The sequence below is a fragment of the Sphingomonas sp. IC-11 genome (assembly GCF_021043365.1).
Lineage (GTDB): Bacteria > Pseudomonadota > Alphaproteobacteria > Sphingomonadales > Sphingomonadaceae > Sphingomonas.
This window is the reverse complement of record NZ_JAJNDU010000003.1, coordinates 1-56,142: the sequence shown is the minus strand read 5'-3', so window position 1 is coordinate 56,142 and position 56,142 is coordinate 1. Positions and strand designations below refer to the sequence as shown.

Genomic DNA, 56,142 nt, shown 5'->3' with positions numbered 1-56,142 from the left:
TTGGACGCGATGATCTCGATCTTGCCGGGGCGTCCCTCGGAATGGAACAGCAGCGCCTCGCGCTCCGAGAACTGGATGGTGTTGCTGGTCTTGTCGGTCATTGCGCCCCCGGCCGAAGGTTTCGAGCCGAACCCTTAGGGCGAAGGCGGAAGGATGAAAACCGCAGGAATGGGATCAAAGCAGCGCGGCTTCCCCGCGTTCGAGCGCGAGCAGCAATTGTTTGTTCGGCAGCCCGCCGCCGAACCCGGTGAGCGTGCCGTTGCTGCCGATCACGCGGTGACACGGCGTGACGATGGGAATTGGGTTACGCCCGTTCGCCGCGCCGACCGCCCGAGTGGCGGTGGGGCGGCCGATCGCGCGAGCAATGTCGGCATAGCTGCGCGTCTCGCCATAAGGAATGGTGAGGAGCGCGCGCCACACGTCGCGCTGGAACTGCGTGCCGACCGGATCGAGCGGCAGATCGAAGGTGGTGCGCCTGCCCGCGAAATATTCGTCCAGCTGGCGAACGGTGGCGGCGATCACGGGGTGGCTCGGATCCGCGCGCCGCGGAGCATAGCGCGCCCGCATCGCCGCATCGTCATCCCACAGGATCGCGGCGAGACCGGTGTCGCTGGCGATCAGCGTCAGATCGCCGGTCGGCGAGGGGATGGTGGCGGTCGCAAAGGTCATGGCGCGGCTCCTTCGGCTTGCCCTTAATAGCGACCGGAGGATCGCGCGTCCCGATGCTTGCGGCCAAAGCGCCCCTCGTCAGCGGCGGCATGTCTGGCTAGACGGGGGTGATCGCCGGGCGGCGCTGCGTCCGCCCATCCGCATCCGCACCTCATCCGTTTCGACACCCGGAAACCATGGCCGAACCCACCGCTCCGACGCCGATGATGGCGCAATATCTGGCGCTGAAGGAAGAAGCGGGCGATTGCCTGCTGTTCTATCGCATGGGCGACTTCTTCGAATTGTTCTTCGAGGATGCGCGGATCGCGAGCGGGGTGCTTGATATCGCGCTGACGGCGCGCGGCGAACATGCGGGCGAGAAGATTCCAATGTGCGGCGTGCCGGTGCATGCGGCGACGGCGTATCTCCAGCGGCTGATCAAGGCCGGGCGCCGCGTGGCCATCGCGGAGCAGACAGAGAGTCCGGAAGAGGCGCGCAAGGCACGCGGATCGAAGGCGCTGGTGAACCGCGCGATCATCCGCTTCGTCACCGCGGGGACGTTGACCGAGGAAGCGCTGCTGGATGCGCGCGCCGCGAACTGGTGCGTCGCGGTGGGCGAGGCGGCGGGCGGCGTCGGGATCGCGGCGGCGGACGTATCGACCGGCCGGTTCGAGGTGATCGCCTGTTCGCCGCAGGCATTGGGCGCGGAGCTTGCGCGGCTGGCGGCGGCGGAAGTGGTGGCGGCCGAGGGGAGCGATGCGCCGGCGACGGTGTGGCGTCCGCGCGGCGAGTTCGACAGTGCGCGCGGCGAGGAGCGGCTGAAGCGCCTGCACGGCGTGGCGACACTCGACGGCTTCGGCCAGTTCGATCGCGCGATGCTCGCCGCGGCGGGCGGGCTGATCGCGTACCTCGACCATAATGGGAAGGGGACGCTGCCGTTCCTACGCGCGCCGGTGATCCGCCGCAGCGCCGAGACGATGGCGATCGATGCGGCGACGCGCGAGAGCCTGGAGCTGACCTGCACCGCCGGCGGCACGCGCAAGGGCAGTTTGCTCGATGCGGTGGACCGTACGGTAACGGGGGCGGGGGCGCGACTGCTGGCGGCGGATATCGGCGCGCCGTTGATGGACAGGACTGCGATCGAGGCGCGGCTGGCGCTGGTGACGCTGTTCCACGACGACGGCGACCTGCGCGCCCGGCTGCGCGAGCGGTTGCGCGCGCTGCCCGATATCGGCCGCGCGATCGGGCGGCTGGTGGCCGGGCGAGGCAGCCCGCGCGACCTAGGGCAGCTGCGCGATGGGCTCGACGGCGCATGGCTGCTGGCGGAGACGCTGCAGTCGATCGAGGCGCAACTGGTCGATGGCGCGGGCGGCGACCTGCTGGCGCAGCTGACACCGCGGTTGCGCGGGCATGGTGAGCTGATCGACCTCCTCAAGCGCGCGCTGGTGCCGATGCCGCCGATCGACGCGGCGAACGGCGGCTTCATCGCGGAGGGCTATGACGCCGCGCTCGACGATCTGCGCGATGCAGGATCAGGCGGGCGCAAGGCGATTGCGGCGCTGGAGGCGCGCTATCGCACCGAGACCGGGATCAACGGCCTGAAGATCCGGCACAACAACGTGCTTGGCTATCATGTCGAGGTGCCGGCGAAGAATGCCGAGGCGCTGATGAAGCCCGACAGCGGCTTCACGCATCGCCAGACGATGGCAGGCGCGGTGCGCTTCAACGCGCCCGAGCTGCACGAGGTGGCGAGCCGGGTGACGCAGGCGGGCGCGCATGCGGTGGCGGCGGAGGCGTCGCATCTCGAGGACCTGATCGCTGCGGCGCTCGCCCGCGCCGAGCCGATCGCGGCGACGGCGGATGCGCTGGCGCGGCTGGACGTCGCGGCCGGGCTGGCGGAGCGCGCCGCGGAGGGCGGCTGGGCGCGGCCGAGCCTTGTGGAGCATCCATGCTTCGAGATCATCGGCGGTCGGCATCCGGTGGTGGAGGCGGCGGTTGCCAAGGCGGGCGAGCGGTTCGTCGCCAATGATTGCACGCTGTCCGAAAGCTCGCGGCTGTGGCTCGTCACCGGCCCGAACATGGGCGGCAAGTCGACGTTCCTGCGGCAGAATGCGCTGATCGCGGTGCTGGCGCAGGCGGGAAGCTATGTGCCGGCCACCAGTGCGACGCTGGGGCTGGTCGACCGGCTGTTCAGCCGCGTCGGGGCGTCGGACAATCTGGCGCGCGGACGATCGACCTTCATGGTCGAGATGGTCGAGACCGCGGCGATCCTGGCGCAGGCGACGCCGCAGAGCTTCGTCATCCTCGACGAGGTGGGGCGCGGCACGTCGACCTATGACGGGCTCGCCATCGCCTGGGCGGTGGTGGAGGCGATTCACGAGGACAATCGCTGCCGCTGCCTGTTCGCAACGCACTATCACGAGCTGACGCGGCTGGCGGAGCGATGCGACGCGCTGTCGCTGCACCATGTGCGGGCGCGCGAGTGGAAGGGCGAACTGGTTCTGCTGCACGAACTGGCTGATGGGCCGGCGGATCGCAGCTATGGTCTTGCCGTCGCGCGGCTCGCCGGCATGCCGCCGGCAACGGTGGCGCGGGCGAAGGCGGTGCTGGCGAAGCTGGAGGCGGGGCGCGCCAAGACCGGCGGGCTGGCGGCGGGGCTGGACGACCTGCCGCTGTTCGCCGCGGCTGCGGCGGCCGTGCCGGAGGAGCGGGTCGACCCGTTGCGCGCGGCGGTGGAGGCGCTGGATGTCGATGCGCTGTCACCGCGCGAGGCGCTGGACCAGCTGTATCGCCTGAAAGGGATCGTGCGGGAGGGGTGAAGGCACGCGCCGCGCTTGATCCCCCGCCGATCGGCCCCGATATGCGGGCGCGATGAAGGACACACTTACCCCCAAGGCGATCGTCGCCGCCCTCGACGCACATATCATCGGACAGAAGGACGCGAAGCGTGCCGTGGCGGTGGCGCTGCGCAATCGCTGGCGACGGCAGAAGCTGGCGCCCGAGCTGCGCGACGAGGTGACGCCCAAGAACATCCTGATGATCGGCCCGACCGGCTGCGGCAAGACCGAGATCAGCCGCCGCCTGGCGAAGCTGGCCGACGCGCCGTTCGTGAAGGTGGAAGCGACCAAGTTCACCGAAGTCGGCTATGTCGGCCGCGACGTGGAGCAGATCGCGCGCGACCTGGTCGAGGAAGCGGTGCGGCTGGAAAAGGAACGGCGCCGCAACGCGGTGAAGGACAAGGCCGAGGAAGCGGCGATGGACCGGCTGCTCGATGCGCTGGTCGGCAAGGACTCAAGCCAGGCAACGCGCGAGAGCTTCCGCCAGCGCTTCCGCGACGGGCACCTCGACCAGACCGAGATCGAGCTTGAGCTTCAGGTCGCGCCGCAGATGCCGTTCGAAATGCCCGGTGGCGGCCAGATGGGCATGATCAACCTTGGCGAAATGTTCGGCAAGCTGGGCGGCGGGCAGACCAAGCGGCGCAAGCTGCTGGTGCCGGCGGCATGGGAAAAGCTGGTCGAGGAAGAGGCCGACAAGCGGCTCGACCAGGACGAGGTGAGCCGCGTCGCGCTGGCCGATGCGGAGGCGAACGGGATCGTCTTCCTCGACGAGATCGACAAGATCGCGGTGAGCGACGTGCGCGGCGGTTCGGTGAGCCGCGAAGGCGTGCAGCGTGACCTGCTGCCGCTGATCGAGGGCACGACCGTCTCGACGAAGTACGGCCCGATGAAGACGGACCATATCCTATTCATCGCGTCGGGCGCGTTTCATGTGGCGAAGCCGAGCGACCTGTTGCCTGAGCTTCAGGGGCGCCTGCCGATCCGCGTCGAGCTGAAGGGCCTGACCGAGGATGATTTCGTCGCCATCCTGTCCGACACGAAGGCGTCATTGCCGGCGCAGTACAAGGCGCTGATCGGTACCGAAGGCGTCACCGTCGACTTCACCGAGGACGGCATTCGCGCCGTCGCGCGGATCGCGGCCGAAGTGAATGGCGAGATCGAGAATATCGGCGCCCGCCGGCTGCAGACCGTGATGGAGAAGCTGCTTGAGGAAGTGAGCTTCGACGCCGAGGATCGCGCGGGCAGCTCGGTGACGGTGGATGCGGCTTATGTCGAGCAGCACCTCGCCGGCGTCGCGCGCAACACCGACCTCAGCCGCTTCGTGCTGTAACGCGAGAGGTCCCTTCCGCGCCGTGCGGAGGGGGCCTTCTCAGATCACCAGCTCGGCGCGCATCAGCGCGGCGTAGCGCTTCAGATGGTGGTCGGCGGCGCCGAACTGCTGCTCGATTGCCGTAGCGCGGCGGAAATAATGGCCGACGGCAAGCTCGTCGGTCATCCCCATGGCGCCGTGCAGCTGGACGGCATTCTGGCCGATGAAGCGGATCGCATCGGCGACGGTAGCCTTGGCAGCGGCGATCGCGCGGGCGCGCACATTAGCCGCCGCATCCACGTTCAGCGCGGCGAGATAGGCAGCCGAGGTCGCCTGTTCGGCAGCGATGAACATGTCGACCATGCGGTGCTGCAGCGCCTGGAAGCTGGCGAGCGGCTGGCCGAACTGCTTGCGCTCCTTGGTGTAGGCGACCGTGTCACCAAGCATCTTGCGGGCAAGGCCGGCTGCCTCGGCGCAGAGCGCGGCAATGCCGGCGTCCCGCGCGCGTTCCAGCAGCGGGAGGGCGGCGCCCTCCTCGCCCAGCAGCGCATCGGCCGGCAGCGACACGCCGGCGAGCGTGATGTCGGCCGCGGGAAGCCCGTCGATCAGGCGATAATCGTGGCGCGACACGCCGGCCGCATCCGCCGGCACGAGGAACAGTGACACGCCGCGCACGTCGCGCGGGGCGCCCGACGTGCGCGCGGTGACGAGCAGCCAGTCGGCATCCGGCGCGCCCGCGACGACGATCTTTTCGCCGGTCAGCACCCAGCCGTTGCCGCTCTTTTCCGCCTTCGTTGTCACGGCTTCGAGCGCCTGGCGGCTGTCGGCTTCCCCGGCGGCGAGCACGGCGCGCGTGCTGCCATCGGCGATCTGCGGCAGGAGGGCAGCGGCGCGCTCACCGCCCGCTGCCTGAAGCAGGCTGCCGGCAATCACCACGCCGTCGATATAGGGGATGGGAGCAAGCGCCTCGCCCAGCGCGTCGGCGACGACCATCGCTTCCACCGCCCCGCCGCCAAGGCCGCCGGCCTCCGCCGGGAGCGTCGCGCCGAGCACGCCGAGATCCTGGCCGAGCGCGCGCCATAGCGCCTTGCCGTCACGCGGGCGGTGCGGATCGAAGGCGAAATGCTGCGCCAGATAGCGCGTCAGCGTGTCGCGGAGCATCGCCTGCTCGTCGCTGAGCGAAAGATCCATGGCCCTCTCCCGTTTTTATTCTTGGAACGCGCTATGAATTGGTGCGGGGGAGGACGCAAGGCTCAGTCGGCGGCGACTGGTCCTGCGCCGTTGGCCGACGGGCGCCGGCAGAACCAGACGATGATCAGCAGGCCGGCACTGAGCCACGCGGAGAGGCGGAAGAGATCGGTGGAGGCAAGGAGGTACGCCTGGCCGACCATCTGCCGCGTGATCACAGCGGCCGCCTGCGTCGCGTTCATGCCGAGGTTCATCAGCCCCTCGCTCGCCATCTGATAGGGCACGCCATTGCCGATCGCTTCCGACAGGCGGCCCTGGTGCAGCGCCTCGCGCCGATCCCAAGCGGTGGTGATCATCGAGGCGGCGAAGGCGCCGGCAACGATGCGGGTGAAGTTGGAGAGCCCCGTCGCCGAGGGAATCCGTTCCGGCGGGATGCGATCGAGCGAGATGGTCAGCATCGCCAGGAAGAAGGTCGACATGGCAACACCCTGCACCAGCAGCGGCAGGACGAAATCCCAGAAGCCGGCATAGGTCGTATAGCCCGAGCGCATCCAATAGCTGATCGCAAAGGCGACAAAGGCGATGCTGGCGAGGATCCGCGCGTCGATCTTGCCTGACAGGCGGGCGCTAAGCGGCGTGAGCAGCACCGCGACGATGCCGCTGGGCGCGGCGACCAGTCCGGCCCAGGTGGCGGTATAACCAAGCTGGGTCTGCAGCCAGAGCGGCAGCAGCAGGATGTTGGCGAAGAACACCGCATAGCCAAGGCAGAAGGCAAGATTGCCGATCGCGAAATTGCGGTTGGTGAACAGTGACAGGTCGACGATCGGGTTCGCGTCGGTCAGCTCCCAGATCAGCCACGCGACGAAGCCGACGCCGGCGACCACCGTCAGCACAACGATCATCGGATCGTTGAACCAGTCGGCGTTCTTGCCGAGATCAAGCATCACCTGAAGGCAGCCGACCCACAACACCAGAAGCACCAGGCCGATCGTGTCGATCGGTACCTTGGCGGTCGGCGTCTCGCGGTTCTTCAGGTTCGACCAGCAGATCGCGATGGTGAAGATGCCGAAGGGCACGTTGATCAGGAAGATCCAGCTCCAATGGTAATTATCGGAGATGTAGCCGCCCAGGATCGGCCCCATGATCGGCGCGACCAGCGTGGTCATCGACCAGATGCCGAGCGCGGTGGCGCGCTTTTCCGGCGGGAAGACCGAGATCAGCAGCGCCTGGCTGCCCGGCATCATCGGGCCCGAAACGGCACCCTGCAGCACGCGGAAGATGATGAGCGACGGCAGGCTCCACGCGATGCCGCACAGGAAGGAGGCTACCGTGAACAGCGCGAGCGAGGTGCAGAAGGTGCGCACCACGCCGAAGCGGCGCATCAGCCAGCCGGTCAACGGCACGGAAATGCCGTTGGCGACCGCGAACGCCGTGACGATCCAGGTCGAATTGTCGGCACTGACGCCGAGGTTGCCGGCGATGGTGGGCAGGGAGACGTTGGCGATGGTGGTATCGAGCACCATCATGAACGTGCCGAGCGCCAGCGCAAAGGCGACGAGCCCGAGCCGCGCACCGGAGAGCGGCACCGGCTGCGCAGGCGGGCTGCCCGGGCGGGTGCCGGCGGGCGCGGCCGCGCTAGCCATGCACGCGCGCCGTCACCGGGGCGGCGATCAGTGAAGGGGCGGCAGGGTGCGCGCGCGCCATCGGATCAGCGGTTCGCCGCGATGATCTGGGCGATCTTTGCCTCGACGGCGGGATCGGCCTCGGCGACATTGCCCCGATAGGGCTGGGCGGCGGGCGCGGCGAGGCGCGGGCCGCTGGTGTTCGCGGTGTCCACCGTGGCGAATACCGACAGGCCGACGCGCAGCGGGTTCGCCTTCAGATCCTTGGGATCCAGCATGATCCGCACCGGCACGCGCTGCACGATCTTGATCCAGTTGCCGCTGGCGTTCTGCGGCGGAAGAAGCGCAAAGGCATTGCCGCTGCCCGCCGCCAGACCGACGACGCGGCCGTGATAGACCACATCGTCACCATAAGCGTCCGCCACCACCGTTGCAGGCTGGCCGATGCGAATGTCCTTCAGCTGCGTTTCACGGAAGTTCGCATCCACCCACAGACGCTGCAGCGGGACGACCGCCATCAGCGGCGTGCCGGCGGCGATCTGCTGGCCGACCTGCGCATTGCGCTGCGCCACGACGCCGTCGATCGGCGCGACGATGTGCATGTGGCTGCGCACGATGGCAGCGCGGCGATAATTGGCGATGGCGGAAAGGACGGCGGGGTTGGTGCCGACCGCCGTGCCGGCGACGGTGCTCTGCGCCTGGGTGCGGCGGCTGCGCGCTAGGTTCAGCGCGGCGCGCGCGACCTTCACCTGATCGGCCGCGTGGCTCAGTTCCTCGCCTGAGACCGCGCCTTCGTCGGCGGCGCCGCGGCGGCGGGCGTAATCGCCCTGCGCGGCGGCGAGCTGCGCCTCGGCCTGGACGACGGCGGCGTTCGCTTCGCTGACGCGGGAGAAATCGGCGCGGGTGCCGCGCACCGCGCGGGCAAGCTCGGCCTCCGCGGCAGCGAGGTTCACGTCGGCGGTCAGCGGATCGAGATCGATCAGCGGCTGGCCGGCCTTCACCGCCTGCGTGTTGTCGGCATGGATGGCGATGATCGTGCCCGGATCACGGGCGGTGATCGCCACCACGTCGCCGGCGACATAGGCGTCATCGGTTTCCTCCGCCGGCGGGGCGAGCAGGAAGTGGAACACCGCCCAGATGGCGAGCGCCGCGATGACGACGATCGCCAGCCCCAGCAGCAGCCGGCGGCGAAGCGCCGGGCGGCCGGCGGGCGGGGGGGCAGGAACGGCGGTATCGCTCATGATGCAGGGTTCCGGGAGGGATCGAAGCCGCCGCCCAACGCCTGCGCAAGCCGGGCACGGGCGGCGAGCGCGTCGACGGCGAGGGTGGCGGAGGCAAGCTGCGCGTCGAGAAGGCGAATGTCGGTGTCGATGCCGGTCAGGCGCGATTCGAGCCCGGCGTTGATCCGCACGGCGTTCAGCCGGTTGGTCTCGGTGAAGCCGCGGACGACTTCGGCCTGGGCGTTCGCCTCGGCGGCGTTGGCGCGGATCGCGGCGAGCGCGTCGGCGGCCTCGCGCACGGCGCCAACCACGGTGCGGTTGTAATCGGCGATGGCGAGATCGACCTGCGCGGTGGCGCCGGCGAGATCCGCCTTCAGCCGGCCGGAATCGAAGATCGGAAGATGGAAGGCGCCGCCGGCACCCGCCGTTCCCGCATCGGCATTGAAGAGGTTGCCGATGCCGACCGCCTGGAGCCCGGCGAGCGCAATGAGGTTCACGTTCGGGTAAAAAGCGCGGCGCGCCACCTGGCGGCCAGCGGCGGCAGCATCGACCCGCGCAGCGGCGGCGGCGATGTCCGCGCGGCGGGCAAGGAGATCCGCCGGGATGCTGGTGGGGAGGGCAAGGCTGGTCGGCGGGGCCAGCCGCGTCACGCCGATGCCCGCGGCATAATCCGATCCGCGGCCGACGAGCGCGGCAAGCGCGTCGACCGCGATGACGCGCGCGGCTTCCGCCCGGGTCAGCGCGACGCGGGCCTGGGCGAGCAGGGTGGTCGCCGCCTGCACGTCGAGCTCGCTGGCGAGGCGGTTCTGCACGCGCGTGTTGACGAGGCGCACGGCGCGCTCGCGCGTCGCGATGGTCTGGCGGGCGATGCCGGCGACGCGCTCGGCGCGGGCGACCTCGGCATAGGTGGAGACGATCGAGCCGGCGAGCATCAGCCGCGCGGCGTCGACATCGTAGCTGGCGGCGGCGAGCGAGGCACGGGCGCCTTCGATCGCGGCGCGCTGGCGGCCGAACAGGTCGAGGTTCCACGACAGGTTCGCCTGCGCGGTGCCGAGGAAGCGCACGCTGCCGCCAAAGGGCGGGGGAATGGTGTAGCGGCCGGAGAGACGCGCGGCCTGTGCATTGGCGTCTGCGGAGATATCCGGCCCGGTTTCGGCCTCGCGGCGACCAAGCACGGCCTGTGCCTGGCGGACGCGGGCGAGCGCGGCGTCGAGATCGGGGCTGCCGGCCAGCGCGTCGGCCACGATGCGATCGAGTTGCGGATCACCGAACGCCGTCCACCAGCTAGGATCGATCGACGGCATCGGCGCGCCGGTGAGGCCAAGGTCGGCCGGCGCGCGCTGGCTCAACTGCGGCGCGGTGTCCGGCGGGGTGCAGGCGGCGAGCAGCGCGACGAGCGCGGTGGTGCCGACGCCGCGTGCCAGGAAATGACGAGGCATCAGCTCTATGCAGCGCACGGGTCGCTCTCCTCCGCCATCTTTTCCTCCATCGTGCGGCGCAGCCGTTGCAGGGTGGCGATCAGGTCGGCGACCTCGGCATCGCTCCAGCCCGCGAGCATGCCGTTCCAGCAGGCGATCACCTTGCGCTTCGCGGCGACCGCCTTTTGCGTGCCGGCTTCCGTCAGCGTGAGGCGGATCACGCGGCGATCCTCGTCATCGCGCTGTCGCGAGAGCCAGCCCTTGGCCTCCATCTGGTCAATCAGCCGGGTCATCGCGCCCTTGTCGTGGCCGAGCTTGCGGGCGAGGCCGATGCACGTGTCGGCATGGCCGAAATGCAGCGACACCAGGGTGGTCCATTGCGTGGCAGTCAGGTCATCATCCGCAAGGGTGCGATCAATCGCTGCGACGTTCATCTGGTGGATCAGCCGAACAAGATAGCCGGGTGACGTATCCGGATAGAAGGTCGAGTCGGTGAACGTCATATCGTTGCTTAGGCAATGGTTGCCGAGGCAGTCAATGCATTGTGACGAAATGTTGCCGGCTTCCCAGCGCTGCGACCGGCGACTAGGCTGCCATGTCCTTGAGGAGTCCCCGATTTGCGTCTGTCGATCTCACTGGCTGCAAGCGTCGCGGCCGTTGCTCTTGTCCCGTCCGCCCTGGCCCAATCTGCCCCCTCCGCATCCACTGCCGCTCCCGTTGCCAAGCCTGCGCCGGTTTCCGACCTGGTCAAGGCGATCGACATTCCTTTCGAGCAGTTCACGCTGAAGAACGGCCTGCGTGTCGTCGTCCACACGGATCGCAAGGCGCCGGTGGTGGCAGTGTCCGTCTGGTATGACGTCGGCTCCAAGCATGAACCGGAGGGCAAAACCGGCTTCGCTCATCTGTTCGAGCATCTGATGTTCAACGGCAGCGAGAATGCGCCGGGCGACTTTTTCGAACCGCTGAAACAGGTGGGCGCCACGGACCTGAACGGCACCACCTATTTCGACCGCACCAATTACTTCGAAACCGTGCCCACCGCGGCGCTGGAACAGGCGCTGTATCTCGAAAGCGACCGCATGGGCTGGCTCACCGGCGCCATTTCCCAGGCGGTGCTGGATGAACAGCGCGGCGTGGTTCAGAACGAGAAGCGGGAAGGCGACAACCAACCGTACGGGCTGGTCAGCTACAAGCTGATCGAGGGGGTGTTCCCCGATGGCCACCCTTATGGGCACAGCACGATCGGCTCGATGGCGGACCTCGATCGCGCCAGCCTTCAGGACGTGAAGGAATGGTTCCGCGACCATTACGGGCCGAACAACGCCGTGCTGGTGCTGGCCGGTGACATTGACGTGCCCACGGCGCGGCGGCTGACCGAGAAGTATTTCGGCGCGATCAAGCCGGGCCCGAAGAGCGTTGCGCCGCAGGCGACAGTGCCGGTGCTGGCACAAGCGCGAAGCGAGGTGATGAAGGACCGGGTGGCCGCTCCGCTGGTGGTGAAGAGCTGGCCGGTCCCGGGCCTCAATGATCCCGTCGCGCCGGCGCTGGAGGTGGCGGCATCCGTCTTAGGTGGGCTCGCCAGTTCGCGCTTCGACAATGCGCTTGTGAAGGGTGACAAGACCGCCGTTCAGGTGAGCGCGAGCTATTCGGACTTCGCGCAGGTCGGCACCTTCACCATTCAGGCCCTGGTGCGCCCGGACGTGGACCCTGCCATCGTTTCGCGCCGCCTGGATGAATTAGTTGCCGAGTTCATCCGCAACGGGCCCACAGCGGACGAAGTACAGCGGACGCTGACCACCACCATTTCGCGTCGAATCGGCGGTCTGGAGGCCGTCGGCGGCTTCGGCGGCAAGGCGGTCGCGCTGGCCGAAGGCGCGCTTTATTCGAACGATCCCGGCTTCTACAAAAAGCAGCTTGCCGGGCTCGCGGCGCAAACGCCGGCAAGCGTGAAGGCGGCCGCGCAGCAATGGCTGTCGCGCCCGAACTACAGCCTGACGGTCGTGCCGGGTGAGCGCGACGCGTACGAGGAAGCGAAGGTGCCGCCGCCGGCCGAGCAGACCAAGGCGCCCGAGACGCCGGCCAAAGGCACGCGCGAGCCGATGCCGGCCGTCGGCGAGGTTGGGGCGCTCGCCTTTCCGAAGGTGGAGCGCGCACGGCTCACGAATGGCGTCGAGCTTGTCTATGCACAGCGCGCCACGGTGCCGATCACACAGATGGTGGCCAGTTTTGATGCCGGTGCGGCAGCCGACGTAGCCGACAAGCTCGGCACGCAGAGCATGACTCTCGCCATGATCGATGAGGGCACGGCGCGGCTTAACTCGATCCAGCTCGCCGAAGCGAAGGAGCGGCTTGGCCTCGACATCTTCACTGGCTCGTCTGCTGATCGCACGACCGTCAGCTTCCGCGCACCCAGCGCTAATCTCGGCCCTGCGCTGGACATCTGGGTCGATCTGCTGCGCGCGCCTTCCTTCCCGGAGGGCGAGTTGCCGCGGGTGCGCGCGCAGATGCTGACCCAGATCGCGCAGGAGCAGACCGATCCCGAGGGGATCGAGCAGCGGATCGTGCCGCCGATCCTTTATGGCCCGGCGCACCCTTATGCGAAGAACCAGGGCAGCGGGGATGCTAAGGCGGTCGCGGCGTTGACGCGTGCGGATCTCGTTGCCTTTCATCGCGCATGGCTGCGACCGGAGAAGGCGAAGGTGTTCGTGGTTTCCGATCGTCCGCTGGCCGAAGTGAAGGCGGGGCTGGACCAGGCCCTCGCCGGATGGAAGGGATCGGGGGCGCCGGGCACCAAGGTGTTCCGCGAAGACCGGAGCATGCCGGTGCCGCGGATCGTGCTCGTGGATCGCCCGAACTCGCCGCAGTCCCGCATTTCCGGTGTGCTTCGCACCGGTCTGCGTGGCACGGACGATCTGCTGCCGGTGATCACCGCAAATGACGCGCTGGGCGGTGACTTCCTAGGCCGCATCAACATGGACCTGCGCGAAACCAAGCACTGGTCCTATGGGGCTTATGGCGGGTTCGCCCGCCATGCGGAGGCGGCCCCCTATCAGCTTCGCGCGCCTGTTCAGGCCGACAAGACGGGTGCTTCCATCGCCGCCATGAAGACGGAGATCGGCGCATTCGTGAGCAGCCGCCCGATGACCGATACGGAATTCCAGCGCACGATCACTGGCGCGACTCGTTCGCTGGCCGGTGACTTTGAGACGTCGGGCGCTGTGCTTGGCGCCATGCAGGCCAACGACCTCTACCGCCGGCCGGATGATTATTACGCCACCATCACCCAGCGCTATCGCGCGATGACGAAGGACCAACTGAATGGCGCTATCCGTAGCGTCATCGATCCGAACCGCTTCATCTGGGTGGTGATCGGCGACGCCAAGGCGGTCCGGCCTCAGCTTGACACGCTGGGACTGCCGGTTGAGGTGATGCCTGCCGCGTCCGTGACGGGCGCACCCGAGGAGAGCGAATGATGGCTGGAGTTGACGGTACCTACGACGTCACGGTTAAGTCCCCGCTGGGCGACCAGAAGTCGACGCTGACCGTAAAGAGCGACGGCAATAGCTTCACCGGCACCAATTCGGGCGCCATGGGATCGGCGGACGTGTCGGGCGAAGTAAACGGCAACACGCTGACCTGGAAGCAGCAGATGACCGTGCCGATGCCAATGACGCTGGACATGAACGTCACCATCGATGGCGACACCGTGACGGGCACCGTCGGCGCCGGCGCGTTTGGCAGCTTCCCGCTGACCGGCACACGCACCGCCTGATATTGCGTGCGCCTCGCCCCGGCGGGCTGCCGGGGCGAGGCCTCAAACCGCGTGCCGTTGCCGTGATGAGCGGCCCGCGCCGGATCACCTGATCCGGGCAACCACCTCTTCCAATTGATCGGTGGCTGCGTTCCACCCGGCTTCGAAGCCCATTGCTGCGTGCTGATCGCGCGCCTCTTGCGTCCAGTGACGCGCAATGGCGGTGTAGCGCGTCTTGCCATCCGCGTCAGCGAACTCGTCAATACGGATCATGAACGGTCCCGACGGTACCCAGCCCGGCAGAAAGGCGTCAGTGCTGACGATCAGTCGCTCGGGCACGACTTCCAGATACACGCCCTCGGAGGGCTGCTCCTCGCCATCGGGTCCGCGCATGATCATGGCGCTGCGGCCGCCGGGGCGCAGATCCTGTTCGATCACCTCAACGGCCCAGGGGCGCGGCACGAACCAGGTGCCGTAATGCTCGGTCCACGCCTTCCACACGGTGGCGACCGGAGCGTCGATCAGCCGTTCTATCTTCAGTTCGTGCATTGCAGTGCCTTCATGTCGTGAAGTCGCCAGTGCGTACCGGCCCATCGCGCTCATAGACGCTCATCACCACGCCGGTTTCGCTGACCCGGTGATCAACCAATCGCATGCCAGTCGCAGCCGCGGCATCGCCGGTCAGCACGCGTTTGCCCGCGCCAAGGATGACGGGCATGACCGTCAGGAAAATGCGGTCGACAAGCCCTGCGCTGAACAGTGGCGGGTAAAGCTGGCTACTTCCCTGGATCAGCAGGTCCGGGCCATCGCCGCTGCGCAAAGCTGCGACCGTTTCGGCGGGGTTGCCGACCAGCGGCTGCGATCCGCGCCAGCCCAATGTGTCGGGATCGGAGGTGACGACATATTTGGTGATGCGGTCGAACCGCTCGCCGATGGGACTTGCGAGGTGGCGAGGCCAGTAATCGGCGAAAATGTCGTATGTGCGGCGGCCGAGCAGCAGATCATATTCTGCGCCCTGGATTTGCTCGGCAATGAAGACACCGGTCTGCTCGTCCGAATAACCCGCAGCCCATCCCCCGTAAGCGAAGCCGCCGCTGCGGTCCTCGTCGGGCGCGCCTGGTGCCTGCATCACGCCGTCGACGGTCATGAACAGACCGCCAATGATCCTACGCATCGGCCCTCTCCCCGGCACGGGCGCGTTCGATGGTGGCGATGTCGATTTTCTGCATGGTCATCATCGCTTCCATTGCGCGCTTGGCGGCCGCCCGGTCCGGATCGGCCATTGCCTCCATCAGCGCGCGCGGCGTGATTTGCCAGGAGAAGCCCCAGCGATCCTTGCACCAGCCACACGCGCTTTCCGCGCCGCCGTTTGCGACGATCGCGTTCCAGTAGCGATCGGTTTCCTCCTGATTATCAGTCAGCACGATGAAGCTGACCGCTTCGTTAGGGGTGAAGTTCGGGCCGCCGTTGAGGCCAAGGAAGGGGCGGCCGAGCACGGTGAACTCAACCATCAACTCGCCGCCAGCGGCCATTGACGGATTGTCGGCGGGGGATTGCTGCACGGTGCCGACGTGGCTGTCGGGGAACAAGCCGGCGTAAAAGGTGGCGGCCTCGCGTGCCTGTTCTCGATCGAACCAGACGCAGGTGACGAGCTTGTCATCGGTCATCATGTCTCTCCCACACGTTGGTATCAGGCGGGCGCTCCCGGCGCGGCGACGCCGAAGGCTGCTCCGTGTGGATCACGGGCGACGAGCACCCGGTCGCCGCCGGGCACGTCCATCGGTCCGGCGAGGACCGTGCCACCGCCAGCTTTCACCCGGGCTGCGGCCGCGTCGATATCCGGTGCGCGGAAGTAGAACAGCCAGCCAGGCGGTTGCCCGTGCAGCCGTGCCGTTGCGCCCATGACCTCCCCATTTACGGCGACAAAGACGTAGTCGCCCATATCGCCGGGCATCGTCATCCTGTCCGGGTAGGTCCAGCCGAACACGGCGGCATAGAAAGCATTGCCGGCCGCTTGATCGGTGGTCGAAAGCTCGTGCCAGTTGCATTTGCCCATGCCGGTCCGCTCCCACGAATGGCTTGGCTGATCACTGGCGCCGCGCATCACGTAGAAGGGATTGCCCTGGGGATCGGCCACCATCGCCATGCGCCCGACGCCCGGCATGTCGACGGCGGGGAGGTGGACGCTGCCACCCTCCGAGGTGATGTTGGCGACGGTGGCGTCGACATCGTCCACGCCGATATAGAACAGCCACGCAGGCTTGGCGCCGCCCTCCACCATGTCGGGCGAAAGGCGCATCAGCCCGCCAACATTGTCGCCGGACGCGGTTTCGATCATCCGATAATCCATGCCGCTGTGCGGCGCGGGCGCGACTGTCCAGCCGATCACGGCATCGTAAAACGCCTTGGAGGCATCGGGATCGGTAGACAGCAACTCGTACCAGATCGGCGTACCGTGCGTGTTGCGCATCGTCGCTCTCCCGTGTTCAACGATCGACCACCGGCACGAAGGCGCCGAACATCATGCGTTTGCCGTCGAACGGGCGGTCGCCGCTGCCCGATAGCCGCTCGTCGCTCATCAGCTTTTCCCAGGCGGCGTCGCGGACCTGTTTCGAGGGCCATTCGATCCAGCCGAAGGCAACTGTCTCGCCATCCTGCACCTTTGCGGCGCGACGGAAATCCGTGATCTTTCCGTCCGGAACCTCATCACCAAATGTGTCGACGACCCGGGTTGCGCCGTGGTCGAGGAAGGCGGTCGCGGACGTTTGCGCGAAGGCGCGGTAGGCTTCCTTTTGATCCTGCGGGACCGGCAGCACTACACCGTCGATATAGCCGCAATCCCCGCCAGTGCCCGCCTCGTGTAGCAGATCGAACCCGCCGTAGATCATGCGCTTTCCATCGAACGGCATCTCGCCCATCGCCGCCACGCGCGGATCGCTCATCATCCGCTCGCCCACTGCATCGCGGGTGGGCTTGTCCGGATATTCCACCCAGCTGAACAGGACGGTTTCGTCATCCTTCGCCTGCACCGCGCCGTACAGGTCGTTCACCTCGCCGCGGGGCACATCATCACCCCAGCCTTCGACCATGCGAGACGCGCCGAACTCCTTGAACAGATCAAGCCCGACTTCGGCATGATCGATATACCGCTGCCGATTGGCGGTCGGCACCGCCACCACGAAGCCATCGACATAGGTCATGCCGCTTCCCCCAATTTCTCCAGCCATGCGCGCAGCTCTGCTGGTGGCTCACCAGTGAAGCCGGCGAGTTGATCGGCAAGCGCGCGTTGAAAGGCCGGGCGGGCGGTACCCCGCGCGATATAATCGGTAAGGTTCGAATAAGCATCGAGGCAGCCGTCGCCGGCGATGATCCGCAGCACCGACACCATCAGCAGATCCCCAGCGGTGAAGCTTTCCCCATCAAGCCAGGTGCCGCTGCCCAGCCGCTGCGACAGTTCGCGGAGGCGCTCGTCAATCCGCGCATTCACCGCCGGGAGCCGCGGCTTGGACCAGGGCTCGCCGGCCTCGAACAAGGTGGCAATGGCATGGTCCATGATCGGCGGCTCGACGGTGTTAAGTGCCGCAAACATCCATTCAATTGCGCGAGAGCGGTCCGCCGGTTCGGCGGGCAACAATTTGCCGTGCCTCTCCGCGATGTGCAGCACGATCGCGCCCGATTCGAACAGGATCAGATCGCCGTCCTGATAGGTCGGTACCTGACCAAACGGCTGGCGTTGGCGATGCGGCGGATGCTTCTGACTGCCCTGGCTCAGATAGAGCACATCATAAGGCTGGCCGACTTCCTCCAACGCCCAGCGCACGCGCAGGTCCCGGACCTGTCCGCGCGCAAACGGCGGCACCCAGTCAAAGGCAGTGATGATCGGTTTGCTCATCCTATCCTCCTCTTCATTTTAGGCGAACGGCCAGGCGCCGCGCGCTGCAGCGTTCAGCAGGATCGCCATTGATGTGACGGAAAAGGCCCCCAGGCCGGCGAATGTGGCACGATGGCGCTGGAGCATGATCGTCTCCGTTGCGGCTGCGCTTGTGCGCAGCAGGGATTGTCAGGCGTCGCCTTCCTTTTTCTGGCCTTTGAGCAGGGCCACCACCGCCATGGCGTGACCGTGCCCCAGTCCGAGCTCCGCCTTCAGCGCCTCGACGATGGCTATGGGACGGACACCGGGAGCCAGGGCTGCGCCCTGCGTCCAGCCATTCTTCACAGCCATTGCGCGTAGGTCAGCCGGGCTCTTGCCGGTCTTCTTTTCGATCGTATCGAGATAGGCCTGGAAGGACATTGTCCTGCCTTTCTTTAGGCGCCCGTCGTTTCGGGCTGGCTCATCGCCTGCTCGGCCGCGACCATGTCCATGAACATGGGCTCCCAAGTGTGGCCGTCGAGATCCTCGAACGCGCGGCTGTACATGAAGCCCATGTCCTGGCGCTCGCGCGTCTCGCGGCCCCCACTTGCAATCGCCTCCTCAGTGATCGAGTCCACTGCGGCCCTGCTGTCCAAAGACAAGGCGAGCAGGACACCGCTGGTGAGCTTGGCGTCGATCAGTTGCTTGTCAGTGAAGGTCGCGTAAAAAGCTCGATCGAGAAGCATCACCTGGATCGCCTCCGACCAGACCATCGCGGATGCCTGTTCGTTCGAGAACAAGTCGTTCCTGGTAAAGCCCAGCGCTTCGTAGAATGCGGTTGCGCGTGCCACGTCAACCACTGGCAGGTTCACGAAAATCATGCGGCTCATGAAACGGGCTCCTCTCCGACTCGTTACTTGAGTTTTGTGCCTTCACCAGTTAGAAAAGACAACCATGAAGTTAGAAAAAGTGACAGAAGGAGCGTTAGGCGCAACAAGACGGTGGTACGATGATGCTTGCGGAACCGCGCTTGCGATGGAGCTGGTGGGAGAGCGCTGGTCGTTACTCATCGTGCGCGAGTTGATGTTCGGTCCGCGCCGCTTTGGCGAATTGAAGGCATCATTGGGCGGGATCAGTGCCAATGTGCTGACGCAGCGCCTCGAAGGGCTGGAGCGCGCCCATATCGTGAAGCGCGAGAAGTTGCCTCCGCCGGCCAATGTGCAGGTCTATGGGCTTACCCCTTGGGGATATGAGGCGGAGGAGCCGATCAAGGCACTGGGCGCTTGGGCGGCTCGCTCTCCCGATCACAATCCTATGCTGCCGCTGTCGGCAGCATCGATGATGCTGTCTCTGCGCACCATGATCGATGTGGCTGCGGCGCGGAATATGCCCGCCATGGCGGTGGGCTTTGGCTTCGGACCCGAATCCTTTGTCGCCCGGCTTGCGAACGGCGACTTGCCGATCACTCGCGGGATCGCCGCCGTTGACGTGCATTTCGCCACCACGCCGCGGATCATGGCGAACATAACCTATGGCAAGTGGCCGATCGCGGAGGCCGAAGCTGCGGGCCAATTGGTGTTCACCGGCGACCGAGATCTGGCGGCGCGCTTCATCGATCTGTTCAGGCTGCCGGCGAAAGCAGAGGTTGAATAACCCGCAAAACAGGGCCTAAGGCAGTCGTGTTACTTTCGAGGCGCGCATGACCGACATTCCGAATACGCTTCCCGACAGCCGCGAAACCACGATCCTCGACGCGCCCGACAAAATGGTGAGCGTGCGCGAGATGTTCGGCATCGACAGCGACATGCAATGTCCTGCCTTCAGCGAGGCGGACGAGCGCGTCCCTGATCTCGACCCCGCCTATGTATTCGATCCGGATACGACCATGGCGGTGCTGGCTGGCTTCGCCCACAATCGCCGCGTGATGGTGCAGGGCTATCACGGCACCGGCAAGTCGACCCATATCGAACAAGTGGCGGCGCGCCTGAAATGGCCGTGCATCCGCATCAATCTCGACGCGCATATCAGCCGTATCGACCTGATCGGCCGTGATGCCATCGTCCTGAAGGACGGGCAGCAGGTGACCGAGTTCCGGGAGGGCCTGCTCCCATGGGCGCTGCAGACGCCGACCGCGCTCGTCTTCGACGAATATGACGCTGGGCGCCCGGACGTGATGTTCGTCATTCAGCGCGTGCTGGAAACCGAGGGCAAGCTGACCCTGCTCGACCAGAACCGCGTGATCCGGCCGAACCCCTATTTCCGACTATTCGCCACCGCGAACACGGTGGGTCTCGGCGACACCAGCGGGCTTTATCATGGCACGCAGCAGATCAACCAAGGCCAGATGGACCGCTGGAACATCGTGGTCACGCTGAACTACCTGCCGGCAGCGACGGAGGCGAACATCGTGCTCGCCAAGTCGGGCGAATATGACAAGCCCGAAGGCAAGAAGCAGGTGGAGAACATGATCCGGGTGGCGGATCTGACCCGCAAGGGCTTCATCAACGGCGACATTTCCACTGTGATGAGCCCGCGCACCGTGATTACCTGGGCGCAGAACACGCTGATCTTCAAGGACGTCGGCTTCGCCTTCCGCCTGTCGTTCCTCAACAAGTGCGACGAGGCAGAACGGCCGCTGGTGGCGGAATATTACCAGCGTGTGTTCGGGAAGGACCTGCCGGAAAGCGTCGTCGGGAAAGGCTGATCACGACGGTGTTGCGCGCTATGCGGGGCGACTGGGCCTGTGGGGCTGCTGAGTGAGCGTTCGCGCTAGCGGTGGCCCGCCGACCCGGTGATATTACGTGCATGCGGCTTGTTTAGCGCGTGCGGCCGAATGGCTAAAGATCGGGACACTCATCAAGGCAGGGCAGCGGCAGACCGCCGCATCGTCGTTCCACTTTCGCTCGCCCGGACGGACATTCAGGAGTAGCATCGCCCGATGGCCACCGAAACGCCTCTCGACCGGTTCAAGAACGTTCTGGGGGGCGCGTCGCGTGCGCTGTCCGAGGAGCAGGAACTCGAGCTCGCCTTCACCGCAGATGCGCCGACCCAGTCCGGCAAGCATCTCAAGGTGCCGATGCCGGCGCGCAGCCTGCCCGCCGAGCAGGTGGCGGAGGCGCGGGGCTTCGCCGATGGTTTCGCGCTTCGGCTGAAGCACCATGACACCGCGCTTCACCAGCGTGGCGCGCCGCAAGAGGCACTGGCCCGAGCCGTTTTTGACGCGGTTGAGGGCGCCCGGGTGGAGGCGCTCGGCAGCCGTGGCTATCAAGGCATCACCGACAATTTGGCGCATGCGCTGGATGTGCGGTTGCGTGCCGATCCGATCACGCGCGCCCGCACGCGAGACGAGGTTCCGCTGTCGACCGCATTGGGACTGCTGGTGCGTGAAGCGCTGACCGGTGAGCAATCGCCCGCCGCTGCCGCCGCTGGCTTGGCCTTGGTGCGCGACTGGATCGCCGAGCGCGCGGATCTGTCGAACCTTGCCCTGGCGCTGGATGACCAGCGCGCCTTTCAATCGCTGGCGATGAAGCTTCTGGAGGATCTTGAGCTGATCGAAGGTGATCAGGCGCCGGAAGAAACCGACGAGGGCGGCAGCGAGGACGAAGGCACCGACAGCGAGCAGCAGGACGAAGGCGAAGAGGGCGAGAACCAGGACGGCGAGGGCCAAGCCGAATCTGAGCAGAGGGGCGAGCAGCGCGAGTCCGACGACAGCGAAGGCGAAAGCCAGGAGCAGGGCGAAGAGAGCTACGACGATCTTGATGGCGAGCCCGGCGACGATGGCGAGGAAGGCATGCAGCCGGTGCGGCCGAACCGTCCGCCTGCCGATTGGTCGCCGCAGTTCGAGTACAAGGCCTGGACTAACCAGTTCGACGAAGTGATCGCAGCCACAGAATTGTGCGACAGCGACGAGCTGGCACGGCTGCGCGGTTATCTGGACCAACAGCTCGTACCGCTGCAGGCGGTGGTCTCCCGGCTTGCCAACCGGCTTCAGCGTCGGCTGATGGCGCAGCAGAACCGCTCTTGGGACTTCGACCAGGAGGAAGGGCTGCTTGATGCGGCGCGTTTGGCGCGCGTCGTCATCAATCCGATGCAGTCGCTTTCGTACAAGATGGAGAAGGACACCGAGTTCAAGGACACGGTGGTTACGCTGCTCATCGACAATTCCGGGTCGATGAGGGGACGCCCGATCTCCATCGCCGCAATCAGCGCCGATATCCTCGCACGGACGCTGGAGCGTTGCGGGGTGAAAACGGAGATCCTGGGCTTCACCACCCGCGCATGGAAGGGCGGGCAAAGCCGCGAGACCTGGCTGGCCGCAGGGCGTCCGCCGCAGCCGGGCCGCCTGAACGACATTCGACACATCGTTTACAAGATGGCCGACGAGCCGTGGCGGCGGGCGCGCAACTCGCTTGGCCTGATGATGCGCGAAGGCTTGCTGAAAGAGAACATCGACGGCGAGGCGCTACTTTGGGCGCATGCTCGCCTGATCGCGCGTCCTGAAGAACGCCGGATCCTGATGGTGATCTCCGATGGCGCACCAGTGGATGATTCAACACTGTCCGTGAACAGCGGCTCCTATCTGGAGCGCCATCTGCGGCAGGTGATCGAGTGGATCGAGCGCAAATCACCCGTGGAGCTGATCGCGATCGGCATCGGGCACGACGTGACGCGCTACTACAGCCGCGCGGTGACGATCATGGATGCGGAACAGCTGGGCGGAACGATCATCGAGCAGCTCGCGTCGTTGTTCGACGCGGAATAGCCAGCCTCGGTGTGTGGACGTTCGCGGACACGACCTCGACCGCTTCCGCAGAATCTGCGCGGCTCTAGCCCAGCGTTCGCGTTGTAACTCGCCAAAATGGTGAAGACACCGTCGGTTGATGAAATCCGGTGCACTACGTAGAGCATGACCGGGCAGCGTCGGACGCGTTGTCGAGAAGGGGCACCAGCACATGCGCATTACGATGATCGGTTCGGGGTACGTCGGGCTTGTTTCGGGGGCGTGCTTTGCTGATTTCGGGCATGCGGTGTGCTGCGTCGACAAGGATGCCAGCAAGATCGAGGCCCTGCATCAGGGACGCATGCCGATCTACGAGCCGGGGCTGGACCAGCTGGTTGCCACCAATGTGGCTGCCGGGCGGCTGACCTTCACCACGGATCTTGCAGCTGGGGTTGCGGGCGCCGACGCAGTGTTCATTGCGGTCGGCACACCTTCGCGGCGGGGTGATGGCCACGCCGACCTGTCGTATGTCTATGCCGCGACGGAGGAGATCGCGCGTGCCGCAACCGGCCCGCTCGTTGTCGTCACCAAGTCGACGGTTCCGGTGGGAACGGGTGACCGGGTGGAGCAGATCCTGCGCGAGACCCGGCCGGACATCGAGTTTGCCGTCGTGTCCAACCCCGAGTTCCTGCGCGAAGGAGCGGCGATCGGAGACTTCAAACGGCCTGACCGCATCGTCATCGGCACGGATGATGAGCGCGCGCGCGAGGTGATGCGGGAGATTTATCGTCCGCTGTACCTGGGCGAAAGCCCGATCCTGTTCACCGGCCGGCGCACATCCGAACTCACCAAATATGCCGCCAATGCATTCCTGGCGACCAAGATCACGTTCATCAACGAAATGGCGAACCTGTGCGAGGCGGTTGGCGCCGACGTGAAGGATGTCGCGCGCGGCATCGGCCTCGATAACCGGATCGGGCGCAAGTTCCTCCACGCCGGTCCTGGCTATGGCGGCTCCTGCTTCCCGAAGGATACGCTGGCTCTCCTGAAGACCGCAGAGGATTTCGACACGCCGGTGCACGTCGTCGAAGCGGTGGTAAAGGTGAACGACGCGCGCAAGCGCGCAATGGGACGGAAAGTCCTTGCCGCCCTGGGTGATGATCCGCGCGGCAAGACGGTCGCCATACTTGGTCTCACTTTCAAGCCGAACACCGACGACATGCGCGACGCGCCCTCCATCGCGATCGTGCAGAGCCTGATGGACGCAGGCGTTACCGTCAAAGCCTATGACCCTGAGGGCGCCCACGCTGCCAAGGCCGTTATGCCAGCCGCCCTCACCTATTGCGGCGACCCCTATGAAGCGGCCGAGGGTGCCGATGCGGTGGCGATCGTGACCGAATGGGATGCGTTCCGCGCACTGGACCTCGCCCGCCTTAAGAAGATCATGAAGGCGCCCGTTCTGGTCGACTTGCGCAATATCTACGAACGGCAGGACGCGGAACGGGCCGGTTTCGCCTACACGGCAGTCGGTCGGTGACCCGGCCGCGCATCGCGGGAGTGCTCGAAACCGCGCTGTATGTCGAAGACATGGCGCGGTCGGTAGCGTTCTTCCGCGATGTGCTCGGGCTCTCCGCGATGCTGGAGGGCGAACGGCTCACCGCCTTTGACGCAGGGCATGGCGCAGTGTTGCTCATATTTGCACGCGGCCAATCGATCGCGGATGTCGTGACGCCCCGCGGAACGATTCCCGGCCATGACGGACACGGGCCGCTGCACATGGCGCTCGCGATTTCCGCTGGCGATTACGAACCCTGGCGCGCGCGGCTGACGGCGCACGGCGTGACGATCACGCAGGAAGTCACATGGCCGGCGGGCGGCCGAAGCCTCTATTTCAACGATCCAGACGGTCACGTGCTGGAACTCGCGACGCCCGGCCTCTGGAAGAATGATGCGGATCGCCCCTCCAGCGGGTGATATCCCTTGCCGTTCACGAAAACAGGAAGGCCGAACTGCTGCGTGACGTGATAGTCTACGACGCCGTGACCAAAGGAGTGAACGTGATCTCACGAAGCCTGTTCGTTGCCAGCCTGCTGGCCGCCACCGCCTGTTCCGCGGACCCTCAGTCGGCAACGGGACAACCCGGCACGGGGGGCACCACGGCGACGACCGCGGCGACGCCGTTCACGCAAACGGTCATCGCAGATTTCGAAAACCCATGGGCGATGACGTTCCTACCTGATGGGCGGATGCTTGTGACGGAGAAGCACGGGCAGCTCCTTCTGGTGGCCGCGAACGGAGCAAGCCGCACCGAAATTGCCAAGCTGCCGGTAGACTTCGAGGGTCAGGGCGGCCTGATGGATGTGGTGTTGGCGCCCGACTTCGCGCAGTCGAAACGGGTGTACTTGAGCTGGTCTGCCGCAGAAGCGGACGGCAAAGGCGTGGTGCTGGCGCGGGGTGTCCTGAACGATGCCGAGGCCGGGGCCGAAACATTGGACGGCATCGAGGTGCTGTTCCGTGCCACGCCTTTTGTGTCCGGCTCGGGCCATTATTCCGGACGTATTGCGTTTTCGCCCGACCAACGCTTCATTTTCTTCACCAATGGCGAGCGGCAGAAATTCGATCCGGCGCAAGATCCGAAAGCAACCCTTGGCAAGGTGCTACGGCTAACCTTGGACGGCAAGCCGGCCCCTGGTAACCCGCTGAGCAAGAAGGGCTTCCATCCCGCCGTCTGGAGCTACGGCCACCGGAACCTTCTGGGCATCGCGTTCGATTCGGCTGGCAATCTCTGGGAGCAGGAGATGGGCCCTAAGGGCGGGGACGAATTGAACCTGGTACTTCCGGGCCGCAACTACGGCTATCCCAAGGTGTCGAACGGCGACCATTATGACGGCCGGCCGATCCCGGACCATAGCCAGGGTGACGGTTTCGAGGCGCCAAAGGTCTGGTGGACGCCCGTGATCTCCCCTGGCGGCTTGATGATCTACTCCGGCAACATGTTCCCGCAGTGGAAGGGCGACGCCTTCATTGGCGGGCTTTCATCGAAGTCGCTTGTGCGGGTCGATCTGGACGGCACCAGCGCACGCAAGGGTGACCAGTGGGACATGGGCGCCCGCATCCGCGAAGTGGAGCAGGCGCCGGACGGCTCTATCTATGTGCTGGAGGACGGAGGCCAGGGGTCACAGGGCAGGATGATCCGCCTCACGCCCTCGAAATAAGATAATTCATCCGTGCCGAGGCGATCGGCTTGTCCCGGCTTTCCTGCCAGGCGATCGCCTCGACATTGGCAATACGAGTGCCGAGCCGAGTGACGGTGCCGGCGGCATAGGTGACACGCTGGCGGCCCCCACGCATGAAATCGATCGTCACATTGATCGGCTTCACTCGCCCGCCGCCTTCCCCGGCAAGCTGGTGGCGAAGTGCGGCGAGTGCGGCGACCTCGATCAGGCCAGTGATGGCGCCGCCTTGTACAAAGCCCGGCCGGCCCAGCACATCATGGCTGAATGGCATAGCCAGGACGGGAAGCCCTGCTTCCCATTGCAGTGTGGCGCCGAGAAGATCGGCGTAGGGCGGCAGCTTCATGCGCCTTCTCCCAGGAACATGAACGTCCCGGAGACATGAGCAACCGGATCATTGGGGTCTCCATCATGCGCCTGACCCCTGACGAAGCTGATCGATCGCTTGATCGCATAGCATTCCCCATGGCCGATCACCGTGCTGCCAGGCTTGGCCGGCCGCAGATAATCGACCCGCAGGTCAAGCGTTGCATGAGGAACGAAGCGGCCCAGCTTGCGCATCGTTGCCAGGCTGGTCGCGATGTCCATCAAGGCGAATATCGGACCCGAGGCAATCACCCCCGACTCCTCGTCTCCGATCATATCCTCCTGATAGGGCAGCGTCAGTTCGCACCAGTTGTCGCCATGTGCGTGATAAGCGATGCCAAGCCGCCCGCCGTGCCCACCAAAGCGCACATCCTCCATGCCGGGGATATCGCTCAAAGCCTCGTCAATCTGCATTCGCGCGGTGTTACACCTGCCGGGGTGACGTGCAATATTCGCGGCATTGATGCACATCGCGTGCTCATCTAAGTCGATCGTATCAATTTGCGGGAGAGTGACATGGAAGAGCGCGTAAAAATCACGGTAGAGGGCGGCATCGCCGATGTCCGGCTGAATCGTCCGGACAAGATGAATGCGCTTGATCCCGCGATGTTTGCTGGGCTGAACGCAGCCATCGAAAAGCTCTCCGCCATGAAGGACGTCCGGGTCGCTGTTCTGTCGGGTGAAGGCCGTGCGTTCTGTGCCGGGCTGGACATGGGCTCAATGGCGGGGGGCGGCTCCGGCAATGATCTGGGCGCGCGCAGCCATGGGGTGGCGAATACCGCACAGAACGTGGCGTGGGGCTGGCGTGCGTTGCCGATGCCGGTCATCGCCGCGGTTCATGGCGTGGCGCTCGGCGGTGGGTTCCAGATCATGTCTGGTGCTTGCGTGCGTATTGCGCGGCCGGACGTCCGCCTGTCCATTCGCGAAACCTATTGGGGACTGGTGCCCGATATGGCCGGGCTCGCCTTGTGGCGCACTCTGGCCCGCGATGATGTGTTGCGTGACCTGACCTACAGCGCCCGCGAGTTCACCGGCGAACAGGGCGAGGGCTATGGCTTCATTACCAAGCTCGCGGACGACCCACGGGCAGCTGCGTTTGAGCTGGCGCGCGAGATCGCCGGTCGCAATCCGGAGGCGGTGAAGGCGTCGAAGCGCCTCATCAACCTGATGGCGGATGGCGATACGGCGACCATGCTCCAGGCCGAGAGCGACGAGCAGATCAAGCTCATGCGTTCGCCCAACCAGGTGGAGGCCGTCCGCGCAAACATGGAAAAGCGCGCACCGGTTTTCGTGGACTGAGGTCGTTCGGCAGCAGCCCTTGCTGAAGCCTGGCGCCTTGATCGGTGAGATGCGCTCATGGTGTCTCCATGGGCGCATTTCGCCGTGCGCGGCACAAAAGCGCTCGTGGTCGGTTGAGTCACCCAAGCCATCAATGACGGGAGACTAACCATGGCAGACGCACTGACGGGCACTGCGAACAGTGTCACGGGCAAGGTCAAGGAAACCGCAGGAGCGGCGACCGGGGATCGGTCGATGCAGGCAGGCGGCATGTTCGATCAACTGAAGGGCGCGGTTCAGAAGGCCATGGCGCCCGGAGCGGATGGACAGCCGCAGGCGATGGGCCAGGCGAAGGCCTTCGCCAAGGAGCGTCCATGGGCAACCGCAGCGCTAGTCGGCGTGCTCGGACTTGCCACGCTTGGAACGCTCCGCGGCAAGTAAGGCGTTCGGGACACTGACGGTGCGTGCTAGCTCGCAGGGCGGGTTAGCACGCACCGTCGAGGTATTTTGCGCCACTGCGGCGCGACTGACGCGGTGGCATTGCCATGCGCTATCTCGGTTTTGACGGCTGGTTCGGCCAACGCCTTCGAGAGCCTTGCTGTGGCTCAGCCCTGAAGATCGCCCTTTACCCGCATCCCTTCAAGCCGGGTAACAAACTCCGCAGGCAAGCTTTCTCCCTTCGGGTCGGTCATCACGATCGTCGTGTCGCAGGTTGCGATGCACTTGCCTGACTGGAACATGGCGGCGAGCATTTCGAAGCTCCGGTTGCCGATCCGACCGATGCCCAGTGCGATCTCCACGTCTTCGGGGAAGCTGCCCTCCGCCAGATAGTTGATCACGTTCTGCGCCACGACCGCGCGGAAGGTACCTTCTGCCATCTTGCCACGGTTTACCCGGCCAAGCTGCTGGTTCATCCGCACTCGCGCGTCTTCGAACAATGCCGCATAAGCGACATTGTTGAGATGCCCCATGGTGTCGAGATCCTGGAAGCGGGTCTGCTTCACTTCGAGCTTAGGGTAGGAATCGGGCGAAAGGCGCCAAGGGGCGGGGCGGGACATGAGGGGCTCCGGAGCTGAATAGAGAAACCCCGCTGGCGAAAGGTCTGGCAGCGATCGTGTCGCACGCAGACCTGATCGCCACCGGGGTTTCGGTCAGATGATATCGTCGGACCGCAGCCCGGGAGGGAGTTCAGTTCGCCAGAGGCGGCGCCGGGAACGTTCCCGTCCGGGCCTGCCGAGGCCGTATGCGCGCGGCATGCGGCCTCGCAGTGCTATCAGCGGGGTGCCATGCGGATGGCGCCGTCGAGGCGGACGTCCTCGCCGTTGAAATAGCCGTTCTCGATCATCAGGGTAGCGAGCGCGGCATATTCCTCCGGGTTGCCGAGGCGCTTCGGGAACGGCACGGAGGCGGAGAGCGCGTCCTTCACGTTCTGCGGCGCACCCTGCAGCAGCGGGGTGTTGAAGATGCCCGGAAGGATCGTGTTGACGCGAATGCCTTCGTTCATGAGGTCGCGTGCGATCGGCAGGGTCATGCCGACCACGCCGCCCTTCGATGCGGAGTAAGCGGCCTGACCGATCTGGCCGTCCTCAGCCGCGACCGACGCGGTGTTGACGATTGCGCCGCGATCGCCATCCGGCAGCGGATCGAGCGTCATCATGCCCGCGGCCGACTTGGCGATGCAACGGAAGGTGCCGACGAGATTGATCTGGATGATCCAGTTGAACGCATCGAGCGGGAAGTGCTTGATCGAGCCGTCTTCCTTGCTGCGGCTAGCCGTCTTGATCGCGTTGCCGGTGCCGGCGCAGTTGACCAGGATACGCTCCTGACCGATGGCTTCGCGCGCCTTCGCGAAACCGGCGTCGACCGAAGCTTCGTCCGTCACGTTAACCTTGCAGAACACGCCGCCGAGTTCCTGCGCGAGCGCTTCACCCTTTTCTTCCTGCAGATCGAAGATGGCGATCTTGACGCCTTTGGAGGCGAGCAGGCGAGCCGTCGCGGCTCCGAGACCCGAGGCGCCGCCGGTGATGACGGCCGAAATGGTATTGTCGAGCTTCATTGGTGGTTCCCCTCCCAAAGATGTGCCCCCGCGTGAACGGAGGCACAGTCCGGTCCCCGCAGGTGCAGGGACACATTGTTCAGCTGGTTACGCTAGGTTCAGGCCGCGGCCTTCGCCTCGCCCTGATAGTCGCAGTTCTCGATGATCGTGACGTTGGCGACACCGCCGCCTTCGCACATCGTCTGCAAGCCATAGCGGCCGCCGCGGCGGCGCAGCTCGTGCACCAGCGTCGCCATCAGCTTGGTGCCCGAAGCGCCCAGCGGGTGGCCGAGCGAGATCGCGCCGCCATTGACGTTGAGCTTGTTGGGATCGGCCTTGGTGTGCTCCAGCCAGGCGACCGGCACCGAGGCGAACGCTTCGTTCACTTCATAAAGATCGATGTCGTCGATCGAGAGACCCGCCTTCTTCAGCGCCTTGTCGGTCGCAAACAGCGGCTCTTCCAGCATCACGACCGGGTCGCCCGCCGTGACAGTGAGGTTGACGATCTTCGCCAGCGGCTTGAGGTTGTACTTCTTCAGCGCTTCCTCGCTGACGATCAGCACCGCGCTCGCGCCGTCGCAGATCTGGCTCGACGACGCGGCGGTGAGGACGCCGTCTTCCGACAGCTTCTTCACGCCGGCCATGCCCTCGGCCGAGGCGTCGTAGCGGATGCCCTCATCGGAAGTGTGTACTTCCTTGCCCTCGGGGGTCTCGATCTCAACCGGGACGATCTCGTCCTTGAACTTGCCGCCCTGCGTGGCGGCGACCGCCTTGCGATGCGAGTTGAGCGAATAATCGTCGAGCTGTTCGCGGGTGTAGCCGTACTTCTTGGCAATCATCTCCGCACCAGCGAACTGGTTGAAGTTGATGCCCGGGAACTTTTCCTCAAGGCCCGGCGACTTGTTCTTGCCGAGACCGGCATCGTAAAACAGCTTGTAGGTCGAACCCATCGGCACGCGCGTCATGCTCTCGACGCCAGCCGCGATCACCACGTCCTGCGTGCCCGACATCACTGCCTGCGCCGCAAACTGGATCGCCTGCTGCGACGAGCCGCACTGGCGATCGATCGTGACCGCCGGGGTTGACTGAGCCAGCTTCTTCGAGGCGAGCACGGCGTTTCGGCCAACCTGGCCTGCCTGCTCACCACCCTGGCTGACGCAGCCCATCACCACGTCGTCCACAGCATCACCGGGAATCCCGCTACGCTCGACAATTGCATCCAGAACCTGCGCTGCCAGATCAACTGGATGGACCCCCGCGAGCTTGCCCCCGCGCCGACCACCAGCCGTCCGAACTGCGTCGACGATATACGCCTCAGCCATCTTCCGACTCTCCATAACAGATGTTATCCCGGTCGCCCATGTGGCGCGATTTCACGCGCACGGCAAGAGGTGGAGAGGCGAATGAACGTATCCGAGGCTGTGAAAGAGCGGCGCTCCGTCCGCGGTTTCCTCGACAAGGAGGTGCCGATGGACGTGCTGAAAGAGCTGGCGTTGCAGTCTGCAAGGGCGGCGACCGGCGGTAACATCCAGCCTTGGCATATCGATATCGTTGCCGGCGCGAAAATGGATGACCTGAAGGCGATCATGCGCGGCAAGCTGGAGCGCCGGGAGACCGAAAAGCCTGGTTATGACATCTATCCGCGCGAAATGACCGAGGCGACGAAGAAGCGCACCTTCCAGATCGGCGAGATCATGTACGGCCATCTCGGGATCCCACGCGAAGACAAGGCCGCGCGTGCCCAGTGGTTCGCGCGTAACTTCCAGTTCTTCGGCGCGCCGGCTGCCTTCTTCGTAACCGTCGACCGGCGCATGGGACCTCCGCAATGGGCGGATCTCGGCATGTACCTGCAGAATCTGATGCTGCTTGCTGTGGAGAAAGGCCTCGCAACCTGCCCCCAGGAATGCTGGGCCGTGTATCCGAATACGGTTGAAGGATTTCTCGGCACACCCCCCGAGCGCATGCTCTTCTGCGGCGTAGCGATCGGGTATGAGGATCCCGAGGAACCTGCCAACCGCACCCGCGCACCGCGTGCACCCGAGGAAGAGTGGCTAACCGTGCTCGCCTGAGCGTACGGCTGTACACAATCAGTTTTGGACGTGTCGCAAATCACGGGCCGGGCACGAAAAATGTCCGGCTGGCGGGTTGTGTGATGCGGTTCGGCCAAATCAGGTCGGGTCGCGCCTCCCGCCACGACAGGCGCGTCGTTCAGGCTCCGGCGGGTTTGGCTTCGTCCAAAGCGGCGAGCACCATGCGTTCCCAGACGGCGGGATCGCCCACGTTCGCCATCGCGGCGCTGGGTGCCCGCAACGTGTGGAGAACCGCAACCGCAGCGTCACGGTAATCAGGCCAGGCTGCGTCAACGGCGCCGCTGGCGGATTCCTGATCACCATGGCCGTTCGCGCTTAGCCGCTCGCCGGCGAGCACGCGGGCGATGCGCTCTACCAACGGGCCGGTCGCAATATCCATGGTCGCTTCTCCTTTGTCTGGGAAAGCAACCGATCACGCGGCGTCCGGTTGCAGGACGCCGCGTGGATTGTGCCTCAGACCTGTGCGGTCGCGCGCGGTCCGCCGCGCCCACGACCACCACGACCGCGACCGCCGCCGCCACTCCCGCCGGCACCGGGACGACCGCCGCGCCGGCTGGCGTTCGCATAATCGCGCGTCGCGGTCGGGGCATGGGTGGCCTTCGGCCGTGCCGGGGGGCGGGGACCGCGCGGACGATCTTCCCGCGGTGCCGGATCTGCGCCGATGGATTTCACGCGAGCCGCCTTCAGCGCATCGGCGCGCTTCAGGAAGTCCGCGGGCAGTGCCCGCTGCGGCACCTTTTGACGCGTCAGCTTCTCGATGTCCTTCAAGTACGGCCGCTCGTCATCGGCGCAGAAGGAGATGGCAATGCCGCTCGCGCCAGCACGCGCTGTGCGGCCGATGCGGTGGACGTACTGCTCAGGCACGTTCGGCAGCTCGAAGTTAAAGACGTGGCTCACGCCAGAAATGTCGATCCCGCGCGCGGCGATGTCGGTTGCGACCAGGATCGGCACCTCGCCGCTCTTGAACGCCGCGAGTGCGCGCTCCCGCTGCGGCTGGCTCTTGTTGCCATGGATCGCATTGGCAGCAATGCCGTTGCCCGCGAGCAGCTTCACGACACGATCGGCGCCGTGCTTGGTGCGCGTAAATACCAGGGCACGATCGATGCCTTCTTCCTGGATCAGGATGGTCAGCAGTGCCTGCTTCTCTGCCTGGTTGACGAGCACGACCTGCTGTTCAACCCGTTCCGCCGTCGTGGAGGCGGGCACGACAGACACGGTCTGAGGGTCGTGCAGGAACTTGTCGGCAAGCTCCCGAATGGAAGTGGGCATGGTGGCCGAGAAGAACAGCGTCTGACGGCGGCGGGGGACCATCTTCACGATCTTCTTAAGCGCGTGGATGAAGCCCAGATCGAGCATCTGGTCTGCCTCGTCGAGAACCAGGATCTCCAGCATCGTGAGATTGCAGAAGCCCTGTTCCACCAGATCGAGCAAGCGGCCCGGCGTGGCGACAAGGATGTCGACGCCGCGCGACAAATCCTGCCGGTTCTTGTTGATGCTGGTGCCGCCGAAAACGGTGGCGACCGTCAGCCGCGAATTCCGTGCGTATAGCTTCGCGTTGTCAGCAATCTGGCTCGCCAGTTCCCGCGTAGGCGCCAGCACAAGCATCCGCACGTGCGTGGGAAGGACGCGCTTTTCGCTGCTCAGGAGCCGTTGGATGGACGGAAGAACAAAGGCCGCAGTCTTGCCAGTGCCGGTTTGCGCAATCCCGAGCAGGTCGCGGCCAGTGAGCACGATGGGGATTGCATCCCGTTGAATCGGAGTAGGGGTCTCATAGCCCTTCGTTTCGAGCGCACGGACGAGCGGCTCGGCGAGACCAAGATCTGAAAACGACATTATATACCTATGGTAGCGGCTCGTGCGCCGAACCGGCGCACGAGAAGCGGGGAAATTGACACCCCGCGTGATCTGGGAAGCCGGTTCAATCGACCGAGACGGAGCCGGGGCCAGGGGCCCGATCACGCTGCCGACGTCTCGATGCAGCATTATTTGCGATCGATCAGGGCGCAAGTCAAGATTTGCCGCGCCGACAAGACTAGGGAACCGGCCAGATACACCTTTACCAGGCTTCAACAGTTCTGCTGCATTTGGCCGATGATGCCCCGCAATACCGTTCTTGCTACCCTGCTGATCGTCGTTCAGATCGGCGCGGGTATGGCCAGCCTTGCGCTGCTCGCCTTTGCGCCCCCGGCGCGTGGCGAAATGTTGTTGGTGCCGATGACGGATGACCTTCCCGTCGCGCGGCTCGCCCGCAACGCAGATGCGGCGTTGGTGGATCGGGGACCGGGCGCAGGGCTCATCGTCCGGGGTGATCGCGAGGCCCTGTTCTGGCCATTGCTGCGAGCCGGCGTACTGACGATGGCAGCACCCGCCGGCGGATGCGGAGGCGATCGATGATGTCGTCGCTTGATTCGCTGCGGATCCGCGCGGTTCGTCTCCTGGCAGTAGTCAGCTGGCTCTGCGTGCCGGCCCTGTTCGCCTGGGGGCAGGCGCTGGATCTGCCCAACACCGGGTTCGCGGTTGCTGCTGCAGTCCTCGTCAATGTGACACCGCTAATCCTCACGGTGCGCGCGCCGCATGCTCTGGCCACCCGGTTGAGCTTTGCAGTGCTCGCGGCGCTGCTGCCGGCGGTCTACGTCTTTCTTCTGACGGGCAACCCCTGGCAGATGGACGCGCACATGTACTTCTTTGTCGCGCTTTCTGCGCTGGCGCTGATGTGTGACTGGCGGCCGCTCGCTCTAGCGTCGGTGCTGATCATCCTGCACCATCTGCTGCTATCCTATGCGATGCCATTGTGGGTGTTCCAGGATGGCGGCGCGATATCGCGAATCCTGATTCACGGACTTGCCGTTGCGGCACAATGCGCGGCGCTGATCTACCTTGTACGCCGGCTGCAGGCGATGATCCTGGCTCAGGACGCAGCACGGGTCGAAAGCGAGCAACTCGCGCATATCGCGGAGGTCGAGCGGGAAAAGGCCGTCGACTCCCTTGCGGCCATGAAGCTGGCGGAGGAGCAGTCCGCATTGGAGCGTGAGCGGCGCATGTGGGCAGAAGCGCGACTTGCTGACGAGCGCCGCAGCGCGCTGATGGCGCTGGCGGACGATTTCGAGCAGTCCGTTTCCAGTGTCGCCATCGCCATCGAAGGTGCCGCGGCGGCGCTGGAGGGCTCCGCGGCGACCCTGACGCGGATTGCCGCTGACACGGGGCGGCAGGCCAGCGAGGTGGCGGCTGGTGCTGCCCAAGCTGCCGGCGCGACCCAGGATGTGGCAACCGCCGTTCGCCGGCTGACCGACTCAATCGGCGACATTGCGGAAAGCGCTAACGCTCAGGCGGAACTCACTAGCGCGGTGCGCAGCAACGCGGATGCCGGCAAGGGAGCCGTTCTCGACCTTGCGGAACGTGCCGGCGATATCGGTGGGCTCGTCAACGAAATTCACGAGATTGCGACTCGTACCAACCTGCTCGCCCTGAACGCCACCATTGAGGCGGCTCGTGCCGGGGAAGCAGGGCGCGGGTTTGCGGTGGTTGCCGGGGAAGTAAAACAGCTCGCCGGCGGCACTGCGCGGGCGAGTGGCAAGATTGTTGCCCTGATCGAAGGCGTTCGGGACGGTGTACGTGCGACAGAGGCGAACATTGTCGGTGCGGCTGATGCCGTATCGCGGGTCGCCACCACCGCAGGCGATATCAAAGGCGCTGTAGCGGACCAGCGCGAGGTCGCGTCAGACATCGAGCGGACCGCGCATGAGGCAGCGCGCGGCGTGGACATGATCGAACAGCGAATCGCTCGCGTCGCGACTGTGGCGAATGAGACCAACACCTTGGCGTGCCAGGTGCGAGAGGCAGCGGGCGCCTTGTCTGATCACGCCCGTTGTCTCCGGCGCAGCACCGACGGTTTTGTCGACCACCTCCGCGGCGGGAGCCGCGCGGCGGCGTGATCGCGTAGACTCCGGCGCGGCCGATTTCTGGGGCAGCGGCGATCACCATCGGGGAGCAAAGAAAAGGGACGGATGGGATGCCATCCGCCCCTTAGTTTTGTTGAAACGGCGTAAGCCCCGTCGCCGTTCAGAGCTTGCGACCGATCACTTCCTTCATGATCTCGTTCGTGCCGCCGTAGATCCGGCTGACCCGCGCGCCACGCCACATGCGGGCGATCGGATATTCGTTCATGTAGCCGGCGCCACCGTGCAGCTGGAGGCACTTGTCCATGACTTCCCACTGGAGGTCGGTGTGCCACAGCTTGGCCGCGGCGCCTTCCTCGTTGGTCAGTTCACCCTTGAGATGACGCGCGATCGCCCAGTCGAGGTGTGCCCAGCCGACCTGTAGCTTCGCCTTGAGGTCAGCGAGGACGAACTTGGTGTTCTGGAAGTCGAACACGGTGCCCTTGAACGCCTTGCGCTCTTTCACGAAAGCAACCGTGTCGTCGAACGCCTTCTGCGACGAGGCCATGGTGCTCACCGCGATCGACAGGCGCTCCTGGGGTAGCTGGCTCATCAGGTAGATGAAGCCCATGCCCTCCTCGCCCAGGCAGTTGGTGATCGGCACGCGCACGTCCTCGAAGAACAGCTCCGAGGTGTCGGCGGCGTCCTGACCGATCTTGTCGAGCTTGCGGCCCTTGCTGAAGCCTTCACGGTCGCTCTCGACCAGGATGATCGACATACCCTTATAGGCGGGCTGGGCATCGGGATCAGTCTTTGCCACCACGAGCGTCAGATCGGTGTTCTGGCCGTTGGTGATGTACGTCTTCGAGCCGTTGATGACGTAGTGATTGCCGTCCTTGCGCGCAGTGGTGCGGATCGACTGAAGATCGCTGCCGGTGCCAGGTTCGGTCATCGCGATCGCGGTGATCACGTCGCCCGATACCATCTTGGGCAGCCATTCCTTCTTCTGCTCTTCCGACCCGTAGGTCTCCATGTAACCAGCGACGATGTCCGACTGGAGCGAGAAGCCGGCGGGGACGCCCGAATAGGCCATTTCCTCGTCGACGATCGCGTTATAGCCGAAGTCGAGGCCGAGGCCGCCATATGCCTCCGGCACGGTTGGGCAAAGCATCCCGACCTCGCCGGCCTTCTGCCAGAAAGCCTTGGGAACAAGGCGATCCTTTTCCCACTGGTCCGCGTTCGGAACGCCTTCCTTGGCCAGGAAGCTGCGCACGGTCTGGCGGAACGCCTCGTGATCCTCGTTGTAAGCGAACCGGCCCGCGATCTGGTCGAGCGACATTGAAGAAACCCCTCCGAAAACTGATTGCTTCTTCTCGCGACGCGGCCGCAGAGGGTCAAGTAACTTTTGTTATGGTGGAGTGCGGATGCGGTGCGGGCCTCGACTTCCGCTGCGGCGCAGGCCTATGCCAGTAGCGAAAGAGAGGTAACGGATGAAACTTGCGAGCCTGAAACATGGTCGTGACGGCAAGCTCGTCGTGGTATCGACCGATCTCGCGTGGTGTGCCGATGCGACGCATATCGCGCCCACCCTGCAAGCGGCGCTTGACGATTGGGATCGGCTGCTGCCGGACCTTCAGAATCTTTCCACCGATCTCGATCATGAGGTGATCCCGCGGGAGCGTTTTCATGAGCGCGATGCAGCGTCACCCTTGCCGCGTGCCTATCAATGGGCAGATGGCTCAGCCTATGTGAATCATGTCGCGCTGGTCCGGCAGGCGCGGGGGGCGGAAATGCCTGAGACCTTCTGGCACGATCCGCTGATGTACCAGGGCGGCTCCGATGGCTTCCTGGGCCCACGCGAAGCGATCCCGCTGGGCGACGAAAGCTGGGGCTGCGATCTGGAAGCTGAGGTCGTGGTGGTGACGGGCGACGTGCCGATGGGGGCCAGCCGCGAGGAAGCGCTGGCGGCGGTCCGGCTGGTCGGCCTGACCAACGACGTGTCGTTGCGCAACCTCATTCCGGGTGAGCTGGCCAAGGGCTTTGGCTTCTTCCAGTCCAAGCCGGCGTCCGCCTTCTCGCCGGTGTTCGTGACGCCGGACGCGCTGGGTGACTGGTGGCAGGATGGCAAGCTGCACCGCAAGCTGATGGTCGACCTGAATGGCCAGCCGTTCGGCCGTGCCGAGGCGGGCGAGGACATGACATTCGATTTCGGCACGCTGATCGCGCATGCGGCGAAGACTCGCGCGCTTGGCGCGGGGACGATCGTCGGGTCAGGCACCGTATCGAACCGCGATGCCGATGGCGGGCCGGGCAAGCCGATTGCGCAGGGCGGCGTAGGCTATTCCTGCATCGCCGAGGTGCGCACGATCGAGACAATCGCGGGTGGCAAGCCGATGACGCCGTTCCTGAAGAAGGGCGACACCGTCCGCATCTGGGCGGAGGATGACCGGCATCATCCGATCTTCGGCGTGATCGAACAGACGGTCGGCTGACGTAACAGGTATGGGGCGGGTATACCCCTCCCATGCAGTTCGCGTTGCGTCAGCCGCGCGGCAGATCGTGCCGGACGGGATCGCCGGCCGGATCGGTGATCGCCAGCATCCGGGCGATCGCGACGGGGCGGTTGGGATCGCCCTGATGCGCCTCTAGGTCGAGCGTGACCGCACGGCGGCCGATGCGGCGGGGCACGACGCGCGCGACTAGCGGCAGCGTGGCGAGCGCGGGCGCGAGGAAGCGGATCTCGATATCGAGCGGGCGGAACGCCGCGTCGATCGAGGACACGCCGGCATGTTCGAGCAGGCCGGCGATGACGCCGCCATGATAGGCCGGCAGCGGGGCGCCGACATGTTCGACCCGCGGCTGCATGACCAGCCCCTCCGGCGTGGCTTCAGCAGCGAGATAGTCAGCGAAAGAGGCCGCGGGCGATGGCGGCAGCACGTCGTGCCGTTCATCCATCCGGCCCGGCACGCCGCCCGGCATCGAGCCGATCAGATAGCGCGCGACGGCGGCGCCGACCGGCTGGCCTTCGGCGACCAATCGGCCCCGCGACAAGGCGAGATCGCCCTCGCGTGTAACCTCGTCGATGATGCAGCTGATGGGAGCGGCGGGGAGCGGGCCAAACCAGTCGACGCGAAGGTCCAGCGTCATCATCGGGGTGGGGCGTGACAGCGTGGTGAACACACCGCCGGCGGTCGCCTGGTCGGCCAGCACCAGTGCGGCGCCTCGCGAGACCCGCCCTTCGGCATCACAGGTGGCCGGCAACGCAGCATCGAGCGATGTCGATACCGGCTCACCAATAGTGGCGCGCTGCCACATTCCGAGTGCCGCGCAGGCCGGAATGGTGCGCAGATGCTGGTTCGGTTCGCTGCCCGGAAAGCCGGGGTAGAGTTTCTCGGGGTCGTGTCGGCTCACTTGGCGCGATACCGTATGGGAAGGTGTTTCATGCCGCTGACGAAGCTGGCGCGGGTCCAGGAGGGGTCGCCGGCAAGCTCAAAGTCGTCGAAGCGGGCGAGGAGTTCTTCAAACAGGATACGCATCTCCAGCTTGGCGAGGTGCTGGCCCAGGCACAGGTGCGGGCCATAGCCGAACGCGAGGTGCTGCCGTACGTTCGCGCGGTCAACCCGGAAGGCGAACGGCTCGTCGAAGACGGCGGTGTCGCGGTTGGCCGACGGATAGGCCATGACGAGGCCGTCGCCGGCCTTGATCGGCATGCCGCCAACCTCCGCATCCTTGGCCGCGGTACGGAAGAAATGCTTCACCGGGCTGGCCCAGCGGATCATCTCCTCCACCGCATTGGGCAGCAGCGAGGGATCGTCGCGCAGCTTCTGCATTTCGGCCGGGTTACGGATCAGTTCCAGGAGGCCGGCCGATGATGACGAGCTGGTCGTGTCGTGCCCCGCGGCAGCGATGATGAGGTAATAGCTCATCGCCTCCATGTTCCCCATCGGCGAGCCATCAGTGAGAGTCGCATTGGCGATGATGGTGGAGACGTCCTCGCGCGGATTGGCCTTGCGATCGGCAGTGATGCGATCGCACCAGGCGTTGAATTCGGCGATGGTGGCGAACAGACCGCCCATTTCCTCTGGCCGCATGTGATCGAAATCCTGCGCGCCGAACACTTCCTGCGTGATCTTCATCAGGAATTGCTCATCCTCCCGCGGCACGCCGAGCGTCAGCATGATGACGCGCAGCGGGAACCAGATCGCGACCTCGCTGGCGAAATCGCATTGGGTGCCGAGCGCGGCCATATGCTCCACGCTTTCGCGGGCGAGCGCGCGGATGTCCTCTTCCAGCTGCTTCATATGCTTGGGCGAGAAATAGCCCTGCGTCATGGCGCGGAAATGCTTGTGGTCGGGATTGTCCATGCTGACGAGGTTGCGCGTCAGTTTGTTGCCGCCGGTCAGCGCCATGATGCGCTCCTCATCGGCGATAGTGGCGAGCGTCAGGCGCGGATCGTTGAGGAAGGTTTCATTATCGAGTTCGACGCGGCGGATGTCGGCGTGACGCGAGACCGTCCAGAACGGGCGATAACCCTCCGGCTCGCACCAATAGACGGGCGCTTCCTCGCGCAGATATTTGAAGATCGCGTGGTAGCGTTCCTCATGCGCGTAGCTGTCGGGATCAACGATCGCGGCGTCGAACGCGGCCTTGTCGGTGGGCAGCGGGACGTGTGGGGTCACGCCGATCTGGGGCTCGCGGCTGAGGGCGGCGGTGGCCATGCGGTCTCTCCTATCCATCTGCCGGTCGCGTGCCGGCTCGGGCCAAATCTAAGCCGAGTGTTTCAGCAAGATCAATGGAAGTCATGGCTGCGGATTGGAATCACGTCCTCCGGCCGGTCGCGATAATGATAATCCGTGCGGTTGCGCGGCTTCCACCCCGCGTCGCCGCGGTCGGGGGCGCCGGGGTGGGTCGCACCGTCGCCGCGGGCAACGAGGCTCGGCAGTTTCAGGTGGGGCAGGTCGATCTCTCCTACCTCGCGCAGCATCCAGGTGAGATCGGTGATCAGATCGGCGACGACGTGGATCACGATCCCTTCCTTCTGCACGCGACCGCGGATGCTGACCATGGCGGAGGACATCACGGTGCGGCGCTGCGCCTCGAACCGGTCGGGCCACAATATGCCGTTCGCGACGCCCGTTTCGTCCTCGATGGTGATGAACAAGACGCCCTTGGCGCTGCCCGGCCGCTGGCGGACGAGAATGATGCCGGCGACATCGACCAGCGTGCCTTCCTTGATGGTCTTCAGATCCTCGCACCGGACGCAGCGGCGCTCAGCCAAGCGATCGCGCAGGAAGGTGAGGGGGTGCTGGCGCAGCGTCAGTTGGGTGGCGCGATAATCCTCCACCACCTCCCGGCCCGCGGTGAGCGCGCGCAGGTGCACCGGATCCTCCTTCGTCTCGATCGCCGCCAGCAAGGGCAGCGGCGTGTCCCCAAGGCCACGGATCGCCCATAGCGCCTGGCGCCGACCGAGCCCCATGCCGGCAAAGGCATCAGCCTTGGCGAGCTTTTCCAGTGCGGCGAGCGGCACGCCGGAGCGGCGCCATACGTCCTCGACCGAGGTGAAGGGACGGTCGGCGCGGGCGGTGATGATCTTCCCCGCATCGGCGGCGGAAAGGCCGTGGACGATGCGCAGGCCGAGGCGAAGCGGCTTTTGCGCCCGGCGATCCTCCAGCAGCGTCGTGTCCCAATCGCTGGTCTTGATGCATACCGGCCGGATTTCGACGCCATGCGCACGGGCATCGCGCACGATCTGCGCCGGGGCGTAGAAGCCCATCGGCTGGGCGTTGAGCAATGCCGCGCAGAACACGTCGGGGTGATGGCATTTCATCCAAGACGAGGCATAGGCGATCTTGGCAAAGCTGGCCGCGTGGCTTTCGGGGAAGCCGTAGCTTCCGAACCCCTCGATCTGCTTGACCAACCGCTCGGCGAAATCGAGTGCGATGCCGTTGGCGCGCATGCCGGCGATCAGCTTCTCGCGGAAAATGCCGACGCCGCCGGTCATCTTGAACGTCGCCATGGCGCGGCGCAGTTGATCGGCCTCGCCCGGGGTGAAGCCAGCGCCGAGGATCGCCACCTGCATCGCCTGTTCCTGGAACAGCGGCACGCCCAGCGTCTTTTGCAGCACGTCCTTCAGCTTGGGACTGGGATAATCGATTTTCGCCTGCTCCGCGGGGGGTAAGGCGCGGCGCTTCAGATAGGGGTGCACCATGTCGCCCTGAATCGGGCCCGGGCGGACGATCGCGACCTGGATGGCGATATCGTAGAAATTGGTCGGCTTCATGCGCGGCAGCATGCTCATCTGCGCACGGCTCTCGATCTGGAATACGCCCAGCGTATCGGCCTGCTGGATCATCCTGAACGTCGCAGGGTCATCATCCTGCAACGGGTCGCTCGCCATCGTCATGGCGATGCCCTTGTGCTGACCGAGCAGGTCGAAGGCGCGGCGCATACAGCCGAGCATGCCGAGGCCAAGGATATCGACCTTCATGAAGCCGAGATGCTCGATATCCTCCTTTTCCCATTCGATGACGTGGCGATCGACCATCGCGGCGGGCTCGATCGGTACGAGATCGTGCAGCGGATCGCGCGTCAGGACGAAGCCGCCGGGGTGCTGTGACAAATGGCGCGGCGTGCCGATCAGCTCCTTGGCAAGTTGCAGCGCGAGCGCGAGGCGCGGTTCGCCGGCGTCGAGATTGAGCGCCTGTACGTGGCTGTCGGGCACGCCTTCGTTCGACCAGCCCCATACCTGGCCAGCGAGCGCTGAGGTCATGTCCTCGGGCAGGCCGAGTACCTTGCCGACTTCGCGGATCGCGCCGCGGGTGCGGAAGCGGCTGACCACGGCGGTCAGCGCGGCATGGTCACGGCCGTAGGTTTCGTAGATCCACTGGATCACTTCCTCACGCCGCTCATGCTCGAAATCGATGTCGATGTCGGGCGGCTCGCGGCGCTCCTCCGAGACGAAGCGCTCGAAGAGGAGTTGGTGCTTAATCGGATCGATCGAGGTGATGCCGAGCACGAAGCAGATGACCGAATTGGCCGCCGAGCCGCGGCCCTGGCACAGGATCTCGATCGAGCGGGCGTAGCTCACGATCGAGTTTACGGTAAGGAAATAGGGCGCGTAGCCCATCTTCGCGACGAGCGAGAGTTCGTGCTCGAGCTGCCTGGTATAGGGCTCCGGCGGTTGGCCATCGAAGCGGTCGGCGAGCGCGTTGCGCGACAGGCGTTCCAGTGCCTCCTGCGCGGTGCGGCCGGACATGATGATCTCGTCGGGATATTGATAGTCGAGGTCGCGCAGCGAGAAGGTGCAGCGTTCGACGATCGCCTCGACCGCGGCGAGCGCCTGGGGGTAAGCGGCGAAGCGGCGCGCCATTTCCTCCGGAGGCTGGAGATGGCGATCGGCGTGGCGCTCGCGGCGAAAGCCCAGTTCGTCGATCGTGCATTTTTCGCGGATTGCGGTGATGACGTCCTGCAGCATCCGACGATCGGGCTCGTGATAGAGCACGTCCCCGGTGGCGAGCGGCGCCAGGCCGTACGCGGTGGCGGCGGAGGCCGTTTCGGCGAAGCGCCGCCGCTCCCCAGGGCGGCGCCAGGGGGTGAGGCAGATGTGGCCGCGCTTGCCGAAGATGTCGGCTGTGGCGGCGAGCGCATCGGGCGCTGCGCCGCTGCGGCCCGGCACCAGCGCGGCGACGAGGCCGTCGGCGTAAGCGGCGACATCCTCCCAATGGAGGAAGCAGTGGCCCTTTTCGCCGCGTTGTGCGTCCGCGCGGGACTTGCCGAGCGTGAGCAGGCGGGTGAGCCGGCTCCAGGCGGCGCGGTCCTCCGGCCAGACGAGCAGGGATTCGCCGGTGACAAGATCGAGCCGGCAGCCGGGGATGGAGCGGATCTCCAGCCCCTGATCCTTGCGCACCTGTTCGGTGGCGTAGAGCGCGCGGACCACGCCGGCGACCGAGTTGCGATCGGTGATGCCGAGCGCCGGCATCCCCATCAGCGCGGCGGTGGCGAACAGTTCCTCACAGGAGGACGCGCCGCGCAGGAACGAGAAGTGCGTGGTGACCTGAAGCTCGCTGTACGTCATGCGGCACCATGCGGATCACGCAAAGGTGCCATGGATGTACCAGCTGAGATCGCCGGTTTCCGCGCGGACGCCATCGCCGCGGCGGAACAGCCAGAAACGGTGGCCCTGATCGTCCTCGACGCGGAAATAATCGCGCACCCCGGCCCGCTCGCCCGCGCGGCGCCACCATTCGCCGGTGATCCGTTCGGGCCCGTCGGAATGGGTGATGCGGTGCGGACGGCCGCGCCAGGTGAAGCGGCGAGGCGCATGATCGGGCATTTCGGCAATGACGTGATCGATCGGCTCGGGACGGCGCAGCAGCCGGGCGGGGCGCGGCCAGCGCGGGTGCCAGGCATGATCGGGCGTGCGGCCATCGAGCTGGCGCACATCGTCGCGCTTCAGGCGGGTGGCAGCGGTGGTGGGAGGATCGAGTGGTGGCAGCGGGGCGACGGAGCGTTCGGGCACGTCGCTTTCGATCGGTTGATGCCGCCACAGCCGCGAAGGGCCGATGCGGTTGGCAAGCGTGTCGACCAGAGGAGCAAGATCGGGCGCCTGCTGCTCTGCGAGCGCCGCGCCCAGCGTCTCGGGGCCGAGCGGATCGGCGCGAACGAGGTGAAGCGTCAGCGCGTCGAGGCCGTAGCCGACGTCGATCTCCTCGATGCGGCGGACGATGAGGCGCAGCAGGTGCGAGGGTTCGCGGCTGGCCCGGGCAAGGCCGATGCGGATCACCTGATCGGTCGAATCGACACGCGTGGCGACGAAGGCGAGCGCGCGGGCGCCGACGCCGGCCTTGGCCAATGCGCCTGCCAGATCATCGACGAGGCCGGCGAGCCAATGGCCGATCGCATCGGCGGTGGCGATCGGTTCGGCGAAGCGGCGGGTGACGGCGATCGGCTGCACCGGGATGATCGGATCGAGCGGCTCGGGCAGGGCGCCGGTCGCCTGGTCGAGCCGCTGCGCGATTGCCTTGCCGAAGCGGCGGACCAGCGGCGCGCGGGGCATCGCCATGAGCTCGCCAATCGTGTCGACGCCGAGCCGGGCGAGCAGCTCGCGGGCGCTATCCTCCAGGCGCAGCGCGGTGACCGGCAGCGGCTCGAGCGCGGCGACGTGCGCGCCGGGCGGGATGATCGCGGCGGGCGCGGCCTGGCGCGCAAAGGCCCAGGCAGCGCCGGCGGTGTCGGCGATCGCCAGCTGCGCGGTGATGCCGAGCCGGGCGAGCAGGCGCAGCAGGCGGCGGGCCATGGCTTCCTCGCCGCCGTGGAGGTGGGCGGTGCCGCTGATCTCCAGGAACAGGCCGTCGGTGCCGGATAGTGCGACCACCGGGCACCAGCGGCTGGCGAGCGCGGTGGCGAGGCGCTGCAGATCGGCGAGATCGCCGGCGGCATCGGCGTCGCGCACGTCGATGTCGGGCACGGCGGCGCGTGCCTGGGTCAGCGCCATGCCGGGCGTGAGGCCGAGCGCGCGGGCTTCGGGCGAGGCGGCGGCGATTTCGATGCGGCTGCCGATCTTGTGCACGGTGATGAGGGGGGCGCAAACTTCTCGAACATTGCGCGTGTGGGGTTGGCGCGGGGCATGTTGGAGATTGCTGGCGCGGGCGACGGTGTTGGCGAGGGTTCGGCCGGTATCGAAAAAGGGCGCGACGCCGGAAACGCGCGCGCCGGCGTCGTTGGAGCCGCAGCGGGCGTATTTGTCGGGGTGGGGCCCTTCGCCGGGATAACGGACGCTGGGCATGGCGTTCCACCGCGCGAGCGCGGCGGCGGCGCGATCGTCGGCGTTGGGATCGAGGCCGTCGAAGCCGCGCCAGCGGGTGTTGGGCACGTCCTCGGGATCGGGACGCACGGGTAGCGTCGTCGGGACGGGACGCGCGCCTTCGTCGGGCGGCATGGCGCGGAAGGGATGATCGGCGGCCTCGCTGCGGCGGCCCATTTCGCGCATCGGCGGACGCTGGTGGGCGGGCATGGCTTCCACCTGGCGCGCGACATCGGCGCGCGTCGATTGCGACCAGGGCTTTTCGGCCGGGGCAGCCGCATCGCTGCGCGCCCAGCGGGCGCCGGGGCGCCAGCCGGTGTTCTTCGGCGCGTCGCATTGCAGCACCTGTTCCTCGGCCACCGCCGCCGTGAGCGGCGCGAGATCGAGCGTAGTGCCCGGTTCAGGCCGCGGCGTTGGTGCGCGGCGACGCTCGGCCCGACGCACGCGATCGATCGCCCAGTGCGGCAGGTAGAGCGAGACGACCCGTGTCATCGCAGGCCTCCAGCAAAGTGTCGAAAGGTTCGCCGCCGCGTTGCCGCACCAGCGAGACGGCCCAGCGCGGGCGGCCCATGCTGCCGCAGCGCAGAGGAACGGAGGGAGCGGAAGCGATCCGCCAGCGGGTGAGCGCGGCGGAGGGCGGGGCCAGCGGATCGGCATCCTCGCGCGGATGACGGCGCAGGAGGAGAGCGATCGTGCGGCCCCCCTCCGCCGCGAGTTGCAGCCGGCGGGTGGCGGGCATGGCGGCACGCTTCACCTCGCCGATCACTGCGCCAAGGCCGCGGTGGCGCAGCCCTTCCTCCATCAGCGCGAGCAATTCGGCATCGTCGCGCGCCTCGGCATAAAGGACGCGTTCGGGGGAGAGGCCGGCCTGGTAAAGGCCGGGGGCGAACAGGTCGCGTCGGCGCACCACCCACAGGATCGGCCCCCAGGCGCGCGCGGCGATCCCGGCCATGAACAAGGTGGCGGCGGCATCGTCGCCCAGGTTGGCAGTGCCGGCGGCGACTTCATGCAACGCGTCGAGTCGCAGCCCGCCATCGGCCAGTCGCGAATCGATTGACGCGATGCCGAACGGCAGTGTTTCGCGTCTCCGGTATCCATCGCCCTCGATGGCCCGAAGCGTCTCGCGCAGCTCGGCAATGACGGCAGGGGACGACACGTTTTCGACTCACTTGCTACGAATGTTCCTATTTTGTTCCAACGCTCGAGAGAGTCAATCGTTCATCGTACTTGCCGCGTTCAGCGGCTGTGATGCTTCGTTAACAGACCCCGCCGGGCGGCAGGAATGATCGCCCTCTGCCTGGCGCGGGTTTATGCAGAAGCACGCCCTTATCTAGCAAGTGTCTGTATCTTCACGGTTCCACTGCGTCGGCCCTGGTGGAACGCGCGCCCAAATCGTTGCAGCTGAAACGACCTCTTTCCCGATCTGTTGAAATTTTATAACAAGGCCCCAGCAACGCGTTCGTGCGTTTTGCCCCACGCGTTTGACACCGGAGAGATCATGGCGGACGCCGCCCGCAGCAATTTGCCCCCGCTCGCGCTGCATGTGCCCGAGCCCAAGTTCCGACCAGGCGACACGGTGGATTTCGCGGACGTCGATGTTCCCGCGGCAGGATCCGTGCGCCGACCCGATACGGCCGAGGACCCGCGCGCCTTCACCGACCTCGTCTACACGATGGTGCGGGTGCTGGACGAGAACAACCAGGCCGTCGGCCCATGGGACCCCAAGCTGTCACCCGACACGCTACGGCGCATGCTGCGCCACATGGCGACGGTGCGCGCGTTCGACGAACGCATGTTCCGCGCGCAGCGCCAGGGCAAGACGAGCTTCTACATGAAGTCGCTGGGCGAGGAGGCGGTGGCAGTGCCGCAGGCCTATGCGCTGGACGCCGACGACATGTGCTTCCCGTCGTATCGCCAGCAGGGCCTGCTGATCGCGCGCGGCTGCCCGCTGGTCGACATGATGAACCAGATCTATTCGAACACCGGCGACAAGCTGCAGGGCAAGCAGCTGCCGATCATGTATTCGGAGAAGCGCTTCAGCTTCTTCTCGATCTCGGGCAATCTGACGACGCAATATCCGCAGGCGGTAGGCTGGGCGATGGCGTCCGCATCGAAGGGCGACACGCGCATTGCCGCCACCTGGTGCGGCGAGGGATCGACCGCGGAGGGCGACTTCCACTCCGCGCTGACCTTTGCCACCGTCTATCGCGCGCCGGTGATCTTCAACGTCGTCAACAACCAGTGGGCGATCTCGAGCTTTTCCGGCTTTGCGGGCGCGGAGGCGACGACGTTCGCGGCGCGCGCGGTTGGCTATGGCATCGCGGGCTTGCGCGTCGACGGCAATGACGCGCTGGCCGTCTATGCCGCCACGCAATGGGCGGCGGAGCGTGCGCGGACCAACCAGGGCCCGACGCTGATTGAGCATTTCACCTATCGCGCGGAAGGCCATTCGACCTCCGACGATCCCTCGCAATATCGCAGCGCGGGCGAGCCGACCGCATGGCCGCTGGGCGACCCGATCCGGCGGCTGAAGGATCACCTGATCGCCATCGGCGAATGGGACGAGGAACGCCACGCCGCGATGGACAAGGAGGTCGCCGACGAGGTGAAGGCCGCGCAGAAGGAAGCCGAGAAGAACGGCATCCTGGGCCACGGCCTGCACCAGCCGCTCGACACGCTGTTCGACGGCGTGTTCGAGGAGATGCCGTGGCATTTGCGCGAACAGCAGGCGCAGATGATCGCCGAGGAAGAGGAAAGCGGGCGGCCATGGGCGCGCAAGAAGTGATGCGTGTGGATCGGAGCCAAAGCGGTTTTGTCAGCATCGTCATTCCCGCGCAGGCGGGAATCCATAGCCGCTGGCCGTGCGGCTCCTTCGATGCCTTGCGTTTATGGATCCCCGCCTGCGCGGGGATGACGGAGTGGGTTTGGTGAGCGACGTGACCGTAACAGACGATGCAGCGGTGATGCCGGGCGAGGCGGAAACCACCACCGACGCCACCCAGCGCATGAACATGATCCAGGCGATCAATTCCGCCATGGACGTGATGATGGCGCGCGATCCGGGCGTCGTCGTGATGGGCGAGGATGTCGGCTATTTCGGCGGCGTGTTCCGCGCCACCGCGGGCTTGCAGGCGAAATACGGCAAGACCCGCGTGTTCGACACGCCGATCACCGAAATCGGCATCATCGGCGTCGCGATCGGCATGGGCGCCTATGGCCTGCGGCCCGTGCCCGAGATCCAGTTCGCCGATTACATCTATCCCGCGCTCGACCAGCTGGTGAGCGAGGCGGCGCGGCTGCGTTATCGTTCGGGCGGGGAATTCACCGCGCCGATCACGGTGCGATCGCCCTTCGGCGGCGGCATCTTCGGCGGGCAGACGCACTCGCAGAGCCCGGAAGGCATCTTCACCCACGTATCGGGCCTGAAGACGGTGATTCCGTCGACACCCTACGATGCCAAGGGCCTGCTGATCTCCGCGATCGAGGACAATGATCCGGTGATCTTCTTCGAACCCAAGCGCATCTACAACGGCCCGTTCAACGGCCATTGGGATCGGCCGGCGGCGAACTGGTCCAAGCACCCGGGCGGCGACGTGCCGAGCGGCTATTACAAGATCCCGATCGGCAAGGCCGCAGTCGTCCGCAAGGGCGAGGCGGTGACGATGCTTGCCTATGGCACGATGGTGCATGTCTGTGCGCAGGTGGTGGAGGATACCGGCATCGACGCCGAGATCATCGACCTGCGCAGCCTGGTGCCACTCGACATCGAGACGATCGAGGAGAGCGTGAAGAAGACTGGGCGCTGCCTGATCGTGCACGAGGCGACGCGCACCGGCGGGTTCGGCGCCGAGCTTTCCGCCCTGGTGCAGGAGCGCTGTTTCTACCATCTCGAGGCGCCGGTGGAGCGCGTGACGGGTTTCGACACGCCGTATCCCCACAGCCTGGAATGGGCATATTTCCCGGGCCCCGTGCGCATCGGCATGGCCCTCAAGAAGATTCTGAAGGACTGATCGGCACATGGCGCGTTTTACCTTCAAGCTGCCGGACATCGGCGAAGGCATTGCCGAGGCGGAGATCGTCGGCTGGCATGTCGCGGTCGGTGACCGCGTCGAGGAAGACCAGAATATCGCCGACATGATGACCGACAAGGCGACGGTCGAGATGGAATCGCCGGTGTCGGGCACCGTGGTCGAACTGGCGGGCGAGGTTGGCGACCAGATCGCGATCGGCGCGATGCTGGTGGTGATCGAGACCGATGCCGATGGCGCGGTGGAGCCGGAGGGCCAGGCCGCGGCGGACGTCGAGGAGAAGCTGGGCGGCGCCGACGAGGTCGAGGCGTTCGAGGCCGAGAACCCCGGCGTCGAAGAGGTCGTCGAGCCGGCCCCGGCCGCGCCCGCCCCTGCGCCCCCTGCGCCGGCTGCTGTTGCGCCGGTTGCCGATGTGGCTCCTGCCGCCTCCTCTACGGCTCCTGTTCTTGCCTCGCCGACGGTGCGTGCGCGAGCGAAGGATTTGGGGGTCGACCTTTCCCAGGTGAAGGTGTCGGAGGGCGATCGCATCCGCCACGCCGATCTCGATGCGTATCTGCGCTACGCGGGTGGGCAGGGCTATCACGCGCCGCACGCCAGCCGCGCGCGAGAAGACGAGCAGGTGAAGGTGATCGGGATGCGTCGCCGCATCGCCGAGAACATGGCCGCGTCGAAGCGCCACATCCCGCATTTCACCTATGTCGACGAGATCGACGTGACCGCGCTGGAAGACATGCGTGCCGACCTGAACGACAATCGTGGTGGGCGGCCGAAGCTGACCATGCTGCCGTTCCTGATTGTCGCGATCTGCCGCACGCTGCCCGACTTCCCGATGCTCAACGCGCGCTATGACGACGAGGCGGGCGTGGTGACGCGGTCGGGCCGGGTGCACATGGGCATGGCGGCGCAGACCGATGCTGGCCTGACCGTGCCGGTGATCCGCGACGCGCAGGACAAGAATGTTTGGCAGCTCGCCAGCGAGATCGGGCGCCTGGCCGAAGCGGCGCGCACGCAGAAGCTGAAGCCCGAGGAGCTGGGCGGCGGCACGATCACCGTCACCTCGCTCGGCCCGCTGGGCGGAATCGCGACGACGCCGGTGATCAACCGGCCGGAGGTCGCGATCATCGGGCCGAACAAGATCGTCGAGCGGCCGGTGTTCCGCGGCGACGACATCGTGCGGGCAAAGCTGATGAACCTGTCGATCAGCTGCGACCATCGCGTCGTTGATGGGTGGGATGCGGCAAGCTACGTTCAGGCGGTGAAGAAGCTGCTCGAGACGCCCGTGCTGCTGTTCGCGGACTGAGGACGATGCTTCCCGCCATTGTCCTGTCGGTGACGATCGCGCGGTCGTGGCGCGAGGTCTATGAGGCGTTCTGGCGCCCGGAGGCGTTCGCGCGCTGGGCCTCAGGACTCAGCGAGTTCGCGTTGCGCGAGGATGGCGATTCGTGGGTGGGTGAGGGCGCGGACGGTGGCATCCGCGTCTTCTTCACCCCGCACAATGACTATGGCGTGATGGATCATCGCGTGATCCCCGACAGTGGTACGCCGGTCGAGGTGCCGCTGCGCGTGATCGCCAATCGCGAGGGCGCGGAGGTTCAGCTGACGCTGTTTCGCCAGCCGGGCATGGATGACGAAACGTTCGCGCGCGACCGCCGCTGGATCCGCAAGGACCTGGCGACGCTGAAGGTGCTGGCCGAGCGCGGCTGAGGTCCCGGGATTGCGGCGATACGCCGGGTCAGCGCGCGATCATGGCGGGTCCTGGCCGCCTGCTGAGTCCCGGCGACGGGCGGGGATGGCGGGAGGCGCAGAGGCCTCCCGGTGGTGACTATACGCGGCGGCCGCTGAAGAGCTGTACCAGGCCGACGATCAGCGCGACGACCAGCAGGATGTGGATCAGGCCGCCAGCGATGTTGAGGCTGAACCCGAGCAGCCACAGGATCACCAGGATGATCGCGATCGTCCACAACATGGCCTTTTCCTTTTCCTTCTCTTTATCTCCGAATTGAACGATAACGCTCGCTCTCCCGTTCCGAGCGGCAGCAACATTTTGCAACATTCCGGCAAACAGGTGATCGTGCGACGGCTAGGGCCAGCAGATGCCGGCGCGATGCGGCGGCTGAACGCGCTGTTTCATGCAGCCTTTGACGGTGCCGCCGACTATGTCGATGCACCGCCGGACAGCGCCTATCTCGCCGTCCAGCTCGCCAAGCCGCACGTCTTCGTGCTGGTGGCCGAACAGGACGGGACGGTGATCGGCGGGCTGGTTGCGTATCTGCTCGACAAGCTCGAGCAGGCGCGGGCCGAGGCGTACATCTATGATCTCGCTGTTGCTGAGTCGCACCGACGAACGGGCGTGGCGACGGCGCTGATCCATGCGCTTTCTCCGATGGTGCGGGAGGCCGGCGCGCATGTGATGTTCGTCCAGGCCGATTACGGCGACGACCCAGCGGTTGCGCTTTATACCAAATTGGGCACGCGCGAGGACGTGATGCATTTCGATATCGCGGTGCAGGATTCGCGGGGCGAGCGGGCGGCAGGCTCCAGCGCGGAATGAGTATCCTTGCCTAGTGGCGTGCTAAGGGATTGCTCCGGCCGCCGTCTCGTTCTATATCGATTGTGCTTTCTCTTACATCGCCAGATGCAAGGGGTCGCGGGGCAGGGCTCCGCGGCGGCAAAAACCTGTGTGTATATGGAGCCCCGATGGCGGATATTACCGCGCTGACCCAGATGATCGAGACCGAGGCCAAGGCGCTCGGATTCGACCTCGTGCGTGTCGCGCTGTTCGGCAAGGGAGACGACCGCACGCTGCAGGTGATGGCGGAGCGGCCCGATACGCGGCAGCTGACGATCGACGATTGCGCCGATCTGTCGCGCCGTATTTCCGACGTGCTCGACGCGCTGGAAGCGGAAGGGCGCGACCCGATTGAGGGCGCCTATCGGCTGGAAGTGTCGAGCCCCGGTATCGATCGGCCGCTGACCCGCCTGTCGGATTACACCGACTGGGCCGGACATGAGGCGAAGCTGACGCTGGACGCGCCGCTCGATGGGCAGAAGCAGTTTCGTGGCGAGATCGTCGCGGTTGAGGGCGAGGAGATCGCCATCCGCAACCGCACCGGTACCGTCGCTCATGTTCCCTTCGGTCGGATCGTCGATGCGAAGCTGGTGCTGACGGACAAATTGATCGCTGCAACCGTCCCGCTCTCGCAAGAGGGCGCGGAAGAAGAAGAAATCGAAGCAGAGGAAACCGAGTAATGGCTACCGGCGTCACCGCGAACCGTGCGGAACTGATCGCGATCGCCAACAGCGTCGCCAGCGAGAAGATGATCGACAAGGCGATCGTCATCGAGGCGATGGAGGATGCGATCCAGCGTGCGGCGCGTACCCGCTACGGCCAGGAAATGGACATCCGCGCGAAGCTGGACCCCAACAACGGTGACCTTCGCCTGTGGCGCGTCGTCGAGGTGGTCGAGCAGGTCGACGACATCTACAAGCAGGTCGACGTCAACGGCGCGCAGAAGCTGCAGAAGGGTGCCACCGTCGGCGACTTCCTGGTCGATCCGCTGCCCCCGATCGAATTCGGCCGCATCCAGGCGCAGGCCGCCAAGCAGACCATCTTCCAGAAGGTCCGCGATGCCGAGCGCGAGCGCCAGTATGAGGAATTCAAGGACCGCGCCGGCGAGATCATCACCGGCGTCGTGAAGCGCGTCGAGTTCGGCCACATCGTCGTCGACCTGGGCCGTGCCGAGGGCGTGATCCGCCGCGACCAGCAGATCCCGCGCGAAGTGGTGCGCGTGAACGACCGCATCCGCTCGCTGATCCTGAAGGTGGTGCGCGAGAACCGCGGGCCGCAGATCTTCCTGAGCCGCGCACATCCCGACTTCATGAAGAAGCTGTTCGCGCAGGAAGTGCCGGAGATCTACGACGGCATCATCGAGATCAAGGCTGCCGCCCGCGACCCGGGCAGCCGTGCGAAGATCGGCGTCATCAGCCATGATTCCTCGATTGACCCGGTCGGCGCCTGCGTCGGCATGAAGGGCAGCCGCGTCCAGGCCGTCGTGCAGGAAATGCAGGGCGAGAAGATCGACATCATCCCCTGGTCGCCAGACACGGCAACCTTTGTCGTCAACGCCCTGCAGCCGGCGAACGTCAGCCGCGTGCTGATTGACGAGGAAGAGGATCGCATCGAAGTGGTCGTTCCGGACGATCAGCTGAGCCTCGCCATCGGCCGTCGTGGCCAGAATGTCCGCCTTGCGTCGCAGCTGACGGCGAAGGCGATCGACATCATGACCGAGACCGACTCGAGCGAGAAGCGCCAGCAGGAGTTCGTGCAGCGGTCCGAGATGTTCCAGAACGAGCTGGACGTGGACGAGACGCTGGCACAGCTGCTGGTGGCCGAAGGCTTCACCGAGCTGGAAGAAGTCGCCTATGTCGAGCTGGACGAGCTGGCAGCGATCGAAGGCTTCGACGACGAGCTGGCCCAGGAGCTGCAGAGCCGTGCGGCCGAGGCGATCGATCGCCGCGAGCAGGCGAACCGCGACGAGCGCCGTTCGCTGGGGGTCGAGGACGCGCTGGCCGAGCTGCCGCACCTGACCGAGGCGATGCTGGTCACGCTGGGCAAGGCTGGCATCAAGACGCTGGACGATGTTGCCGATCTCGCGACCGACGAACTGATCGAGAAGAAGCGCGCCGAGCCGCGTCGCCGCAACGAGGACGCGCCGCGCCGGCCGGAGCACAAGGGCGGCGTGCTGGGCGAATATGGCCTGACCGAGGAGCAGGGTAACGAGATCATCATGGCCGCCCGTGCCCACTGGTTCGCCGATGAAGAAGGCGGCGAGGCTGAGCAGACCGCGGAGGACGCACAGGCCTGATGCCGTTCGTTTCGATCAGGATCGCGGGCTCCGCTTCCAAGGAGCAGAAGGCGGGGATCGTGGCTGACGTCACGTCCTCGCTGGTCACGCGGCTGGGCAAGTCCCCGGCCGCGGTGCAGGTCGTGATCGAAGAGGTCTCCCTCGACAATTATGGCGCCGGCGGTGTGTTGATCGCAGATCGCGATGCGCCGAAGGTGCTGCCTAGCGAGGGAGACGCGCATGCGGGTTCCTCGCAATGATCGGCTAGCGTCGCTTCGACAGCTTGGGGTTTGCTCGCCGGGCGGGGCGGCTCGCGGCGGGGCGCGCGTGCGTCGTCGCGGTGGCCGTGTGTCGGGCGCAGCGGTGTCTTGCTGCCAAAATACCGACCCTGTGCCGGCATCCACGCATCCCCACATTCGGCAGCCGGTAAGTATCCGGACGGCTGGTGAAGCCGGCACAGGTGTCGTCGCGATGCTGGATCAAGCGCCCAATCAGATTGGACGTCACGCCAATGGACAGCGTGCCGCAGCGATCGCGCGCCAGGATGTCGGCGCACGATTGCCGCTCCTTCATATCGTGAGGACTGCGGGGAACTGGACACCGGGACAAGTCCGGCATGACGGAGGTGTTTGTGGCTGATCCCACGCGCACTTGCATCCTTTCCCGCGAGGAGGCGCCACGCGATGGCTTGATCCGTCTGGTGCTGGCGCTCGACGGTCGAGTGCTGCCCGACGTGCGGGCGAAGGCGCCCGGACGCGGCGCGTGGATCGGCGTCGGTGCGGCCGAGCTTGCCAAGGCGCAGGCGAAAGGCAAGCTGCGCGGCGCCTTGGCGCGTGCGTTCAAAACGGGGGAGTTCACCGTTCCCGACGATCTGCCCGCGCTGATTGCCTCGGCACTCGAACGCAATGCGCTCGACCGGCTTGGGCTGGAGGCCCGCGCCGGCACCGTGCTGACCGGTTCGGACCGGATCGAGGAAGCGGCGCGCTCCGGCCGTCTCCACGCGCTCTACCATGCGGCAGATGCCGCCGAGGACGGTCGGCGCAAGCTGGCCCAGGCGTGGCGCGTCGGATCGGACCGCGAAGGGAGTGATTTGGGGGGCTTGGTTCTGCCGATCCCACGCCCCATATTGTCGATGGCGCTGGGCCGCGAAAACGTGGTACATATCGGCGTCACCGACCGCATGGCGGCCGGCAGGTTGGGCGAAGCGCTCGATCGCTGGCGGCGCTTTATCGGCCCCGACCCTGAAGGAGCCCATCAAGGCGATGCTTTGATGGACGACCTGATTGCCGCACCTTGCGCAACGGCCGCGCAAGGCGCATCGGCGCCCGATCTTTCCGGGCACGAACCGGCCGTGACGACACACGAGGATTTTGAGTGAGCGAGACCGATAACGATAAGCCGAAACTTGGCATGCGCGCACCATTGGGTGTTCGGCGCACGGTCGAGACCGGCAAGGTGAAGCAGAGCTTCAGCCACGGCCGCTCCAATACGGTGATCGTGGAAACCAAGAAGGCGCGCACGTTCCGCAAGCCGGGTGAAGCGCCCGAGCCGACCGCTGCGCCGACCCCGGCGGAGGCGCCCGCGCCTGCGGCCCCGGTGCAGCGCGAGGCGGCGCCGCCGGCGCCGCCCTCGCGCGCCCCGTCCAACGAGACGCCGCAGGAGCGCGTGGCCCGACTCGCCCGTGAGGCGGAGGAGCAGCGCATGCAGGCGCTGGAGGAACTGCGCCGTCGCGAAGAGGCGGAGCGCGCCCGCGCCGCCGAGGACGAGAAGCGTCGCGCAGAAGAACGCGCCGCGGCAGCAGCTGCCGAGGCGGCCGCGCCGAAGCCCGCTCCTGCGCCTGAGCCGGTTGCTGAGCCGGCAGCGGAAGCGCCGGTCGCCGAGGCCGCGCCGGCGGCACCGCCGCTGACGGTGCCGACCGGTGCCCCGATCATGTTCCGTCCGGTGGTGTCGACGCCGGCGCCTGCCCCGGCGCCTGAGCCTGAGGCGCCTGCAGCGCCCGCGGCGCAGGCTCCGGCTGCGCCGACGCCG

Annotated in this window: 55 protein-coding genes (1 of these 55 only partly in view); 26 read left to right on the top strand and 29 right to left on the bottom strand. The window is 66.0% G+C overall.

Annotated features, from left to right (window positions below):
* Positions 1–101: the start of an NADP-dependent malic enzyme gene (locus LQ954_RS10980; protein ID WP_227772911.1), read on the bottom strand. It extends 2,164 nt beyond the left edge of the window; 101 of the gene's 2,265 nt are visible here — the first part of the coding sequence; its start codon is at positions 99–101; its stop codon lies off the left edge, out of view.
* 73 nt (positions 102–174) lie between these two features.
* On the bottom strand, positions 175–669 hold the full coding sequence (locus LQ954_RS10975; protein ID WP_231023108.1) for a methylated-DNA--[protein]-cysteine S-methyltransferase: 495 nt from the start codon (positions 667–669) through the stop codon (positions 175–177).
* A 203-nt stretch (positions 670–872) separates the two neighbouring features.
* Between LQ954_RS10975 and mutS the strand changes: the two genes are divergently transcribed.
* Together mutS and hslU are read left to right on the top strand one after the other, a co-directional pair.
* Entirely contained in the window at positions 873–3,467 is a 2,595-nt protein-coding gene (gene mutS / locus LQ954_RS10970; protein WP_231023391.1) for a DNA mismatch repair protein MutS, read from the top strand.
* 52 nt (positions 3,468–3,519) lie between these two features.
* A complete protein-coding gene (hslU, locus tag LQ954_RS10965; protein ID WP_088333870.1) occupies positions 3,520–4,815 on the top strand; it encodes an ATP-dependent protease ATPase subunit HslU in 1,296 nt (431 codons plus the stop codon).
* A gap of 39 nt (positions 4,816–4,854) precedes the next feature.
* Here the strand turns inward: hslU and LQ954_RS10960 are convergent, their stop codons facing one another.
* From LQ954_RS10960 to LQ954_RS10940, 5 genes are all read right to left on the bottom strand, one after another.
* A complete protein-coding gene (locus LQ954_RS10960) occupies positions 4,855–5,985 on the bottom strand; it encodes an acyl-CoA dehydrogenase family protein (protein ID WP_231023106.1) in 1,131 nt (376 codons plus the stop codon).
* A 62-nt stretch (positions 5,986–6,047) separates the two neighbouring features.
* Positions 6,048–7,625 carry a DHA2 family efflux MFS transporter permease subunit gene (locus LQ954_RS10955; protein WP_231023105.1) on the bottom strand — a complete coding sequence of 526 codons (1,578 nt, stop codon included), beginning with the start codon at positions 7,623–7,625 and terminating at the stop codon, positions 6,048–6,050.
* A gap of 65 nt (positions 7,626–7,690) precedes the next feature.
* Positions 7,691–8,845 carry an HlyD family secretion protein gene (locus tag LQ954_RS10950; protein ID WP_231023104.1) on the bottom strand — a complete coding sequence of 385 codons (1,155 nt, stop codon included), beginning with the start codon at positions 8,843–8,845 and terminating at the stop codon, positions 7,691–7,693.
* Complete coding sequence (locus LQ954_RS10945) at positions 8,842–10,263, bottom strand: efflux transporter outer membrane subunit (protein ID WP_231023100.1); 1,422 nt, start codon at positions 10,261–10,263, stop codon at positions 8,842–8,844. The genes LQ954_RS10950 and LQ954_RS10945 overlap by 4 nt, the downstream gene beginning before the upstream one ends.
* 5 nt (positions 10,264–10,268) lie before the next feature.
* Entirely contained in the window at positions 10,269–10,745 is a 477-nt protein-coding gene (locus LQ954_RS10940) for a MarR family winged helix-turn-helix transcriptional regulator (protein WP_231023098.1), read from the bottom strand.
* Positions 10,746–10,859: 114 nt separating this feature from the next.
* On the opposite strand from LQ954_RS10940, the gene LQ954_RS10935 reads away from it, so the two are divergent.
* Positions 10,860–13,715, top strand: coding sequence for a M16 family metallopeptidase (locus LQ954_RS10935; RefSeq protein ID WP_231023096.1), 2,856 nt, complete (start codon positions 10,860–10,862; stop codon positions 13,713–13,715).
* Positions 13,715–14,014 carry a hypothetical protein gene (locus tag LQ954_RS10930; protein WP_227772961.1) on the top strand — a complete coding sequence of 100 codons (300 nt, stop codon included), beginning with the start codon at positions 13,715–13,717 and terminating at the stop codon, positions 14,012–14,014. The genes LQ954_RS10935 and LQ954_RS10930 overlap by 1 nt, the downstream gene beginning before the upstream one ends.
* Positions 14,015–14,098: 84 nt before the next feature.
* Here the strand turns inward: LQ954_RS10930 and LQ954_RS10925 are convergent, their stop codons facing one another.
* From LQ954_RS10925 to LQ954_RS10885, 8 genes are all read right to left on the bottom strand, one after another.
* Positions 14,099–14,542, bottom strand: coding sequence for an SRPBCC family protein (locus tag LQ954_RS10925; protein ID WP_231023095.1), 444 nt, complete (start codon positions 14,540–14,542; stop codon positions 14,099–14,101).
* Between the two features lie 10 nt (positions 14,543–14,552).
* The gene (locus LQ954_RS10920; protein ID WP_231023093.1) at positions 14,553–15,167 is read right to left on the bottom strand and encodes a dihydrofolate reductase family protein; all 615 of its coding nucleotides are present in this window, start codon (positions 15,165–15,167) and stop codon (positions 14,553–14,555) included.
* Positions 15,160–15,660, bottom strand: coding sequence for a VOC family protein (locus tag LQ954_RS10915; RefSeq protein ID WP_330999972.1), 501 nt, complete (start codon positions 15,658–15,660; stop codon positions 15,160–15,162). Before LQ954_RS10915 ends, LQ954_RS10920 begins: the two co-directional genes overlap by 8 nt.
* 23 nt (positions 15,661–15,683) lie before the next feature.
* The gene (locus LQ954_RS10910) at positions 15,684–16,463 is read right to left on the bottom strand and encodes a VOC family protein (protein WP_231023087.1); all 780 of its coding nucleotides are present in this window, start codon (positions 16,461–16,463) and stop codon (positions 15,684–15,686) included.
* A 16-nt stretch (positions 16,464–16,479) separates the two neighbouring features.
* The gene (locus LQ954_RS16315) at positions 16,480–17,220 is read right to left on the bottom strand and encodes a DUF1428 domain-containing protein (RefSeq protein ID WP_443026619.1); all 741 of its coding nucleotides are present in this window, start codon (positions 17,218–17,220) and stop codon (positions 16,480–16,482) included.
* The gene (locus LQ954_RS10895) at positions 17,190–17,885 is read right to left on the bottom strand and encodes a glutathione S-transferase family protein (protein ID WP_231023086.1); all 696 of its coding nucleotides are present in this window, start codon (positions 17,883–17,885) and stop codon (positions 17,190–17,192) included. The genes LQ954_RS16315 and LQ954_RS10895 overlap by 31 nt, the downstream gene beginning before the upstream one ends.
* 168 nt (positions 17,886–18,053) lie before the next feature.
* The gene (locus tag LQ954_RS10890) at positions 18,054–18,284 is read right to left on the bottom strand and encodes a DUF4287 domain-containing protein (RefSeq protein WP_227772925.1); all 231 of its coding nucleotides are present in this window, start codon (positions 18,282–18,284) and stop codon (positions 18,054–18,056) included.
* Positions 18,285–18,298: 14 nt separating this feature from the next.
* Positions 18,299–18,733: a VOC family protein gene (locus tag LQ954_RS10885; protein WP_231023084.1), complete on the bottom strand. Its 435-nt coding sequence runs from the start codon at positions 18,731–18,733 to the stop codon at positions 18,299–18,301.
* Between the two features lie 145 nt (positions 18,734–18,878).
* Between LQ954_RS10885 and LQ954_RS10880 the strand changes: the two genes are divergently transcribed.
* From LQ954_RS10880 to LQ954_RS10855, 6 genes are all read left to right on the top strand, one after another.
* Positions 18,879–19,496, top strand: a complete 618-nt coding sequence (locus LQ954_RS10880; protein WP_231023081.1) for a winged helix-turn-helix transcriptional regulator — start codon at positions 18,879–18,881, stop codon at positions 19,494–19,496.
* Between the two features lie 46 nt (positions 19,497–19,542).
* Positions 19,543–20,547, top strand: a complete 1,005-nt coding sequence (gene cobS, locus LQ954_RS10875; protein ID WP_227772928.1) for a cobaltochelatase subunit CobS — start codon at positions 19,543–19,545, stop codon at positions 20,545–20,547.
* A gap of 234 nt (positions 20,548–20,781) precedes the next feature.
* Positions 20,782–22,605 (top strand): cobaltochelatase subunit CobT, encoded by a 1,824-nt coding sequence (cobT, locus tag LQ954_RS10870; RefSeq protein WP_231023080.1) that lies wholly within the window; start codon positions 20,782–20,784, stop codon positions 22,603–22,605.
* A gap of 190 nt (positions 22,606–22,795) precedes the next feature.
* Positions 22,796–24,100 carry a UDP-glucose dehydrogenase family protein gene (locus LQ954_RS10865; RefSeq protein ID WP_227772930.1) on the top strand — a complete coding sequence of 435 codons (1,305 nt, stop codon included), beginning with the start codon at positions 22,796–22,798 and terminating at the stop codon, positions 24,098–24,100.
* A complete protein-coding gene (locus tag LQ954_RS10860; RefSeq protein WP_227772931.1) occupies positions 24,097–24,537 on the top strand; it encodes a VOC family protein in 441 nt (146 codons plus the stop codon). Before LQ954_RS10865 ends, LQ954_RS10860 begins: the two co-directional genes overlap by 4 nt.
* 86 nt (positions 24,538–24,623) lie before the next feature.
* Positions 24,624–25,778 (top strand): PQQ-dependent sugar dehydrogenase, encoded by a 1,155-nt coding sequence (locus LQ954_RS10855; RefSeq protein WP_231023390.1) that lies wholly within the window; start codon positions 24,624–24,626, stop codon positions 25,776–25,778.
* Here LQ954_RS10855 and LQ954_RS10850 read toward each other — a convergent pair.
* Positions 25,762–26,142, bottom strand: a complete 381-nt coding sequence (locus LQ954_RS10850) for a PaaI family thioesterase (protein WP_231023078.1) — start codon at positions 26,140–26,142, stop codon at positions 25,762–25,764. The two genes, LQ954_RS10855 and LQ954_RS10850, sit on opposite strands and share 17 nt — an antisense overlap.
* Positions 26,139–26,576, bottom strand: a complete 438-nt coding sequence (locus LQ954_RS10845) for a PaaI family thioesterase (RefSeq protein ID WP_231023076.1) — start codon at positions 26,574–26,576, stop codon at positions 26,139–26,141. The genes LQ954_RS10850 and LQ954_RS10845 overlap by 4 nt, the downstream gene beginning before the upstream one ends.
* A 102-nt stretch (positions 26,577–26,678) precedes the next feature.
* Between LQ954_RS10845 and LQ954_RS10840 the strand changes: the two genes are divergently transcribed.
* A complete protein-coding gene (locus LQ954_RS10840) occupies positions 26,679–27,461 on the top strand; it encodes a crotonase/enoyl-CoA hydratase family protein (protein ID WP_231023074.1) in 783 nt (260 codons plus the stop codon).
* A 150-nt stretch (positions 27,462–27,611) separates the two neighbouring features.
* Positions 27,612–27,881 carry a CsbD family protein gene (locus LQ954_RS10835; protein ID WP_227772934.1) on the top strand — a complete coding sequence of 90 codons (270 nt, stop codon included), beginning with the start codon at positions 27,612–27,614 and terminating at the stop codon, positions 27,879–27,881.
* Positions 27,882–28,045: 164 nt separating this feature from the next.
* Here the strand turns inward: LQ954_RS10835 and LQ954_RS10830 are convergent, their stop codons facing one another.
* The 3 genes from LQ954_RS10830 to LQ954_RS10820 form a co-directional block, all read right to left on the bottom strand.
* Positions 28,046–28,498 (bottom strand): acyl-CoA thioesterase, encoded by a 453-nt coding sequence (locus LQ954_RS10830; protein WP_231023072.1) that lies wholly within the window; start codon positions 28,496–28,498, stop codon positions 28,046–28,048.
* Between the two features lie 215 nt (positions 28,499–28,713).
* The gene (locus LQ954_RS10825) at positions 28,714–29,496 is read right to left on the bottom strand and encodes an SDR family NAD(P)-dependent oxidoreductase (protein WP_227772936.1); all 783 of its coding nucleotides are present in this window, start codon (positions 29,494–29,496) and stop codon (positions 28,714–28,716) included.
* 98 nt (positions 29,497–29,594) lie between these two features.
* A complete protein-coding gene (locus tag LQ954_RS10820; protein ID WP_231023070.1) occupies positions 29,595–30,797 on the bottom strand; it encodes an acetyl-CoA C-acetyltransferase in 1,203 nt (400 codons plus the stop codon).
* A gap of 81 nt (positions 30,798–30,878) precedes the next feature.
* On the opposite strand from LQ954_RS10820, the gene LQ954_RS10815 reads away from it, so the two are divergent.
* The gene (locus LQ954_RS10815; protein WP_231023068.1) at positions 30,879–31,544 is read left to right on the top strand and encodes a nitroreductase; all 666 of its coding nucleotides are present in this window, start codon (positions 30,879–30,881) and stop codon (positions 31,542–31,544) included.
* A 139-nt stretch (positions 31,545–31,683) separates the two neighbouring features.
* On the opposite strand, the gene LQ954_RS10810 is transcribed toward LQ954_RS10815, so the two are convergent.
* Together LQ954_RS10810 and LQ954_RS10805 are read right to left on the bottom strand one after the other, a co-directional pair.
* Positions 31,684–31,944 (bottom strand): hypothetical protein, encoded by a 261-nt coding sequence (locus LQ954_RS10810; protein ID WP_231023066.1) that lies wholly within the window; start codon positions 31,942–31,944, stop codon positions 31,684–31,686.
* 74 nt (positions 31,945–32,018) lie between these two features.
* Positions 32,019–33,398: a DEAD/DEAH box helicase gene (locus LQ954_RS10805; RefSeq protein ID WP_231023064.1), complete on the bottom strand. Its 1,380-nt coding sequence runs from the start codon at positions 33,396–33,398 to the stop codon at positions 32,019–32,021.
* Positions 33,399–33,659: 261 nt separating this feature from the next.
* Between LQ954_RS10805 and LQ954_RS10800 the strand changes: the two genes are divergently transcribed.
* Positions 33,660–33,959 (top strand): hypothetical protein, encoded by a 300-nt coding sequence (locus LQ954_RS10800; protein WP_231023063.1) that lies wholly within the window; start codon positions 33,660–33,662, stop codon positions 33,957–33,959.
* Entirely contained in the window at positions 33,956–35,497 is a 1,542-nt protein-coding gene (locus LQ954_RS10795) for a methyl-accepting chemotaxis protein (RefSeq protein ID WP_227772942.1), read from the top strand. Before LQ954_RS10800 ends, LQ954_RS10795 begins: the two co-directional genes overlap by 4 nt.
* Before the next feature lie 127 nt (positions 35,498–35,624).
* On the opposite strand, the gene LQ954_RS10790 is transcribed toward LQ954_RS10795, so the two are convergent.
* Positions 35,625–36,779: an acyl-CoA dehydrogenase family protein gene (locus LQ954_RS10790; protein WP_227772943.1), complete on the bottom strand. Its 1,155-nt coding sequence runs from the start codon at positions 36,777–36,779 to the stop codon at positions 35,625–35,627.
* 151 nt (positions 36,780–36,930) lie between these two features.
* Here LQ954_RS10790 and LQ954_RS10785 point away from each other — a divergent pair, with 151 nt between their 5' ends.
* Positions 36,931–37,932 carry a fumarylacetoacetate hydrolase family protein gene (locus LQ954_RS10785; RefSeq protein ID WP_231023061.1) on the top strand — a complete coding sequence of 334 codons (1,002 nt, stop codon included), beginning with the start codon at positions 36,931–36,933 and terminating at the stop codon, positions 37,930–37,932.
* Between the two features lie 49 nt (positions 37,933–37,981).
* Here LQ954_RS10785 and LQ954_RS16270 read toward each other — a convergent pair whose 3' ends face one another.
* The 5 genes from LQ954_RS16270 to LQ954_RS10760 form a co-directional block, all read right to left on the bottom strand.
* Complete coding sequence (locus LQ954_RS16270; RefSeq protein WP_231023059.1) at positions 37,982–38,851, bottom strand: PaaI family thioesterase; 870 nt, start codon at positions 38,849–38,851, stop codon at positions 37,982–37,984.
* Positions 38,848–40,158 (bottom strand): cytochrome P450, encoded by a 1,311-nt coding sequence (locus LQ954_RS10775; protein WP_231023057.1) that lies wholly within the window; start codon positions 40,156–40,158, stop codon positions 38,848–38,850. Before LQ954_RS10775 ends, LQ954_RS16270 begins: the two co-directional genes overlap by 4 nt.
* A gap of 71 nt (positions 40,159–40,229) precedes the next feature.
* A complete protein-coding gene (locus LQ954_RS10770) occupies positions 40,230–43,514 on the bottom strand; it encodes an error-prone DNA polymerase (protein WP_231023056.1) in 3,285 nt (1,094 codons plus the stop codon).
* 15 nt (positions 43,515–43,529) lie between these two features.
* Positions 43,530–45,734 (bottom strand): DNA polymerase Y family protein, encoded by a 2,205-nt coding sequence (locus tag LQ954_RS10765; protein ID WP_231023054.1) that lies wholly within the window; start codon positions 45,732–45,734, stop codon positions 43,530–43,532.
* On the bottom strand, positions 45,643–46,398 hold the full coding sequence (locus LQ954_RS10760) for an ImuA family protein (RefSeq protein ID WP_227772949.1): 756 nt from the start codon (positions 46,396–46,398) through the stop codon (positions 45,643–45,645). Before LQ954_RS10760 ends, LQ954_RS10765 begins: the two co-directional genes overlap by 92 nt.
* 342 nt (positions 46,399–46,740) lie before the next feature.
* Here LQ954_RS10760 and LQ954_RS10755 point away from each other — a divergent pair, with 342 nt between their 5' ends.
* From LQ954_RS10755 to LQ954_RS10740, 4 genes are all read left to right on the top strand, one after another.
* Entirely contained in the window at positions 46,741–48,027 is a 1,287-nt protein-coding gene (locus tag LQ954_RS10755; protein ID WP_231023052.1) for a 3-methyl-2-oxobutanoate dehydrogenase (2-methylpropanoyl-transferring) subunit alpha, read from the top strand.
* A gap of 220 nt (positions 48,028–48,247) precedes the next feature.
* Positions 48,248–49,252 (top strand): alpha-ketoacid dehydrogenase subunit beta, encoded by a 1,005-nt coding sequence (locus LQ954_RS10750; RefSeq protein ID WP_231023388.1) that lies wholly within the window; start codon positions 48,248–48,250, stop codon positions 49,250–49,252.
* A gap of 7 nt (positions 49,253–49,259) precedes the next feature.
* Entirely contained in the window at positions 49,260–50,570 is a 1,311-nt protein-coding gene (locus LQ954_RS10745; RefSeq protein WP_231023050.1) for a dihydrolipoamide acetyltransferase family protein, read from the top strand.
* Between the two features lie 5 nt (positions 50,571–50,575).
* Entirely contained in the window at positions 50,576–50,974 is a 399-nt protein-coding gene (locus tag LQ954_RS10740) for a polyketide cyclase (protein ID WP_231023048.1), read from the top strand.
* A gap of 118 nt (positions 50,975–51,092) precedes the next feature.
* Here the strand turns inward: LQ954_RS10740 and LQ954_RS10735 are convergent, their stop codons facing one another.
* Positions 51,093–51,236 (bottom strand): lmo0937 family membrane protein, encoded by a 144-nt coding sequence (locus tag LQ954_RS10735; RefSeq protein WP_227772953.1) that lies wholly within the window; start codon positions 51,234–51,236, stop codon positions 51,093–51,095.
* 99 nt (positions 51,237–51,335) lie between these two features.
* Between LQ954_RS10735 and LQ954_RS10730 the strand changes: the two genes are divergently transcribed.
* The 6 genes from LQ954_RS10730 to LQ954_RS10705 form a co-directional block, all read left to right on the top strand.
* A complete protein-coding gene (locus LQ954_RS10730; RefSeq protein ID WP_330999975.1) occupies positions 51,336–51,821 on the top strand; it encodes an AAC(3)-I family aminoglycoside N-acetyltransferase in 486 nt (161 codons plus the stop codon).
* 146 nt (positions 51,822–51,967) lie between these two features.
* Entirely contained in the window at positions 51,968–52,519 is a 552-nt protein-coding gene (gene rimP / locus LQ954_RS10725; RefSeq protein WP_231023046.1) for a ribosome maturation protein RimP, read from the top strand.
* A complete protein-coding gene (nusA, locus tag LQ954_RS10720; RefSeq protein ID WP_227772955.1) occupies positions 52,519–54,135 on the top strand; it encodes a transcription termination factor NusA in 1,617 nt (538 codons plus the stop codon). The genes rimP and nusA overlap by 1 nt, the downstream gene beginning before the upstream one ends.
* Positions 54,135–54,374: a tautomerase family protein gene (locus tag LQ954_RS10715; protein WP_227772956.1), complete on the top strand. Its 240-nt coding sequence runs from the start codon at positions 54,135–54,137 to the stop codon at positions 54,372–54,374. Before nusA ends, LQ954_RS10715 begins: the two co-directional genes overlap by 1 nt.
* Before the next feature lie 356 nt (positions 54,375–54,730).
* Positions 54,731–55,492, top strand: a complete 762-nt coding sequence (locus tag LQ954_RS10710) for a DUF448 domain-containing protein (RefSeq protein ID WP_231023043.1) — start codon at positions 54,731–54,733, stop codon at positions 55,490–55,492.
* The coding region (locus tag LQ954_RS10705; RefSeq protein ID WP_231023042.1) for a translation initiation factor IF-2 associated domain-containing protein at positions 55,489–56,142 on the top strand (654 nt) is incomplete at its 3' end. The genes LQ954_RS10710 and LQ954_RS10705, both read left to right, overlap by 4 nt.

Bases quoted from the DNA above. Each gene is read 5' to 3' on its own strand.
- LQ954_RS10975 (WP_231023108.1), bottom strand. From the start codon at position 669: ATGACCTTTGCGACCGCCACCATCCCCTCGCCGACCGGCGATCTGACG.
- mutS (WP_231023391.1), top strand. From the start codon at position 873: ATGATGGCGCAATATCTGGCGCTGAAGGAAGAAGCGGGCGATTGCCTG.
- hslU (WP_088333870.1), top strand. From the start codon at position 3,520: ATGAAGGACACACTTACCCCCAAGGCGATCGTCGCCGCCCTCGACGCA.
- LQ954_RS10960 (WP_231023106.1), bottom strand. From the start codon at position 5,985: ATGGATCTTTCGCTCAGCGACGAGCAGGCGATGCTCCGCGACACGCTG.
- LQ954_RS10955 (WP_231023105.1), bottom strand. From the start codon at position 7,625: ATGGCTAGCGCGGCCGCGCCCGCCGGCACCCGCCCGGGCAGCCCGCCT.
- LQ954_RS10950 (WP_231023104.1), bottom strand. From the start codon at position 8,845: ATGAGCGATACCGCCGTTCCTGCCCCCCCGCCCGCCGGCCGCCCGGCG.
- LQ954_RS10945 (WP_231023100.1), bottom strand. From the start codon at position 10,263: ATGCCTCGTCATTTCCTGGCACGCGGCGTCGGCACCACCGCGCTCGTC.
- LQ954_RS10940 (WP_231023098.1), bottom strand. From the start codon at position 10,745: ATGACGTTCACCGACTCGACCTTCTATCCGGATACGTCACCCGGCTAT.
- LQ954_RS10930 (WP_227772961.1), top strand. From the start codon at position 13,715: ATGGCTGGAGTTGACGGTACCTACGACGTCACGGTTAAGTCCCCGCTG.
- LQ954_RS10925 (WP_231023095.1), bottom strand. From the start codon at position 14,542: ATGCACGAACTGAAGATAGAACGGCTGATCGACGCTCCGGTCGCCACC.
- LQ954_RS10920 (WP_231023093.1), bottom strand. From the start codon at position 15,167: ATGCGTAGGATCATTGGCGGTCTGTTCATGACCGTCGACGGCGTGATG.
- LQ954_RS10915 (WP_330999972.1), bottom strand. From the start codon at position 15,660: ATGACCGATGACAAGCTCGTCACCTGCGTCTGGTTCGATCGAGAACAG.
- LQ954_RS10910 (WP_231023087.1), bottom strand. From the start codon at position 16,463: ATGCGCAACACGCACGGTACGCCGATCTGGTACGAGTTGCTGTCTACC.
- LQ954_RS16315 (WP_443026619.1), bottom strand. From the start codon at position 17,220: ATGGCTGGAGAAATTGGGGGAAGCGGCATGACCTATGTCGATGGCTTC.
- LQ954_RS10895 (WP_231023086.1), bottom strand. From the start codon at position 17,885: ATGAGCAAACCGATCATCACTGCCTTTGACTGGGTGCCGCCGTTTGCG.
- LQ954_RS10890 (WP_227772925.1), bottom strand. From the start codon at position 18,284: ATGTCCTTCCAGGCCTATCTCGATACGATCGAAAAGAAGACCGGCAAG.
- LQ954_RS10885 (WP_231023084.1), bottom strand. From the start codon at position 18,733: ATGAGCCGCATGATTTTCGTGAACCTGCCAGTGGTTGACGTGGCACGC.
- LQ954_RS10880 (WP_231023081.1), top strand. From the start codon at position 18,879: ATGGAGCTGGTGGGAGAGCGCTGGTCGTTACTCATCGTGCGCGAGTTG.
- cobS (WP_227772928.1), top strand. From the start codon at position 19,543: ATGACCGACATTCCGAATACGCTTCCCGACAGCCGCGAAACCACGATC.
- cobT (WP_231023080.1), top strand. From the start codon at position 20,782: ATGGCCACCGAAACGCCTCTCGACCGGTTCAAGAACGTTCTGGGGGGC.
- LQ954_RS10865 (WP_227772930.1), top strand. From the start codon at position 22,796: ATGCGCATTACGATGATCGGTTCGGGGTACGTCGGGCTTGTTTCGGGG.
- LQ954_RS10850 (WP_231023078.1), bottom strand. From the start codon at position 26,142: ATGAAGCTGCCGCCCTACGCCGATCTTCTCGGCGCCACACTGCAATGG.
- LQ954_RS10845 (WP_231023076.1), bottom strand. From the start codon at position 26,576: ATGCAGATTGACGAGGCTTTGAGCGATATCCCCGGCATGGAGGATGTG.
- LQ954_RS10840 (WP_231023074.1), top strand. From the start codon at position 26,679: ATGGAAGAGCGCGTAAAAATCACGGTAGAGGGCGGCATCGCCGATGTC.
- LQ954_RS10835 (WP_227772934.1), top strand. From the start codon at position 27,612: ATGGCAGACGCACTGACGGGCACTGCGAACAGTGTCACGGGCAAGGTC.
- LQ954_RS10830 (WP_231023072.1), bottom strand. From the start codon at position 28,498: ATGTCCCGCCCCGCCCCTTGGCGCCTTTCGCCCGATTCCTACCCTAAG.
- LQ954_RS10825 (WP_227772936.1), bottom strand. From the start codon at position 29,496: ATGAAGCTCGACAATACCATTTCGGCCGTCATCACCGGCGGCGCCTCG.
- LQ954_RS10820 (WP_231023070.1), bottom strand. From the start codon at position 30,797: ATGGCTGAGGCGTATATCGTCGACGCAGTTCGGACGGCTGGTGGTCGG.
- LQ954_RS10815 (WP_231023068.1), top strand. From the start codon at position 30,879: ATGAACGTATCCGAGGCTGTGAAAGAGCGGCGCTCCGTCCGCGGTTTC.
- LQ954_RS10810 (WP_231023066.1), bottom strand. From the start codon at position 31,944: ATGGATATTGCGACCGGCCCGTTGGTAGAGCGCATCGCCCGCGTGCTC.
- LQ954_RS10805 (WP_231023064.1), bottom strand. From the start codon at position 33,398: ATGTCGTTTTCAGATCTTGGTCTCGCCGAGCCGCTCGTCCGTGCGCTC.
- LQ954_RS10800 (WP_231023063.1), top strand. From the start codon at position 33,660: ATGCCCCGCAATACCGTTCTTGCTACCCTGCTGATCGTCGTTCAGATC.
- LQ954_RS10795 (WP_227772942.1), top strand. From the start codon at position 33,956: ATGATGTCGTCGCTTGATTCGCTGCGGATCCGCGCGGTTCGTCTCCTG.
- LQ954_RS10790 (WP_227772943.1), bottom strand. From the start codon at position 36,779: ATGTCGCTCGACCAGATCGCGGGCCGGTTCGCTTACAACGAGGATCAC.
- LQ954_RS10785 (WP_231023061.1), top strand. From the start codon at position 36,931: ATGAAACTTGCGAGCCTGAAACATGGTCGTGACGGCAAGCTCGTCGTG.
- LQ954_RS10775 (WP_231023057.1), bottom strand. From the start codon at position 40,158: ATGGCCACCGCCGCCCTCAGCCGCGAGCCCCAGATCGGCGTGACCCCA.
- LQ954_RS10770 (WP_231023056.1), bottom strand. From the start codon at position 43,514: ATGACGTACAGCGAGCTTCAGGTCACCACGCACTTCTCGTTCCTGCGC.
- LQ954_RS10765 (WP_231023054.1), bottom strand. From the start codon at position 45,734: ATGACACGGGTCGTCTCGCTCTACCTGCCGCACTGGGCGATCGATCGC.
- LQ954_RS10755 (WP_231023052.1), top strand. From the start codon at position 46,741: ATGGCGGACGCCGCCCGCAGCAATTTGCCCCCGCTCGCGCTGCATGTG.
- LQ954_RS10750 (WP_231023388.1), top strand. From the start codon at position 48,248: ATGAACATGATCCAGGCGATCAATTCCGCCATGGACGTGATGATGGCG.
- LQ954_RS10745 (WP_231023050.1), top strand. From the start codon at position 49,260: ATGGCGCGTTTTACCTTCAAGCTGCCGGACATCGGCGAAGGCATTGCC.
- LQ954_RS10740 (WP_231023048.1), top strand. From the start codon at position 50,576: ATGCTTCCCGCCATTGTCCTGTCGGTGACGATCGCGCGGTCGTGGCGC.
- LQ954_RS10735 (WP_227772953.1), bottom strand. From the start codon at position 51,236: ATGTTGTGGACGATCGCGATCATCCTGGTGATCCTGTGGCTGCTCGGG.
- rimP (WP_231023046.1), top strand. From the start codon at position 51,968: ATGGCGGATATTACCGCGCTGACCCAGATGATCGAGACCGAGGCCAAG.
- nusA (WP_227772955.1), top strand. From the start codon at position 52,519: ATGGCTACCGGCGTCACCGCGAACCGTGCGGAACTGATCGCGATCGCC.
- LQ954_RS10715 (WP_227772956.1), top strand. From the start codon at position 54,135: ATGCCGTTCGTTTCGATCAGGATCGCGGGCTCCGCTTCCAAGGAGCAG.
- LQ954_RS10710 (WP_231023043.1), top strand. From the start codon at position 54,731: ATGACGGAGGTGTTTGTGGCTGATCCCACGCGCACTTGCATCCTTTCC.